The 56908-nt window shown below is 68.1% G+C and carries 53 protein-coding genes and 2 tRNA genes (2 of these 55 running past the window's edge); 23 read left to right on the top strand and 32 right to left on the bottom strand.

Features of this window, described 5'->3' with window-relative positions; genetic code table 11:
- From NVU01S_RS13045 to NVU01S_RS13035, 3 genes are all read left to right on the top strand, one after another.
- Positions 1–922: the 3' portion of an alpha/beta fold hydrolase gene (locus NVU01S_RS13045; RefSeq protein ID WP_043678167.1), read on the top strand. The gene continues 131 nt to the left of window position 1, outside the view; 922 of the gene's 1053 nt are visible here — the last part of the coding sequence; its start codon lies beyond the left edge, outside the window; its stop codon occupies positions 920–922.
- Between the two features lie 136 nt (positions 923–1058).
- Positions 1059–1346 carry a putative quinol monooxygenase gene (locus tag NVU01S_RS13040; protein WP_043678168.1) on the top strand — a complete coding sequence of 96 codons (288 nt, stop codon included), beginning with the start codon at positions 1059–1061 and terminating at the stop codon, positions 1344–1346.
- 281 nt (positions 1347–1627) lie between these two features.
- Complete coding sequence (locus NVU01S_RS13035) at positions 1628–3028, top strand: hypothetical protein (protein ID WP_043678170.1); 1401 nt, start codon at positions 1628–1630, stop codon at positions 3026–3028.
- A gap of 22 nt (positions 3029–3050) precedes the next feature.
- On the opposite strand, the gene NVU01S_RS13030 is transcribed toward NVU01S_RS13035, so the two are convergent.
- Both NVU01S_RS13030 and NVU01S_RS13025 read right to left on the bottom strand, forming a co-directional pair.
- Positions 3051–4331 carry an RNA polymerase sigma factor gene (locus NVU01S_RS13030; RefSeq protein ID WP_043678171.1) on the bottom strand — a complete coding sequence of 427 codons (1281 nt, stop codon included), beginning with the start codon at positions 4329–4331 and terminating at the stop codon, positions 3051–3053.
- A gap of 15 nt (positions 4332–4346) precedes the next feature.
- The gene (locus NVU01S_RS13025) at positions 4347–4766 is read right to left on the bottom strand and encodes a YciI family protein (RefSeq protein WP_043678172.1); all 420 of its coding nucleotides are present in this window, start codon (positions 4764–4766) and stop codon (positions 4347–4349) included.
- Between the two features lie 299 nt (positions 4767–5065).
- Here NVU01S_RS13025 and NVU01S_RS13020 point away from each other — a divergent pair, with 299 nt between their 5' ends.
- Entirely contained in the window at positions 5066–6007 is a 942-nt protein-coding gene (locus NVU01S_RS13020) for an ATP-binding protein (RefSeq protein WP_043678226.1), read from the top strand.
- A gap of 151 nt (positions 6008–6158) precedes the next feature.
- Here NVU01S_RS13020 and NVU01S_RS13015 read toward each other — a convergent pair whose 3' ends face one another.
- The 3 genes from NVU01S_RS13015 to NVU01S_RS13005 all read right to left on the bottom strand — a co-directional run bounded on the left by NVU01S_RS13015 (position 6159) and on the right by NVU01S_RS13005 (position 8196).
- Complete coding sequence (locus tag NVU01S_RS13015) at positions 6159–6812, bottom strand: Uma2 family endonuclease (RefSeq protein ID WP_043678174.1); 654 nt, start codon at positions 6810–6812, stop codon at positions 6159–6161.
- 45 nt (positions 6813–6857) lie between these two features.
- Positions 6858–6933 (bottom strand) — tRNA-Thr (locus NVU01S_RS13010).
- A 57-nt stretch (positions 6934–6990) separates the two neighbouring features.
- A complete protein-coding gene (locus NVU01S_RS13005; protein ID WP_043678176.1) occupies positions 6991–8196 on the bottom strand; it encodes a DNA polymerase III subunit delta' in 1206 nt (401 codons plus the stop codon).
- Positions 8197–8308: 112 nt separating this feature from the next.
- Here NVU01S_RS13005 and NVU01S_RS13000 point away from each other — a divergent pair, with 112 nt between their 5' ends.
- Entirely contained in the window at positions 8309–8854 is a 546-nt protein-coding gene (locus NVU01S_RS13000; RefSeq protein ID WP_209444862.1) for a DJ-1/PfpI family protein, read from the top strand.
- 4 nt (positions 8855–8858) lie between these two features.
- On the opposite strand, the gene NVU01S_RS12995 is transcribed toward NVU01S_RS13000, so the two are convergent.
- The 3 genes from NVU01S_RS12995 to NVU01S_RS12985 form a co-directional block, all read right to left on the bottom strand.
- Positions 8859–9323, bottom strand: a complete 465-nt coding sequence (locus NVU01S_RS12995; RefSeq protein WP_052281126.1) for a mycothiol transferase — start codon at positions 9321–9323, stop codon at positions 8859–8861.
- 99 nt (positions 9324–9422) lie between these two features.
- Positions 9423–12266: a type I DNA topoisomerase gene (topA, locus tag NVU01S_RS12990; RefSeq protein ID WP_244467444.1), complete on the bottom strand. Its 2844-nt coding sequence runs from the start codon at positions 12264–12266 to the stop codon at positions 9423–9425.
- A 376-nt stretch (positions 12267–12642) separates the two neighbouring features.
- Positions 12643–12849: a cold-shock protein gene (locus tag NVU01S_RS12985; protein ID WP_011206895.1), complete on the bottom strand. Its 207-nt coding sequence runs from the start codon at positions 12847–12849 to the stop codon at positions 12643–12645.
- A 436-nt stretch (positions 12850–13285) separates the two neighbouring features.
- On the opposite strand from NVU01S_RS12985, the gene sftH reads away from it, so the two are divergent.
- Positions 13286–15658, top strand: coding sequence for a DEAD/DEAH box helicase (sftH, locus tag NVU01S_RS12980; protein WP_052281122.1), 2373 nt, complete (start codon positions 13286–13288; stop codon positions 15656–15658).
- Between the two features lie 310 nt (positions 15659–15968).
- Here the strand turns inward: sftH and NVU01S_RS12975 are convergent, their stop codons facing one another.
- The 7 genes from NVU01S_RS12975 to ssd form a co-directional block, all read right to left on the bottom strand.
- On the bottom strand, positions 15969–16388 hold the full coding sequence (locus NVU01S_RS12975) for an Rv3654c family TadE-like protein (protein ID WP_082032324.1): 420 nt from the start codon (positions 16386–16388) through the stop codon (positions 15969–15971).
- A 314-nt stretch (positions 16389–16702) separates the two neighbouring features.
- Entirely contained in the window at positions 16703–17044 is a 342-nt protein-coding gene (locus NVU01S_RS12970) for a TadE family type IV pilus minor pilin (protein WP_043678233.1), read from the bottom strand.
- 35 nt (positions 17045–17079) lie between these two features.
- On the bottom strand, positions 17080–17265 hold the full coding sequence (locus NVU01S_RS12965) for a DUF4244 domain-containing protein (RefSeq protein ID WP_063048106.1): 186 nt from the start codon (positions 17263–17265) through the stop codon (positions 17080–17082).
- A gap of 460 nt (positions 17266–17725) precedes the next feature.
- Complete coding sequence (locus NVU01S_RS12960; RefSeq protein ID WP_043678237.1) at positions 17726–18322, bottom strand: type II secretion system F family protein; 597 nt, start codon at positions 18320–18322, stop codon at positions 17726–17728.
- 644 nt (positions 18323–18966) lie between these two features.
- Positions 18967–19758 (bottom strand): hypothetical protein, encoded by a 792-nt coding sequence (locus NVU01S_RS12955; protein WP_043678239.1) that lies wholly within the window; start codon positions 19756–19758, stop codon positions 18967–18969.
- A 280-nt stretch (positions 19759–20038) separates the two neighbouring features.
- Positions 20039–21220 (bottom strand): TadA family conjugal transfer-associated ATPase, encoded by a 1182-nt coding sequence (locus tag NVU01S_RS12950; RefSeq protein ID WP_043678182.1) that lies wholly within the window; start codon positions 21218–21220, stop codon positions 20039–20041.
- Positions 21221–21362: 142 nt separating this feature from the next.
- Positions 21363–22469 (bottom strand): septum site-determining protein Ssd, encoded by a 1107-nt coding sequence (ssd, locus tag NVU01S_RS12945; RefSeq protein ID WP_052281123.1) that lies wholly within the window; start codon positions 22467–22469, stop codon positions 21363–21365.
- A 379-nt stretch (positions 22470–22848) separates the two neighbouring features.
- On the opposite strand from ssd, the gene NVU01S_RS12940 reads away from it, so the two are divergent.
- Entirely contained in the window at positions 22849–23655 is an 807-nt protein-coding gene (locus NVU01S_RS12940; protein WP_043678184.1) for an HAD family hydrolase, read from the top strand.
- Between the two features lie 859 nt (positions 23656–24514).
- On the opposite strand, the gene NVU01S_RS12935 is transcribed toward NVU01S_RS12940, so the two are convergent.
- Both NVU01S_RS12935 and NVU01S_RS12930 read right to left on the bottom strand, forming a co-directional pair.
- Positions 24515–25258, bottom strand: a complete 744-nt coding sequence (locus tag NVU01S_RS12935; protein ID WP_043678186.1) for a Fic family protein — start codon at positions 25256–25258, stop codon at positions 24515–24517.
- 11 nt (positions 25259–25269) lie between these two features.
- A complete protein-coding gene (locus tag NVU01S_RS12930; RefSeq protein WP_082032321.1) occupies positions 25270–25767 on the bottom strand; it encodes a MarR family winged helix-turn-helix transcriptional regulator in 498 nt (165 codons plus the stop codon).
- Between the two features lie 86 nt (positions 25768–25853).
- Between NVU01S_RS12930 and NVU01S_RS12925 the strand changes: the two genes are divergently transcribed.
- Positions 25854–26723, top strand: coding sequence for an alpha/beta fold hydrolase (locus tag NVU01S_RS12925; protein ID WP_043678190.1), 870 nt, complete (start codon positions 25854–25856; stop codon positions 26721–26723).
- 175 nt (positions 26724–26898) lie between these two features.
- Here NVU01S_RS12925 and NVU01S_RS12920 read toward each other — a convergent pair whose 3' ends face one another.
- From NVU01S_RS12920 to NVU01S_RS12905, 4 genes are read right to left on the bottom strand one after another with little or no spacing between them, the layout of a single operon-like run.
- Positions 26899–28593 carry a dipeptide ABC transporter ATP-binding protein gene (locus NVU01S_RS12920; protein WP_043678193.1) on the bottom strand — a complete coding sequence of 565 codons (1695 nt, stop codon included), beginning with the start codon at positions 28591–28593 and terminating at the stop codon, positions 26899–26901.
- Positions 28590–29561 (bottom strand): ABC transporter permease, encoded by a 972-nt coding sequence (locus tag NVU01S_RS12915; protein ID WP_052281124.1) that lies wholly within the window; start codon positions 29559–29561, stop codon positions 28590–28592. The genes NVU01S_RS12920 and NVU01S_RS12915 overlap by 4 nt, the downstream gene beginning before the upstream one ends.
- Positions 29554–30480, bottom strand: coding sequence for an ABC transporter permease (locus tag NVU01S_RS12910; protein ID WP_014981194.1), 927 nt, complete (start codon positions 30478–30480; stop codon positions 29554–29556). The genes NVU01S_RS12915 and NVU01S_RS12910 overlap by 8 nt, the downstream gene beginning before the upstream one ends.
- A gap of 59 nt (positions 30481–30539) precedes the next feature.
- Complete coding sequence (locus NVU01S_RS12905) at positions 30540–32126, bottom strand: peptide ABC transporter substrate-binding protein (protein ID WP_043678195.1); 1587 nt, start codon at positions 32124–32126, stop codon at positions 30540–30542.
- A 417-nt stretch (positions 32127–32543) separates the two neighbouring features.
- On the opposite strand from NVU01S_RS12905, the gene acs reads away from it, so the two are divergent.
- The 4 genes from acs (at position 32544) to NVU01S_RS12885 (ending at position 37441) form a co-directional block, all read left to right on the top strand.
- On the top strand, positions 32544–34496 hold the full coding sequence (gene acs, locus NVU01S_RS12900) for an acetate--CoA ligase (protein WP_043678197.1): 1953 nt from the start codon (positions 32544–32546) through the stop codon (positions 34494–34496).
- A 180-nt stretch (positions 34497–34676) separates the two neighbouring features.
- Complete coding sequence (gene nhaA / locus NVU01S_RS12895) at positions 34677–35933, top strand: Na+/H+ antiporter NhaA (RefSeq protein WP_244467445.1); 1257 nt, start codon at positions 34677–34679, stop codon at positions 35931–35933.
- Positions 35930–36460 carry a phage holin family protein gene (locus tag NVU01S_RS12890; RefSeq protein ID WP_014981190.1) on the top strand — a complete coding sequence of 177 codons (531 nt, stop codon included), beginning with the start codon at positions 35930–35932 and terminating at the stop codon, positions 36458–36460. Before nhaA ends, NVU01S_RS12890 begins: the two co-directional genes overlap by 4 nt.
- Before the next feature lie 45 nt (positions 36461–36505).
- Complete coding sequence (locus tag NVU01S_RS12885) at positions 36506–37441, top strand: alpha/beta fold hydrolase (protein WP_043678202.1); 936 nt, start codon at positions 36506–36508, stop codon at positions 37439–37441.
- 283 nt (positions 37442–37724) lie between these two features.
- Here the strand turns inward: NVU01S_RS12885 and NVU01S_RS12880 are convergent, their stop codons facing one another.
- The 4 genes from NVU01S_RS12880 to nth are packed head-to-tail and all read right to left on the bottom strand — an operon-like array spanning position 37725 to position 40978.
- Entirely contained in the window at positions 37725–38918 is a 1194-nt protein-coding gene (locus NVU01S_RS12880; RefSeq protein ID WP_042254989.1) for a MarP family serine protease, read from the bottom strand.
- Positions 38919–38928: 10 nt separating this feature from the next.
- Complete coding sequence (locus NVU01S_RS12875) at positions 38929–39645, bottom strand: NUDIX hydrolase (RefSeq protein WP_043678205.1); 717 nt, start codon at positions 39643–39645, stop codon at positions 38929–38931.
- The gene (locus NVU01S_RS12870; RefSeq protein ID WP_043678208.1) at positions 39642–40280 is read right to left on the bottom strand and encodes a TlpA disulfide reductase family protein; all 639 of its coding nucleotides are present in this window, start codon (positions 40278–40280) and stop codon (positions 39642–39644) included. Before NVU01S_RS12870 ends, NVU01S_RS12875 begins: the two co-directional genes overlap by 4 nt.
- Positions 40277–40978, bottom strand: coding sequence for an endonuclease III (nth, locus tag NVU01S_RS12865; protein WP_042255229.1), 702 nt, complete (start codon positions 40976–40978; stop codon positions 40277–40279). The genes NVU01S_RS12870 and nth overlap by 4 nt, the downstream gene beginning before the upstream one ends.
- Positions 40979–41216: 238 nt before the next feature.
- On the opposite strand from nth, the gene NVU01S_RS12860 reads away from it, so the two are divergent.
- Positions 41217–41444, top strand: a complete 228-nt coding sequence (locus tag NVU01S_RS12860) for a hypothetical protein (protein ID WP_014981184.1) — start codon at positions 41217–41219, stop codon at positions 41442–41444.
- A gap of 218 nt (positions 41445–41662) precedes the next feature.
- Positions 41663–42337 carry a Crp/Fnr family transcriptional regulator gene (locus tag NVU01S_RS12855; protein ID WP_011206875.1) on the top strand — a complete coding sequence of 225 codons (675 nt, stop codon included), beginning with the start codon at positions 41663–41665 and terminating at the stop codon, positions 42335–42337.
- 66 nt (positions 42338–42403) lie between these two features.
- Here NVU01S_RS12855 and NVU01S_RS12850 read toward each other — a convergent pair whose 3' ends face one another.
- From NVU01S_RS12850 to sp36, 3 genes are all read right to left on the bottom strand, one after another.
- Positions 42404–43195 (bottom strand): MBL fold metallo-hydrolase, encoded by a 792-nt coding sequence (locus tag NVU01S_RS12850; RefSeq protein ID WP_043678213.1) that lies wholly within the window; start codon positions 43193–43195, stop codon positions 42404–42406.
- Positions 43196–43305: 110 nt separating this feature from the next.
- On the bottom strand, positions 43306–43773 hold the full coding sequence (locus NVU01S_RS12845) for a RidA family protein (protein WP_014981182.1): 468 nt from the start codon (positions 43771–43773) through the stop codon (positions 43306–43308).
- A gap of 14 nt (positions 43774–43787) precedes the next feature.
- Entirely contained in the window at positions 43788–43949 is a 162-nt protein-coding gene (gene sp36, locus NVU01S_RS43330) for a Sp36 family protein (protein ID WP_014981181.1), read from the bottom strand.
- A gap of 194 nt (positions 43950–44143) precedes the next feature.
- Here sp36 and bagA point away from each other — a divergent pair, with 194 nt between their 5' ends.
- Positions 44144–45163 (top strand): ATPase BagA, encoded by a 1020-nt coding sequence (gene bagA, locus NVU01S_RS12840; RefSeq protein ID WP_043678215.1) that lies wholly within the window; start codon positions 44144–44146, stop codon positions 45161–45163.
- Positions 45160–46275 (top strand): ATPase BagB, encoded by a 1116-nt coding sequence (gene bagB, locus NVU01S_RS12835; RefSeq protein WP_042254994.1) that lies wholly within the window; start codon positions 45160–45162, stop codon positions 46273–46275. The genes bagA and bagB overlap by 4 nt, the downstream gene beginning before the upstream one ends.
- Positions 46276–46372: 97 nt before the next feature.
- Here the strand turns inward: bagB and NVU01S_RS12830 are convergent, their stop codons facing one another.
- Positions 46373–46696: a WhiB family transcriptional regulator gene (locus NVU01S_RS12830; protein ID WP_014981178.1), complete on the bottom strand. Its 324-nt coding sequence runs from the start codon at positions 46694–46696 to the stop codon at positions 46373–46375.
- Between the two features lie 359 nt (positions 46697–47055).
- On the opposite strand from NVU01S_RS12830, the gene NVU01S_RS12825 reads away from it, so the two are divergent.
- The gene (locus NVU01S_RS12825) at positions 47056–49422 is read left to right on the top strand and encodes a penicillin-binding protein (RefSeq protein ID WP_043678219.1); all 2367 of its coding nucleotides are present in this window, start codon (positions 47056–47058) and stop codon (positions 49420–49422) included.
- A 69-nt stretch (positions 49423–49491) separates the two neighbouring features.
- Here NVU01S_RS12825 and NVU01S_RS12820 read toward each other — a convergent pair whose 3' ends face one another.
- Complete coding sequence (locus tag NVU01S_RS12820) at positions 49492–49956, bottom strand: GatB/YqeY domain-containing protein (protein ID WP_043678221.1); 465 nt, start codon at positions 49954–49956, stop codon at positions 49492–49494.
- Between the two features lie 159 nt (positions 49957–50115).
- Between NVU01S_RS12820 and NVU01S_RS12815 the strand changes: the two genes are divergently transcribed.
- The 3 genes from NVU01S_RS12815 (at position 50116) to NVU01S_RS12805 (ending at position 52788) form a co-directional block, all read left to right on the top strand.
- Positions 50116–51078 (top strand): metallophosphoesterase, encoded by a 963-nt coding sequence (locus NVU01S_RS12815; protein ID WP_042254997.1) that lies wholly within the window; start codon positions 50116–50118, stop codon positions 51076–51078.
- A 38-nt stretch (positions 51079–51116) separates the two neighbouring features.
- A complete protein-coding gene (locus NVU01S_RS12810; protein ID WP_043678222.1) occupies positions 51117–52634 on the top strand; it encodes a DUF8017 domain-containing protein in 1518 nt (505 codons plus the stop codon).
- Between the two features lie 80 nt (positions 52635–52714).
- Positions 52715–52788 (top strand) — tRNA-Pro (locus NVU01S_RS12805).
- Between the two features lie 67 nt (positions 52789–52855).
- Here the strand turns inward: NVU01S_RS12805 and NVU01S_RS12800 are convergent.
- Positions 52856–53623 (bottom strand): TetR/AcrR family transcriptional regulator, encoded by a 768-nt coding sequence (locus tag NVU01S_RS12800; protein WP_209444863.1) that lies wholly within the window; start codon positions 53621–53623, stop codon positions 52856–52858.
- Between the two features lie 124 nt (positions 53624–53747).
- Between NVU01S_RS12800 and NVU01S_RS12795 the strand changes: the two genes are divergently transcribed.
- From NVU01S_RS12795 to NVU01S_RS12785, 3 genes are all read left to right on the top strand, one after another.
- On the top strand, positions 53748–54929 hold the full coding sequence (locus NVU01S_RS12795) for a DUF418 domain-containing protein (protein ID WP_043678224.1): 1182 nt from the start codon (positions 53748–53750) through the stop codon (positions 54927–54929).
- Between the two features lie 94 nt (positions 54930–55023).
- Positions 55024–55755, top strand: coding sequence for an SDR family NAD(P)-dependent oxidoreductase (locus NVU01S_RS12790; RefSeq protein WP_063048105.1), 732 nt, complete (start codon positions 55024–55026; stop codon positions 55753–55755).
- A 247-nt stretch (positions 55756–56002) separates the two neighbouring features.
- Positions 56003–56428, top strand: a complete 426-nt coding sequence (locus NVU01S_RS12785) for a GNAT family N-acetyltransferase (protein WP_167829428.1) — start codon at positions 56003–56005, stop codon at positions 56426–56428.
- A gap of 37 nt (positions 56429–56465) precedes the next feature.
- Here NVU01S_RS12785 and NVU01S_RS12780 read toward each other — a convergent pair whose 3' ends face one another.
- Positions 56466–56908 carry the 3' end of an SCO2522 family protein gene (locus NVU01S_RS12780; RefSeq protein ID WP_043677509.1) on the bottom strand. It continues 571 nt past the right edge of the window, so the window shows 443 of its 1014 coding nt (coding positions 572–1014); the start codon falls outside the window, past its right edge; its stop codon occupies positions 56466–56468.

Genomic DNA, 56908 nt, shown 5'->3' with positions numbered 1-56908 from the left:
CATCCCGGTGACCACCGTCGACGGCGCGCGGCTGCGGGTGCACGCCTACGGCCCCGCCGACGGCGACGTCATCGTGCTGATCCACGGCTGGAGCTGCAGCATCGAGTACTGGAACCCGCAGATCAACGCGTTCGCGGACCGTTATCGGGTGGTCTGCTACGACCAGCGCGGACACGGCGAGAGCCAGCTCGGCAAGCGGATGCCGAGCCGGGAAACCCTCGCCGACGATCTGAGCGCGGTCCTCGACGCGGTCCTGCGGCCCGGTCAGCGCGCCGTGCTCGCCGGACACAGCATGGGCGGCATCACGATTCAGGCCTGGGCCGCGCACTACCCCGAACAGGTGCCGCGCCGCGCCGCCGCGGCCATCCTGCTCAACACCACCTCCGGCAACATCCGCTACGACACCGATCTGCTGCCGCTGCTGAACAAGCAGCTCATCGTGCAGAACAAGCCGATCACCCTGCTCGGCGCTCCGGTGCGGATGCCGACCATTCTGTCCGAGGCGGTGCTCACCTCGCCGGTGCCGCTGCCCGGCGGCCTGCTGGCCAGTGCCGTCCTGAAGGCGCGCGTGATGTGCAAGCACGCCACCGCCGACGAGGTGAACTTCTCGCTGGGCATCGTGCGCTCCTGTCGCCCGCTCACCCGCGGCAGGCACGCCGCGGCCCTGGCCGATATCGACGTCAGCGACGCCGCCGCGCAGCTCACCGTGCCCACCACCGTCATCGCGGGCACCTACGATCGCCTGCTGCCGGAACGGATGTCCCGGCGTATCGCCGACGACCTGGCCCGAACCGGCCACCTCGCCGCGTATCACAGCTGGCCCACCGGGCATCTCGGCAATATCGAAGCCGCCGACAAGTTCAACGAGGTCCTCGCCGCCGTCGCCCAGCAGGCCCACCTGCCGGCCGCCGCCGCGGGCTGACCCCGGCTGTTCTCCTGAGCCGGTCAACGGCGCCCGGCTCAGGAGCCCCGATTCCCGGCGCAGCGATGAGTCCCTCGTTCGCACGGCGTCCTTACTGCTGAACGCGTAAGCACCCCTGGGAGAAGAGGTTCAGCGAGTGTTGATCATCGCCGGTCACGCCAAAGTCGAAGCCGACCAGCGCGACGCCTATGTCGCCGCATTCCACGACATGATCCGCCGGTGCCGCGCCGCCCGCGGCTGCCTGGACATCGCCATCACCGCCGATTCGGTCGATCCGTCCCGCGTGAACATCTTGGAGCGCTGGGACAACCGGGAGAACCTCGAGGCCTGGCGCGCGATCTCCGATCCGCCGCAGACCGGCATCCCCTTCGACGCGGACGTCATGGAGTACACCGTCGGTTCGGCCCGGCCGCCGTTCGGCTGAGGTGCACTGATCCGGCCGATCCTGAATCGGTCGTGATCGTTCGACCCCGTGGTGGCCGTCCGCGAGGTCAACGGAAAAGAGGTGCTACGCGGCATCTCTCAGCAGGCCTTGGAGATGTACGACTCCTACCGGCAGATCGTGACCTCCATCGAGCCGATGCTCGATCCGAACGTCTGGCTGGTGACGGTCAAGAGCGATCTCGTGGATCGAGGAACTACCAGCCGCCGAGTGAATCGCCCCAGAACTAGGGGCATCACCTGCCGAGTGCTAGAACGACGAAGGTGCAGATCTTCCGTACCACCGGGTGTGCCGCCGTCGGGCATCCCGAGTTCACCGTGGTGTTCGCCGAGAAGCCACCGTCGCCCTCGATCATCGGCGGGCTGCTGGACATGCTCGAGCAGGCGGTGACGCAGGGCAGCAGTCTCTGCGCGGGAATGCTTTTCCCGCTCGGGTGGCGGGTGCTCCGCATCATCGACCGCCAGGACGGGACGCTCGGCCTCGAGGAGCGCGTCGTCGCGGATTTCTGGGAAGAGCATGTCGATCAGGCCATGGGCGATCTGTGGTGGCAGACCGCGGCAGCCGCGAAACTCGGCCTGCCCGTTGAACTCTCGTCCATCGGCGAGGAGCAGGCCGTCGCCGTGCAGTCGTGCGCCTACTCCGCTGGGCTACTCATCCTGCACCGGCTCGGGCCGGATACCACACAACCGGGCGAATGGGGCTTGCGCTGCGGCGTCGAGCACGAACACGCGGACTGGACCTACCTCGACCTGCACCAGCTCTCGGTGGCGTTTCCGTTCGTCACCCAATTCCTCGCGCTACCACCGGAAACCGGGCTGCTCATCGAACGCGACCGGGTCGAGCAGACGGGCGGCCTGATGGCCGAGGTGGCGTATCAGGACACGATGGTGACGCCGGACGGCGGCATGCACTTCGGGCCGGCGCCCGAGCCGTTGAACTTCGATCTCTGGGCGCGGTTCGCGATCGGACAATCCGCTCCGGGCCTGTACCGCACCACGATCGGTGCCGAATATCGGCACCCCGAAATCGTGGCGCGACTCAGCGAACCCGCGCTACCGGACGTCGACGATGTGCTGGTGGATTGGGTCCTGGACGACTTACAGCGCTCCATCAGTACAGGCACCCGCTTCACACCGGGCGAGCGGATCCAGGTCGGGTGGCGGACACTGCGGATCGTCGCGCGAGCGGACGGCCTACTCGGACTGCACGAACGAGTGAGCACCGACGCCTGGGCGGAACATGTCGAACTGACCCTGCGTGAGACCTGGTACCAGAAGGAAGTCGCGGCGAGCCTCGGTTTGACCGAGGACCTGGACTTTCCCACCGAACACCAGTCGGCAGCCGTCGCGTCCTGCGTGCACGATCGGCTGCCCGCGCTGGTGCTGGCCCGCGACGAGACCGACGACGCACGGTCCTCGGGCTGGCGGGTCCATTGCGCGCAGGATCACGAACACGGTGCGTGGTCGTCCCGAACACTCTGGGAGATAACGGATTTCGCACCATTCGCCACGCAGTTCCTCGCGCTTCCGAAAACCACGTCGCTGACCGTCGAAGCGCCGCACACCACGCCCTCGGGCCGCATCCGCACCCACATCACCCTCGGCGGTCGCCATCGCGTCCCCAATCCGGGCTCCTACCTGGCGGTGCTCAACGCGGCGTCATAGCGTTGCCGGGCGCACACCATCTTCAGCCGCCCAGCGCGGCGAGCTTGTCCGCGAGCACCTCGCGTTCGCGGTCGTTGCCGCACATGTCGAGCGCGCGGGCCAATTCGGCGCGCGCCTCTGCCGTACGCCCCAGGCGGATCAGTAGTTCGCCGCGCACACTGGGCAGCAGATGCGAATCCGAAAGCGCTGCTGCCGAACGCAATTCATCGACGATGAGCAGGGCAGCGGCCGGCCCCTGCGCCATGGACACCGCCACCGCCCGGTTGAGCTCGACCACTGGTGAGGCGGCCAACCTTCCCAATGCCTCGTACAGCAGCACGATGCGCTCCCACGCGGTCTCGGCCACCGACGGTGCGACAGCATGACATTCGGCGATCGCCGCCTGCAATCCGTAGGCGCCGAGCCCGCGTCCGGCTCGTGCCGCGCGCTCCAGGGCCGCACGGCCCCGCTCGATCGCGGCCCGATCCCAGCGCCGACGATCCTGCTGCTCCAACAGGATCGGCTTGCCGTCGGGTGCGGTGCGGGCCGGGAACCGGGCGGCGGTGAGTTCGAGTAGCGCCAGAAGTCCTTGCGCCTCAGGCTCGTTCGGCATCAGGCGGGTAAGTATCCGCGCCAAGCGCTGCGCTTCGCCCGCGAGATCGAAGCGGATCAGCTCGCTGCCGGAACTCGCCGACGAGCCCTCGGTGAAAATCAGATACACCACGTTCAGCACCGAACCGAGGCGCGCGGCCCGCTCCGGCCCCGCCGGCACCTCGAAGCGCACCTTGGCCGCGGCCAAGGTCTTCTTCGCGCGGGTGATCCGCGCCTGCACCGTCGCCGTCGGCACCAGACACGCGTTCGCGATCTCGTCACTGGTCAAACCGCCGATCACGCGCAGCGTCAACGCGATTCGCGCATCCCGGGACAAGGTCGGATGGCAGGAGATGAACATCAGCGCGAGGACGTCGTCGTCGATCTGGTCCGGATCCCACAGCACGTCGTCGGCGGTCTCGCCGACCTCGCCGCCCGAGACGGCACCACCCTCGCCCAGGTTGCGGGCGAGGGCCGCATACCGCTCATCGAGCGCGGAACGCCTGCGGAAGCCGTCGATGGCACGCCGCTTGCCGACGGTCAGCAACCAGCCCGCGGGATGGCCCGGCACCCCGTCGCGCGGCCAGGTCACCAGCGCTTCGGCCAGCGCCTCCTGCGCCAGATCTTCGGCGAGCGCGAAGTCCCCGGTGTAGCGCGCCAACGCGCCGACGATGCGCGCGGATTCGATCCGCCAGACCGCGGCGACGGCCGCCCGTCCACTACGGTCGGCCATCGCCCGCCGTCCCGCTCAGAGCTGGCCGGTGGCTTCGCGCCACGCCCGTTCCTTCTGAATCCACTCGTTGTCCTGCGGGAATTCGTCGATCGAGGAGACGCGCCGGATCTCGGTCTTGAAGCCCGGTCCGGCCATCGGCATCCGCTTGGCCCACTCGATCGCCTCCTCTTTGGACGCGACATTGAGAATGTAGAACCCGTCGAACAACTCCTTGGTCTCGCCGTACGGGCCGTCGGTGATGATCGGCGTCTCCGACGAATAGTCGACCACCACGCCCTCGGCCGGATCCTCGAGTCCTTCGGCCGCCAGCAGCACCCCGGCCCGCAGCATCTCCTCGTTGAACCGGCCCATGATCTCCAGCATCTTGTCGAAGTCGACGTCGCCCATCTTCGCGTAGGCCTCGTCCGTCGCCCGCATCACCAGCATGTATTTCATGATTCCGTCTCCTCGGTCGTCATCCCGGGCCCCTTCTGGACCCTCTCATCCCTAGGTCGAACGGGGCGCGGTCTCGATCGACACATCCGCAAAAGTTTTTCCGGACGTCTTCGGTCCGCGGCTCCGGCGCCGCCGGACGCGGCGGTTCGCACCCCGCGTGTCGTGCTCGAACCTGTTGCGGAAGAAGTGGTTTCAGCGCCTCAGGGATTGGGGGGTATGCGCACGCCGCCGCCCGTCGAGTACATTGTCGCCGCTAGTACGAATATGAATATCGTTACCGATACGAGAGGAGTGTGGCGGTGAAGATCGCCTTCGTCGGCAAGGGTGGCAGCGGGAAGACGACCCTGTCCTCGCTGTTCATCCGGCATCTGGTCGAGCGCGGGTTGCCCACCGTGGCGATCGATGCGGATATCAACCAGCATCTGGCGGCCGCGCTGGGTGCCGGGGAAGAAGAATCCCTGACCCTGCCGACCCTCGGCGCACACCTGCCCCTGATCAAGGACTATCTGCGCGGCGACAACCCCCGGATCGCCACCGCCGACGCGATGATCAAGACCACGCCGCCGGGATCCGGTTCGCGGCTGCTGCGCGTCGTCGAGGAGAACCCGATCTACGCCGCGTGCATGCGCGATGTCGGCGGGGCACGACTGATGGTCACCGGACCGTTCAGCGACGAAGACCTCGGCGTCGCCTGCTACCACTCCAAGGTCGGCGCGGCCGAGCTGCTGCTCAACCATATGGTCGACGGTGCAGGCGAGTACGTCGTGGTCGACATGACCGCGGGCGCCGACTCGTTCGCCTCCGGCCTGTTCACCCGTTTCGACCTGACCGCGCTGGTGTGCGAACCCACCCTGCGCAGCGTCGGCGTCTACCGCCAATACCTCAACTACGCCAAAGACTTCGGCATCCACATCGCCGTCGTCGGCAACAAGATCTGCGACGCCGACGACCTCGCCTTCCTCCGCGAACACGTCGGCGACAACCTGCTCTGCTGGACCGGCCGCTCCGCGCACGTGCGCGCCGCCGAACGCGGCGACGTCCGCCCCATCACCGACCTCGAACCCGAGAACCGCGCCACCCTCGCCACCCTGCACTCCGCCCTCGACGCCCGCACCCGCGACTGGACCGCCTACCAGCAGCAAGCCGTCGACTTCCACATCCGCAACGCCAACGCCTGGGCCGGCCCCGATCTCCTCACCCAAATAGACCCCACCTTCACCCTCCACCCCACCCCCTCCTGACCAGCTCCCGCACCCGTTCCATCTTCCCGCACCCCGCCCGGCGCGGTAGAGCGGGTGCGGGAACACAGAACTGGTGCGGGACAACAGAACCCACGCAGGCGAGGAGTTCGAGCACTAGACCGCTATCCGGCCCTGCTCGCCGTCCGTCGAGTTAGTACTCCAGATCGGACCATGGGATGTCGATGGGGAAGGGTGCGCCGATCCGGACGCCGTCGGGATCATCGTGTGTCCATTCGCCGACCAGGATGTAGTCGGCCGAGCGGAGGGGGCGCACACCGTCCGGCAGGGGTCCGTGTTCTGTTTCGAGCCCGTAGGCGCGGACCGTGGCGATGGCGCTGGCCTCGCGCGCCAAAGTCACCTCCCAGTACCAAGGGATCCGCGCGCTCGCGTAACGTCCCTTCTTCGCCTCCATGTCCGTCTGCGTATTGGAGGGCGACAGCACTTCGCCGACGAGCAGCGCATCGGCACCGCGGACATCCTGGTACGCCGATTCCAGACAGCGGTGCACCAGAAAATCCGGTGTCAGGAAGTCGGATTTCCCGCTCGTCCCCAAGAAGACATCGGTCTCGAAGTTGACCACCCAGCAACGATCCGGCCGGTCCGCCATCGCCTTTCGAGAGCAGCGCTCGATCGAGTTGGTCAAACGGCGGGTGAAGGTTTGGTGCTCGCCGGGCCCGCGACGGACCCACACCACGCGACCATCCCACAGCTCGATCTGATCAACGATGTCCTCAGGAAGTCGCTGCAGTTCATCCCAAGTCATGTACTCGGGCAGATCCGGCCGCTCGATGCTCGGAAGAGACATGCCGCAATCGTAGGCGACCTGCAATGCAGTCAACCAGGATGTCTATGGAGCCGCCTGGGGGAATCGAACCCCCGACCTTTTCATTACGAGTGAAGCGCTCTACCGACTGAGCTAAGGCGGCGTGCCTTTCGGCGTGGCGAGTCTATCGTCTTCGGGGGTGGATCGCGAAAACGGGTGGTCAGGGGGTTTGGGCGGCCATGAGGGCAGCGGCGAGGGCGGCCAGGGCGAAGCGGGGTTTGACGTTGAGGTCGAGGGCTTCGCGGCAGGCCAGGACGGCGTCGATGGATTGCAGGAGGCCCTCGGGGCGGATGCGGCGGGCCAGGTCGTGGATCTGGTCGGACAGGTCGGGGTGGGTGAGGGCCACGCCGGAACCGTTGCGGGCGGCGCCGAAGCGGACCGCCAGCGCGTCGCGGTAGACGCCGGCCACGTCGATGAGGGCACGGTCGAGGGCGTCGCGGCCGGTGCGGGTGGCGCGGGACTTCTGGCGACGTTCCAGATCTTTCAGCACGCCCGCGGAACCCCGGGTGGCGCCGGCCGCGCCTTTGCCGGTGCCGCCCGCGCCGAGGGCAGTCGCGAGTTCTTCGCGTTCCCGATCGTCGCGGGTGGCGCTCATCTGCTTGGCTTCGTCGTCGGCGGCTTTGACCAGTTCGTCGGCGGCGGCGTAGGCGGCGCCGGGTTTCGAGGCGGCGGCGACCAGCGCCAGTGCGCGCTGCCGGCGGGCACGTGCCTCCCCGTCGGTGGCGAGGCGGCGGGCCCGGCCGACGTGGCCGCCGCTGATCGAGGCCGCCCAGTTGGCGGTCTTCTCGTCGAGGTTGTCGCGTTCGCGCAGGACCTGCGCGATGGCGGGCACCGACGGGGTCACGAGGTGCACGTGCCGGCAGCGCGAACGCAGGGTGATCGAGATGTCCTCGGGATCGACGGTCGGCGCGCACAGCAGGAACACGGTGCGGTCCGGCGGCTCTTCGACCACCTTCAGCAGGACGTTGCCCGCGGCCTCGGTCAGGCGGTCGGCGTCTTCGATGACGACGACCTGCCAGCGCCCGGTGCTCGGCCGGCGCGACGCGACCTGCACGATCTCGCGCATCTCCTTGGTGCTGATGCTCAGCCCCTCGGGGATGACGCGGCGCACGTCGCCGTGCGTGCCCGCCATGGTCGTCGTGCAGGCGTGACAGCGGCCGCAGCCGGGCGAACCGGGGTCGGTGCACTGCAGCGCGGCCGCAAAGCACAGTGCCGCAACGGATCTCCCGGACCCGGGCGGGCCGGTGAACAGCCACGAATGCGTCATCGCGCCTTCGACCACGTCGGCACGGGCCGCGATCGCGGCAGCCGTCAGCTCGGACTCGACCGCATCCTGGCCGACCAACCGATCGAAGACACCTGCCACGCCGTACACCCTAGCGGCCCGCACCGACACCGATCGCCGGGCACAGGACACACCCATCCCTATTGACCCGCGTGCCACCCGGGCGGATCCTCGAGAAGGAGGTGCAATCACCGTGCGAATTCTCTTGATCACCGGCGATGCGGCGGAAGACCTCGAGGTCATGTACCCGTATCAGCGTCTACTCGAAGAGGGCCACGAGGTGGACATCGCGGCCCCGGCCGTGAAGAAGCTCCAGTTCGTGGTGCACGACTTCGTGGACGGCTTCGACACTTACACCGAAAAGCCCGGGCACAGTTGGCCGGCCGATATCGCGTTCGCCGACGTCGACCCCGCCGCCTACGACGCGCTGGTGGTGCCGGGCGGCCGCGCGCCGGAGTATCTGCGCAACAACCCGGAGTGCCAGCGCCTGGCCCGCCATTTCGCGGAGGCGGGCAAGCCCATCGCCGCACTCTGCCATGGACCGCTGATCCTCGCTGCGGCAGGCGTTTTGACCGGACGCTCGTGCAGCGCGTACCCGGCGCTGGCCCCGGACATCGAAGCCGCGGGCGCGAAATTCGTCGACAGCGAGGCCTACGTCGACGAGAACATCGTTACCGGCCGCGCCTGGCCGGATCATCCGGCGTGGATGCGCGAATTCCTCAGAGTGCTCGGCACATAGCGGTTCAGCGCGAGTAGGTGCTGTTCGCGCCGTCGAGTTCCTCGCGGATGATGTCGGCGTGCCCGCTGTGGTGCGCGATCTCACGCAGGATGTGCAGCAGCGTGAAGCGGACGGTCCACCAGATTCGTTCCGGCGTCCACGGCGCGGTCGGCGTGGGCACCGAGGTGTCCAGGCTGTCCACCGTGCGGATCAGGTCCGCCGTAGCCGCTGCGACCTCGTCCCACTCGGCGAGCAGCCCCGCGACGGTCTCGCCTTCGGCCATCACGTATTCGCCCTCGAACCGTGCCGGGTCGATCGCGGCGTTCTCGTCCCGTTCGACGAGCACCGTGACCCAGTGCCGCTCGCAGCTGATCAGGTGGTGCAGCAGGCCGCCGAGGGTCAGCTCGCTGACCGTGGTGCGCTTGCGGGCCTGGTCGTCGTCGATGCCGCGCAGGGTGATCCGGAACAGGTCTCGCTGGTCGGCGAGCATGCTGATCAGGTCTTCGCGCTCTTGGTCGGCCACAGGTACATCCTTTCGCGGGTCGTGCACTCGAGACCGTACTACGGCTCCAGCATCCGACCCGCGAACTCAGGAATTCCCGACGCCCGTCTTCTTGGTCGCCGCCTTCTTCGCGGCCGACTTCTTGGCGACCGTCTTGGTGGTCGTCGACTTGACGGCCGTCTTCTTGGCCGCGGTCTTCTTCGCCGGCGCCTTCTTCGCGGCCGACTTCTTGGCCGCCTTCTTCACCGGTCCCCGCGCGCGCCGGTCGGCGAGCAACTCCATCGCCCGCTCCGGAGTGATCGACTCGATCTCGTCACCCTTGCGCAGGGTGGCGTTGGTCTCGCCATCGGTGACGTACGGGCCGAAGCGGCCGTCCTTGATCACCATCGGCTTGCCGGAGGCCGAGTCGTTGCCGAGTTCGCGCAACGGCGCCGCCGCGGAGGCCTGCCGACCCCGGCGCTTCGGCTCGGAGTAGATCTTGAGCGCCTCTTCGAGCGTCACGTCGAAGATCTGGTCTTCGCTGGTGAGCGAGCGAGAGTCGGTGCCCTTCTTCAGGTATGGGCCGTAACGTCCGTTCTGCGCGGTGATCTCGTCACCGGTGGCCGGGTCGGCGCCGACCACGCGCGGCAGCGACAACAGCTTGAGCGCGTCGTCGAGCGTGACGGTGGCCAGGTCCATCGACTTGAACAGCGATCCGGTCCGCGGCTTGGGCGCGGCCGCCTTCTTCGCGGTTTTCTTTGCGGGCGTGGCGGTTTCGTCCGCGGCGGGTTCGGGCAGTACCTCGGTGACGTACGGACCGAAACGTCCTTCCTTGGCGACGATTTCGTGCCCGCTCACCGGATCGATGCCCAGCGAGCGACCTTCCTGCGGAGTGGAGAACAGCTTCTCGGCGACCTCGGGAGTGAGTTCGTCCGGCGGCAGATCGTCGGGCAGATTGGCCCGCTGCGACACCGAATCACCTTCGGGGTCATCGGGATTCGGGACCATCCGCTCCAGGTAAGGCCCGTACCGGCCCACCCGGACGACCACGTCGCGGCCCGCCTCGTCGGCAAACAGCTTGATGGAGTTGACTTCTCGCGCGTCGATATCGTCGAGCCGCTCGCCGACCATCTTCTTCAGACCGCCGGACCGCGCGACCGAGCCCTCCACTCCGGTGTCGCCACCGAAATAGAAGTTGGACAGCCAACTTCCGCGCTGTTCGCGACCGCCCGCGATGGCGTCGAGGTCGTCCTCCATGCCGGCGGTGAAGTCGAAGTCGACCAGTCGGCCGAAATGTTCTTCCAGCAAGCCGATTACGGCGAAGGCCACCCACGACGGCACCAGCGCGCTACCGCGCTTGTACACATAGCCGCGATCGAGGATCGTCTTGATGATCGACGAGTACGTCGACGGACGGCCGATGCCCAGTTCTTCGAGCGTCTTGATCAGCGACGCCTCGGTGTATCTGGCGGGCGGATTCGTGCTGTGCCCATCGGGATTCAGCTCGACCGCCGTGACACCCTGGCCTTCGCTGAGCGCGGGCAGCCGCGATTCGGCGTCGTCGGATTGACCGCCCGCCTCCTCGTCCACGCTCTCCACGTAGGCCTTCAGGAAGCCCGCGAAGGTGATGGTGCGGCCGGAGGCGGAGAACACGCATTCCTCGCCGGTACCCGCGACGCCGGTGATGCGCAGCGTCAGCGTGGTGCCCCGGGCGTCGGCCATCTGCGAGGCGACCGTGCGCTGCCAGATCATCTCGTAGAGCCGGAACTCGTCGTTGTCCAGCCGCGCGTGCAACTGACCCGGGGTGGCGAACGTGTCGCCGGCCGGGCGGATCGCCTCGTGTGCCTCCTGCGCGTTCTTCACCTTGCGGGTGTACTGCCGCGGCGTCGGATGCACGTATTCGGAGCCGTACAGCTGCGTCGCCTGCGAGCGAGCCGCGGCGATCGCCGACTCCGACAGCGTGGTCGAGTCGGTACGCATATAGGTGATGTAGCCGTTTTCGTAGAGCCGCTGCGCGACCCGCATCGTGCGCTCGGAGTTGAAGCGCAGCTTGCGCCCCGCCTCCTGCTGCAGCGTCGAGGTCATGAACGGCGGATACGGCTTACGCGTGTACGGCTTCGCCTCGGCGGAGGAAACCACCATGTCGACGCCGTCCAGCGCCTGCGCCAGGCGGCGCGCGTGCGCCTCGTCGAGCACGACGACACCGGAGGCGGACTTGAGCTGACCGTCGGAGTTGAAGTCACGGCCGGTCGCGACGCGCGCACCGGCGACGCTCACCAACCGCGCACCGAAGGTCCGCGGGTTGCTGGTGTCGCCGTCCTCGCCGGGACCCGCATCGAGTTTCGCGGCGATATCCCAGTATTCGGCGGACCGGAACGCCATCCGCTCGCGTTCGCGCTGCACGATCACCCTGGTGGCGACGGACTGCACGCGGCCCGCCGACAGCTTCGGCATGACCTTCTTCCACAGCACCGGGCTGACCTCGTAGCCGTACAACCGGTCCAGGATGCGGCGGGTCTCCTGCGCGTCGACCAGGTCGTTGTCGAGGTCGCGCGTATCGGCCGCGGCCGCCTGGATGGCCGGCTCGGTGATCTCGTGGAACACCATGCGCCGGACCGGGACCTTCGGCTTCAGCGTTTCCAGCAGATGCCAGGCGATGGCCTCGCCCTCGCGGTCGGGGTCGGTGGCGAGATAGAGCTCGTCAGCATCCTTGAGCAGGCTCTTGAGCTCGGCGACCTTGGCCTTCTTATCCGGGCTCACCACATAGATGGCCTCGAAGTCATGGTCGACGTCCACGCCCAGGCGCGCCCAGGACTCGCCCTTGTACTTGGCGGGCACGTCCGCGGCACCGCGCGGTAGGTCTCGGATGTGTCCCACCGAGGCCTCGACCGTGTAGTTACGGCCGAGATAAGGCGCGATCTTTCGGGCCTTGGTAGGGGACTCGACGATCACGAGACGACGCAGGGGACGGCCCTGGTCGGCTGCACCGCGGTCTCGTGTTGCCACCGGCGAATACACCTTTCCTGTCGACCCGCGCGGGGCGCTTACCGCGCCGACACGGGTTTGGGGCAAGCGACGACGACGGCTGGGCGTCGCCACCAGACACGGTTATACCTTGACGCTACGTGTGGCCGAGTACTTGCGACTTGAACCACAGAGCGTACGCGCGTCACTGGGAATCAGTATGCCCTGTCTTTTCACCGCGGCTACGCCACGGCGTGTTCACAAGGTACTTCGCCCCAGCACGCCGGGTTGTGCCCTACCCCGGATATAGCTCGTCCCCCACCTCCGTTACCGGCGGTGAGGGACGAGTGTTGGATTGCGTCGCTCAGCTGAGCGCGCGAACTCCGGTGGCCTGCGGGCCCTTGGTGCCCTGGCCGACCTCGAACTCGACCTTCTGGTTCTCTTCGAGGGTGCGGAAGCCCGACCCCTGAATTTCGGAGTAGTGGACGAAGACGTCAGCGGAGCCGTCCTCGGGCGCGATGAAGCCGAACCCCTTCTCCGCGTTGAACCACTTCACAGTTCCCTGTGCCATTCTGTTCCTTCTCTTTTCTTACCGGAACGGCGGACAACTGGGTTCGTCCACCGGGTCCGTTCCGACCGCTGTACTGTTGGTTCCCCCTGCAGGAAAGCACCAAGCACACCGTTCGCAACATCGATCCTGCTGACGGTTTGGACTTTGGATCCGTCCCTCGAACACAGAAGCTTGCGACCAGGAACCAGTGAACCATGTCTTCGAGCAATTCAACAGTCGAGTTACCGACAATTTGCAAAAAAGTTGATCTTGCGAATGCGCAGGTGAGGGACACAATGCCAGAATCCAGACTTCAGGTTCGTTTGCCTCCCGATAACCGAGTCTACGTATGGCAAACAGCCTGTGACCCAGGTCGCTATTTGGTATCGAAATGGCAGGTGAGGGTTCCTAACCGCACACGTTTCACACTTTCCCAGCGTGTCGTGGCGCGCGCCGCATGAATCCAACGGCCCCTATCGCCCGAACGGCCCAGTACGAGACCCTCAGCTACGGGCGATCGTTGCTGAATCGTGTCCTGTCGGATGGGACCGGTTCGGACGCCCGATTGACCCACGCGGTCGAACTCCCCGCGCGCGCCGCCGCCGTCACCACCTGGCCCGATTGGGCATCGCCGGAGGTGGTGGCCGCATTACAGGACACGGGCATCGACACGCCGTGGAGCCACCAGACCCGCACCGCCGATCTGGCCTTCGGCGGCGCGCACGTGGTGGTCAGCACCGGCACAGCATCCGGCAAATCGCTCGGCTACCAGCTGCCGGTCCTGACCGCGCTGCAACGAGATCCCCGGGCCACGGCCCTTTATCTGGCGCCGACCAAGGCGCTCGGCGCGGACCAGTTGCGAGCCGTCGGCGCGCTGACCCACGAGGGGCCGCTGCGCGATATCCATCCGGCCACCTACGACGGCGATACGCCGGCCGAGATCAGGCAGTGGGTTCGGGCCAACGCCCGCTGGGTGTTCACCAACCCCGACATGCTGCACGTCGGCATCCTGCGCTCGCATCAGCGCTGGGCCAGGGTGCTGCGCAGGCTGCGCTATGTCGTGATCGACGAATGCCATGCCTACCGGGGCGTTTTCGGTTCGCACGTGGCGCTGGTGCTGCGCAGGCTGCGGCGCATCGCGGCACACTACGGCGCCGATCCGGTGTTCGTGCTCTGCTCCGCAACCACGGCCGAGCCCGCCGCGGCCGCCGCGCGGTTGATCGGAGCGCCCTGCGCCGCGGTCACCGAGGACGGATCACCGCAGGGCCCGCGCACCGTCGCGCTGTGGGAGCCACCGCTGCTCACCGCCGTGACCGGGGAAAACGGTGCCCCGGTGCGACGCGCCGCCACCACGGAGGCGGCGCGGATCATGGCCGATCTGGTGGTCGAAGGCGCACGGACACTCACCTTCGTGCGCTCCCGCCGCGCCGCGGAACTCACCGCGATGGACGCCAGACGGCTGCTGCTGGAGGTCGATCCGAGCCTGGCCGAACGCGTCGCGGCCTATCGAGCGGGCTACCTGGCCGAGGATCGGCGGGATCTGGAACAGGCGCTGTCCGATGGTTCGCTGCTCGGCGCGGCGACCACCAACGCACTCGAACTCGGCGTGGACATCGCAGGCTTGGACGCGGCGGTGATCTGCGGATTTCCCGGCACCGTCGCCTCGTTCTGGCAGCAGGCCGGCCGGGCCGGACGCCGCACTCAAGGCTCGCTGGTGGTGCTCGTCGCCAGGGACGATCCGCTGGACACCTACCTCGTGCACCACCCGGAAGCACTGCTGGACAAGCCGGTCGAAGCGACGATCACCGATCCGCACAATCCCTATGTCCTCGGTCCCCAGTTGCTGTGCGCGGCACTCGAACTACCGCTCACCGACACCGAAGTGGACGAGTTCGGCGCCGGCGAGATACTGACCGACCTCGCCGCACAGGGACTGATCCGACGCCGTGCCGTCAAAGGTGCCGCGGACCGCGGACGCTGGTACGTCACCGCGGAGACACAGCCGCACGACGCCGTCGACGTGCGCGGCGGCATCGGCACCCCGGTGGCCATCGTCGACGGAGAAACCGGGCGACTGCTCGGCACCGCCGACGCGGGACGAGCGCCCGCGACCCTGCATCAGGGTGCCGTCCATCTGCATCAAGGCGAGTCCTACGTCGTCGACGAACTCGATCTCGAGGACGGCGTCGCGTTCGTGCACGCCGCCGAACCCGGGTGGACCACCAGCGCCCGCTCGGTCACCTCCATCGCCATCGACGCGATGACCGAGCAGCACCGGCACGGTCACGTGACGACCGCGTTGGCCAAGGTCAGGGTGACCAGTCAGGTGGTCGGCTATCTGCGCACCCTGGTCACCGGCGAGGTCCTGGACCTGGTCGAACTCGATATGCCGGAACACACGCTGCCCACCAGGGCCGTGCTCTACACGGTGAGCCCGGAGTTGTTGGCGCTGGCGGGGATCGAACCGGCGGCCGTGCCCGGCGCGCTGCATGCCGCCGAGCACGCGGCGATCGGACTGTTGCCGCTGGTGGCCACCTGTGATCGCTGGGATATCGGCGGCGTCTCCATCGCCGAACATCCGGATACCGGATTGCCGACCGTGTTCGTCTACGACGGCCAGCCGGGCGGCGCGGGCTTCGCCGAGCGGGGGTTCGCCCAGCTGCACCGTTGGCTCTCGGCAACCCTCGACGTCATCGACGCCTGCGCCTGTGCGGCGGGGTGCCCGTCCTGCGTCCAGTCACCGAAGTGCGGGAACGGAAACCACCCGCTGGACAAGGCCGGCGCGGCGCGGCTGCTGAGCGCGGTGCTGGCCGAGCTGACGGTTCGGTGACGCCGTCGCGCCTTCCTCGTGACGAGGTCGAACCCGAGGTGTGATCAGATATCCATCTGACCTGCATGGTCGGCCTCGGCACGAGGCGCGGGCGGCCCGCGCGCCGCGGCCCACCGCCGAATAAAGAGGAATGAATTCAGGTTAACTACGCTATTGCCGACATCGTCGTCTGCGTACATGCGCATTCATCCGATTCTTTATCCGGACCCCTGCGGACAATTGTCCCCGGTGAAATTAATCGGCCTGGGGAATTACCGATTTCCGCTACTCGCGACAACGTTCTCACAGCGAACACACACTCTGATCTGTCTCAGTTCACAACTGGGCCTGCTCGTGCGACTGCGCGCACCATCCGAACACCTAACAGACCTATTGGTACATTCCGTTCGACAATGACCGTCGCATCCCACTCGGCGACCTCACATCCGCGCACCCGGGCGCCCATCCGCCGCGCCACCTCCGTCGCTTCGGCACACCCCACCTCCACCCCCTCCACCAACCGCCCCGCCGCCGCAAGCGCCGCAAGATCCGCCGCCGCCTGCGCTCGATGCCGGGTGACCACCGCCACGCCCACCTGACCGATCAACAGTGTCACCGCGATCAACCCGGCCAGCGCCAGACATGAGAACACGGTCGCCGCACCTCGGTCCTCGTGTCGGAGACGTGTCCAGGACGGACAAGGGCGACGGCGTCGGTGCCGTTCGAAGACACGAGTCAGAACCGCGAACACAGTCGCCACCTGCCTGGCCCGAGACGTGCCCCGGAACCGCACAGTCCGACAGCGACGGTCCCGTTCGAAGAGGCGAGTCAAGCGGGCGAACAACGTCGCTGCACCCCGGTCTGCTTGTCCGATAGGTGTCGAGAACCGCCAAGGCGGACAGCGTCGGTCCCATTCGATGACGTCGACAAGGCTGCGTACGACATACCGCGTGCTCGCAGGCTTCGCTGCCTTCTCCTGCGGTCTCCTCGGCAGGCACGAGCCCGCCGGGACACCCCCGGCCAGTGGGTGGCATCGACGCCCGCGCACTAGATGCAAGTGCTCGCTCATCGCGCCGAGCCGGGTTCGCGGGTGGCTACGGCATCGGCGTGCAGGGTGAGCAGTGGGAGGAGGGGGGCGCGGGCGGTGACCCGGGCGATCACGTAGGTCCCTTCGGTGCGGAGTGAGATGTCGGCGGAGGGCGGGGCGACGCGGTGAGCGGCGGTCAAGGCGTTCGCCTCGTCGCCGCGGGCCGCGAGCCGGGCCGCTTCGCGGGCGGCGTCGACGCAGTGCACCTGCGCCGACGCCGCGAGTAATGCGCCGAGGCACAGCACCACCGCCACGATCACAGTGGCGAGGGCGATTGCCGCCTCGACCGTAACCGAACCACGGTCATCGCCGAGATCTATTCCACCGCAATGATTTAACTGGCTCTGCTGCCTGCTCAGACGGCGGTGTTCAATGCCCGATCGATGATCCGCGTCAACGCGTTCACGATGCTGTCGCCCGTCACGACGCCATACAAGACCGCGCCGAAAGCCGCGGCTGCGATAGTGCCGATCGCGTATTCGGCTGTGCTCATGCCGTCTTCGGCAACCGCCGCCCGCAGCATCCGCACCCGCACCTCCATACAGACAGCCCGCACGCCACCGACCGTGCTGTGCACTACATGCCCGATTCCCACCTGACTCCCCTCTCACTCCGCCCATGCGGCCGCTCCGCACAGGCACGTTCCCGTCGCCCGGTCAACCGACCCGTCGTCGCCAATCCCCGGGCAGATTTCTGAAACCAGAACCTTCAAATGCACGACTCCCCCTCGCTGCTGTAAACGTCAGTCCTGACCACACACGCCGCCGCGCGCCGATATCGCCCGCACGGCAAGCAGTTTGATCGACACGTCCTCGCTGGCTGCTGCGCGAAGCCGATGACCGTGCGCTGCACTTTGCCAATGCCCGTGCCTGCCTGGCGTTGACCACCCACGTATCCGCACACGGCAGCTCGCCGATACTTGTGTCTGCAGGTGCGGTGGTGGCAGCCTCGCGGTTTCGGCTGACAGGCTTGCCACTCACTCGGCCTCGTGTGCCGTGGGTTCATAGGAGGCCGCCGTCCAGTACGCGACCGGCCAGGCCGATTACGACGGGGACGATGCCGAGGCAGACGAATGCTGGTAGGAAACACAGGCCGAGGGGGCCACCGATCAGTACTCCGGCTCGCTCGGCGCGGGCGGCGGCCGCGTCTTCCACTGCGGCTCTGCGCTGTTCGGCCAGTTCGCCGACCGCGACGGCGAGGGAGGCGCCGGAGCGAGCGGAGCGCCGCGCCATCCGGGCCAGTGACTCGATCTCTTCCGCACCGGCGCGGCCGCTGCCCTCTGCGGCGGCGCGCTCCCAGGCCGTAGTGGCGTCCGCGCCGAGGGCGAGCAAGTCGGCGGCTCGTAGCAAAGCGGTACCGAGCGGCTCAGGCGCGCCGGACGCTACCGCCCGAGCCGCCCCCGCCATCGGCAAACCGGCTCGCAGGCAGGCCGCCAACAGGTCGAAAACAGACGCAGACGCGAGCGGGTCGAGTTGCTGCCGCGTCGTGGGTGCGGCCACCTGCACAGTTCCCGCCGCCCAGAGCGCCCGCCACCGCCGACTCACCGCCACCCGCCCGGGCAACAACACCAGCGCCACGGCCAGCAACAACACCGGCATCTCGGGATACCCCAGGTCGATCGCCACGCCCCCGGGACCAAGCGAGTGCACCACCACTTCAGAACCGCAAAGCAGTCGACTCATCCGAGCACCTCACAAGTCCACCCGTCCGCCCCAGCGTGACCGGCGCACCCCACCACTGCCGCCAGCTGTTCCACACCAACACATTTCGGGCCGACCACAGCCGCCCAGCGCGCACCGACGCCGACCAGTGGCGACTTCACAGAAGCAGCTTTCGCGCGAGAAGCATTTGCACACTGGCCAACGGCGCAGGCCAGCGCCGCTGCCGACCGGTTCATGCGAACACCTCACAGGCTCCGACAACTGTCCGCGGCTGAACGACGCACGCCAGAGTTGCCCACAACCGCTCCCCACCAACGCCTTTCGGGCCGACCACAGTCGCCCAGCGCGCACCGGCGGCGGAACCGGCACCGGCAGACACTTGACTCATACGAGCCGCCTTTGCAGCAGAACCGCCTACAGCTGTGGCGAACAGCGCCCATCGCGAACTGATCAGGCGAGCATCCCTCGGGGCGTGCGCGTCTATCCAGCACGTACCGGCATCGACCATTGGCCGCTTCATGCGGGCGGCCTTTGCGGGAGACGCATTTGCGGGTGGGTTGGGCGGGCCCATGAAGAGTGGTTCATGTGAGGGCCTTTCGGGTTATGGCGTCTGTCCAGAGGAGGCCCGTGCAGGCTAGGGCGGCGCCTAGGGGGAGGAGGACGGTGCCGGTTGGCGTTGCCAGTAGGACGTGGACGGGGGCGGCTCCCATCAGGTGGCCGAGGGCTAGGCCGAGTAGCGGGAGGGCTGCCAGGACGGTGGCGGTGGCGCGGGCGCCGGCGAGGGCAGCGGTGGTGCGGCTGTGGAAGCGGATCCGGCCGGACAGGTCGGTGCGGGCGGCGGAGAGGAGTTCGGCCAGCGCGAGACCGTGTTGCTCGGCCACCTGCCAGGCATCAGCGATACGCGACAGTTCCACCGCGACAACGGAATCGGGGTCGCGTAGCCCTGCGGCGGCCGATCCGCCCAGCTTGCTGCGGCCTGCGCTGACGGCGAACGCTTTCGCGGATTCGCCGCGCGCTTCGGCGGCGGCGAGCGCGGCGGCGGCGCTGGGGTGCGCGCCTACCCGGAGTTCGCCGACGACTGCCTCCAACGCGTCCAGCAGATGCGCGCGTTCGAGATGTCTGCGCCGATCCCGGCGTGCCCGCCGGACCCGGAAGCCGACGGTGCAAGCGACCATCGCCGCCGCAAGGAACGGACCCGGACCGACGAGCAGCACGGCCAGCACCAGCGCGACAGCTGCGCAGCGAAACATCCGGCCCCGCTGCCATCCTCGCGTATCCGCTCGCTGCACGAACACCAGCGCGAACCGCCTGCGCGACAACGACACCGGCGCCACCAGCAACGCCACCGCGAGACATAGCAACGCGCCGATCATCACCGCACCGCCCAACGACGACAACCTCGCAGCACAAGCACCGGGGAGGGTCGACGGTGGGACAACGACGCTGGTGCCGCGATCGATGCGGCAGCACGGCACTTCAGTGCGCCGATCATCGCCCCGCCGCCCGACGACGAGCACGGCACGCGGCGCGCCTGATTCGGCCTATAGCTGGGCAGAGATGGAGTGCTGCTGACGGATTCGGCACCGCACCTGTCGAACCGCTTTTCGCTGAGCGAGGGTCTGTGGTGGTGTGCTGGAGTCGAGCCCGTGGGCATCAGCGGAGCCTTTCGTCGAGGAGTCGGGAAAGGTCTTCGGCGGCAGGGGCGGGGGCGGTGGCGTGCCAGGCGGGGGTGATGTGAACTCGGCCGTCGGGGTAGCGGTTGAGCAGGCCTATTTCGCGGAGTCCGCGGGAGCCGTCGGGGCGACGGTGGACATGCAGGACGATCTGGATGGCGGCGGCGAGCTGACTGTGCAGGGCGGTGCGGTCCATTCCGCCAAGGGCGGCAAGGGCTTCCAGGCGGGCCGGCACCTCCTGGGGCGAGTTCGCGTGAACGGTGCCCGCGCCGCCGTCGTGGCCGGTGTTCAAGGCGGTCAGCAAGTCGACCACCTCGGCGCCGCGCACCTCGCCGACCACGATGCGGTCCGGCCGCATGCGCAGCGCCTGCCTTACCAGGTCGCGCACGGTGACCGCGCCGACACCCTCGACGTTCGCGGTACGCGCGACCAGGCGCACCACGTGTGGGTGCGGCGGTGCCAGTTCGGCCGCGTCCTCGACGCAGATGATCCGTTCGTGCGGACTCACGATGGCGAGCAGGCCGGACAGCAGCGTGGTCTTTCCCGCGCCGGTACCACCGACCACCAGAAAGGCCAGCCGGGCGCGCAGGATTCGTTCCAGGAGGCGTTTGGCCTCCGCGGGCACCGCTCCTGCCGCGGCCAAGGCATCCAGACCTTGGGTGGCCGGCCGCAGTACTCGCAGGGACAGGCAGGTGCCGCCGTGCGCGACGGGCGCGAGCACGGCGTGCAGGCGGACGCCGAACGAATCGCCCAGGGCCGCTCCGGTTCCGGACAATTTGCCGTCCACCCAGGGTTGCGCGTCGTCGAGCCGCCGACCGGCGGACAACGCCAGCCGCTGCGCGAGCCGACGCACGGCCGCCTCGTCCGGGAACGTGATCGAGGTCTTCTCCAGACCGTGCCCACGATCTATCCACACCGCATCCGGTCCGGTGACGAGGACATCGGCCACCTGCGGATCGTGCAGCAGCGGTTCGAGCAACCCCGCCCCCGTCATCTCGGTCTGCAACAACCGCAGCGCCCGCAGCAGGTCCGTATCGCCGAGCACACCGCCCGCCTCGGCTCGGATCGCGGCGGCCACCCGCGCCGGATCCGGTTCCCCGGCCGCACCGGACAGCCGCTCCCGCACCCGATCCAACAACTCCGAAGTCACCAGCGCACTCATCGCCGCCCCCGCCCCGAAGTCCTGCAACCGACCGTCCCGAATGCGAAGTCACCCCGCGCGCCTGACTGCCCAGCACCAAGACCCTGCCGCTCGCACCGGTCGCATACGGACAGCGAGGCAAGCCGCGCGCGAACCATGGCGTTCATCGGCGCTGTCCGGCCGGTGCACTCAAGACGCTGAGCACCGCGTCCGCGGCTTCCCGCAACGGTCCACGGCGCACGGTGAGACCGCGACGTTCCAGGTGTGCGGCGAGACCGGCCTGCGCGCGCACCGCGGCGAGCAGGGGCAGGTCGAGTACCTCCGCGACTTCAGGCCCGCGCAATCCGCCGGGCGCGGGCCCGCGGACTATCAAGCCCTGGTTCGGGTTTCGTCGTGCGATGTGCGCGGAAACGGCTTCCGCGGCGGCGACGGCGCGCAGTTTGGCGGGCACCACCAGGACGACGAGGTCGGCGGAGTCGAGCATCTGGTCGGCGTGCGGGCCCCGTTCGCCGGAAATGTCGCAAATCACCAAATCGCCTGCGGCACGGCCTGCTTCGAGTACCGCGCGGACGGCGGCGGGCCCGATCTCACGCGGCAACCGGCCCGCACCGCTGCGTCCACAGGACAGCACCGCGAGCCCCGGGGCGGCGGCGGGGAGCGCGGAGTGCAGCGCGGCTGCGGAGACCCGGCCGTCTTCTACGACCAGGTCCGGCCAGCGCAGCCCGGCGCTCGTCTCGATGCCGAGCAGCAGGTCGAGACCACCGCCGAGGGGTGCGCCGTCGACCAGGATCGTGTCGTGCCGGAACTCTTCGGCGGCGGCGCGCAGTGCCGTCGCGGCGGCGAGTGTCGACGCGCCCGCGCCGCCGCCGGCTCCTGCCACGGCGACGACGATGCCGTCTCCGTCACGGTGTTCACCGTACTCAGCAAACTTCTCGATAAGTCCTACGGCGGCGCCCGGCAGCGCGATGACGCGTTCGGCGCCGACGGCGGCCGCGGCTTGCCAGTCGGGCAGTGCCGGTTCACCGTCGGTGACCAGGATTACGCCGACGCGGCGCAGGCATGCCGCCGCGACGGACTCCCGCGCGGCGATTGTGTCCAGGATCACCAGCGGCGCACCGGCCCAGGCGGGCCGGCCGACGGGGAGTGCTTGTTCGTCGAGTGTGCGTTCGGCCGCGGCGGCGACGCGCCGCACCTCGTCGCGCAGCCGGGGGTCGTGCAGGAGCACGAGGGCCGGTGGCGTGCTGTTGTCCGGCGCCGCTTCACGATTCATGCCGCTGAGCGTCGCCGAATCGGCGGGCCGACAGAAGGGGCACTATGCCGAATGTGGATAACTCGCGGGTGTGGAGAACTTTTCGTTCCCGAGAAGGGATTCGACCGTCCCCTGAATAGAGGACGGCCCCAGCCGGGGGGGGAGGAGGCTGGGGCCGTCGGGTTCAGCCCCGGGGGGTCGGGCTGAACGCGCCTGGACCATGTCCAGGTGCCAGCAATACTACACCCAAGCCCCGGCCACAACGCAAGTCTGTTGTCGGAGAACTTTGTGAGCCTCGCATGCTCCACATTCGCTGAGCAAACTCCCCGCTCGCGGCCACCGATCGGGCCCGGACACCACCGTCGGCGACGGGTCGCGGCGGGCCGCCTATTCTGGTCGGGTGGACTCACCCCACGCGAACGGACGCGTCGCCGCCTTCTTCGATCTCGACAAGACCGTCATCGCGAAGTCGAGCACGTTCGTCTTCAGCAAGCCCTTCTATGCACAGGGGCTGCTGAATCGCCGTGACGTGCTCGAAAGCAGTTATGCCCACTTCCTGTTCATGCTCTCCGGCGCCGACCACGACCAAATGGAGCGCATGCGCGCCCATCTGACGAACATGTGCGCGGGCTGGGATGTCGAGCAGGTGAAAACCATTGTGGCCGAGACACTTCACGAGCTGGTCGATCCGCTGATCTACGCCGAGGCCGCCGATCTCATTGCCGACCACAAGATCCGGGGTCACGACGTGGTGATCGTGTCGGCCTCCGGCGAGGAGATCGTGGGACCGATCGCCGAGGTGCTCGGTGCGTCCCATACCGCGGCGACCCGGATGGTCGTCGCGGACGGCAAGTACACCGGCGAGGTGGAGTTCTACTGCTACGGCGAAGGCAAGGTCGCCGCCATCGAAAAGCTCGCCGCCAGTGAGGGTTACGACCTCGCACGCTGCTACGCGTATTCGGATTCGATCACCGATCTGCCGCTGCTGAACGCGGTCGGCCATCCCACCGCCGTCAACCCGGATCGCAATCTGCGCCGCGAAGCGGTGGCCAAGGGTTGGCCCATTCTGACGTTCTCCAACCCGGTGTCGCTGTGGGCGCGCTTCCAGGCGCCCTCGTCCACCACCCTTGCGGCCACCGCGGTGGTCGGGTTGAGCGCGCTGGTCGCCGGCGCGATCAGTTATCGCCTGCTGCGTAAGCGGAGCTGAGTTTTAGCCACCGCGTACATCGGCGCGAGTCACGCTGTTCGAGGGGAAGCGGAGCACTTGCCGAGCAATGTGCAGTCCGCACACGACACTCGGACGCGACCAGGCATTTAACCATGAAACGCCGATCGACACGCCGCTAATCAAATGTCCACCGAGGTCTTGATGTGAGGGTGGTCACAGGTGTAGAAAGGTAACTACGGAAGGGTCGGAAGGCCAAGGCAGGACCGGAAGAGAAGGTTCCAGTCTCCCAGCCATCCTTCCCAGCACGGGCACCAGGCACCCACGCGGAGCGCGCCGCGACAAGGGCAGAAGCGTTGTGGGCCTGCGAGATTCGGGTTTCGTCGGCGAGGGCCTCGCACAGGTTGCGGGGATGAACCGCCGGAGTTCGGATTATCGCCGAGGCCGATAGGAACACAACCCACTCAGCACGCTTGGTAACCAGGTAGTCCGTGCTACGCGGGCGGTGAGGTCGGAAACGACACGCCGCCCGCTTTGATGTGTGGGGGTTGGTCTGGGTCTCGGGATCGGTCCGTCTGGGGTGAGTGGCCGCCGCACCTGTTTCGCTTTTGCCTGAGGGGCGGGCTGGGCGGCGAACCGCGCCAGTTCCCGCACCACTTCTGGCTTCTCGCACCAGTTCTGCGGCCCCGCACCCGCTGTGCCAGGGCAGAGAGGGTGCGGGAACGCGGAAGTAGTGCGGGAAGCTTGCGGCGGACGCGCCCGCCCGGGGGCCGGCTGGGCGGCGGACCGCGTCATTTGCCGCACTGCTTCTGTTTTCTCGCACCAGTTCTGCGGTCCCGCACCCGGTCTGCCAGGGCAGAGAGGGTGCGGGAACGTGGAAGTGGTGCGGGAAACCCTGTGGCTAGGCGGCGGAGTCGGCGATCGAGGTGGCTTCGCGGGCACCGTCTTCGAGGGCGCCGCAGCAGAGGATGACCCAGTTGCCGACGGCTTCGGGTGTGCCGGTGCCGAAACCGGCGGCGGTGTCGAGGTAGGACTGGCGGCGGCGGAGCCAGAAAACTTCTGGCACGCCGAGACTGTGCGGGTCCAGTCCACTGGACACCGCGACCAGACGGGATGCGGCGCGCGCCACCACACCGTCGGCGGTGCCGAACGGTCGCAGGGTGAGCAGCTCGCCGTGCACGACGGCGGCGAGCACCGGGGCGGGCGCGCGGGAACCGACGACCGTCTGTGCGAGGAGGTCGAGACGTTCGGCGACGCCCGCGTCCGCGCGCGGTCGGCCGAGCAGCTCTTCGTCGGCAACCAGATCCGCGGCGGCAAGTAGGTGCAGACGAGCCAGCGCCTGCAATGGTGCCCGCTGCCAGGTGCCGACCAGATTTCGCAACGCGTCGCCATCCAATGCTTGGCCGACGCGCAAAGATCCGGCGAGTATCGGGTCGGCGACGTTGCCGTCGGCGGGGAGTTCGGTGCTGCCGCCGTCGATGGCGGCGGACGAGCGAGCCGCCCGCACCGCGGCCTCGGCGGCGGTGGTCGGCCAGCCGCGACGATTCGCTTTGTGCCGGTGCACCGCGGCGAGCGCGTCCCTGGCACGGTCGGCGGCGGCACGCACACTAGGCAGATCGACGAGGGGCTGTAGCGGATCGGTCACGGCATACGAGGCTACTTGCGGGCGTCCGAGTGCCGGGCGATGGACTCCTCGATCTCGGCCAGCATCCGCAGCTGCGCCGGCGTCAGCAGATCGGTGAAACGGTGGCGCACCGAGGCGTGATGCGCGGGGGCCGCGGTCTCGAGGGCGCGCCGACCGGCGGCGGTGAGCAGCACGTCGTCGCCACGGCCGTCCCGCTCGCACGGTTCGCGGGCGATCAATTCGCGCCGCTCCATTCGGCCGAGCTGCCGGGACAGTCGGCTGTGCGGCCAGTGCATGTGCGCGGCTAGGCCGCTCACCCGGACGCACTCCGCGGTCTCGGCGACCTCGGCCACCGCGGCGAGCACGTCGTAGTCAGGCATCGAAAGACCGGTGCTGCGCTCCAGATCCCGGGCGATCTCGGCGTCCACGAGCAGACGCATCCGCTGATACGCCGCCCAGCCTTCCTCGGCGGCGGCACGGCGCCGGGTAGATCCAACCGCGGCAGATCCAAGCGAGGCGGATTCGGTCATGCACCCAGTCTAACGGGACTTGTTTACATGTAACGAATCTTCGGCTACGGTTCTCGTTACATGTAACGCACTTGGAGGTTGTACACATGCAGGGCAACGAGCGGATCGTCGAAGTCAATGGAATCCGCCTGTGCACAGAGAGTTTCGGCGATTCGACGTTGCCGCCACTGCTGTTGATCCACGGCGCCGCGGAGTCCATGCTCGCGTGGGAACCCGGCTTCATCACCGGGCTGGTCGAGGGCGGACGACGAGTAATCCGTTACGACACAAGGGATTCCGGACAGTCGACCACCTTCCCGGTCGGTGCGCCCGGCTACGATCTGCGCACACTGGTCGCGGACGCGGTCGGCCTGCTCGACGCACTGGGCATCGAACGCGCACACATCCTCGGCATGTCCCAGGGCGCGGCCACCGCGCAGCTCATCGCGTTGGATCACCCCGATCGGGTCATCTCGCTGGTGCTCGCTTCCGCTTCGCCGGGCGGCCCCGGCCATCAGAACCCGGATCTGCCGGGGATGACTCCCGAACTGCTGGCGTACTTTTCGGCCGAGGCCCCGGTACCCGACTGGTCGGACCGCGCGGCGGTCGTCGAGTATCTGGTCGAATCCGAGCGCCCGTTCGCGGCGGCGAGCCGCGTCTTCGATACCGCGCACCGCACCGAGCTGGCGACGCAGGTGGTCGAGCGGGCGGCCGATATCGCGGCACAGCTGACCAATCCGTTCCTGCTGGACGCCGGTGCGCCGTGGCGGGATCGGCTCGGCGATATCACCGCGCCGACGCTGGTGCTGCACGGCACCGAGGATCCCCTGTTCCCGCTCGAGCACGGAAAGGCTTTGGCCGCAGCGATTCCCGGCGCGGAACTGCTGCCCATGCCGGAGACCGGACACCAGGTGCCCCCGCCGTGGCAGTGGGACGCGGTCGTGCCCGCCCTGCTAGCGCACACGACCCGGAACTGAGGGCTCAGCACCCGGCCGGGCCACACACGACCCGGCACCTTGCGGTCGAGCCTGCTCGATCGCGAGCACCTGCGGCCGAGGATCGGAGCGCAGCCCGAGAACGAGAAAGCGGCTCACCCGTAGCAGGGTGAGCCGCTGCCGTCCGACGAGCTGATCCCCAGCCCGCCAACGTTTCTCAGCCGGCCAGCAGATCCCGGCCGGGGATGGCGTCGAGCAGCCGCCGGGTGTACTCCTCCCGGGGCGAGTCGAAGACCTCCTGGGTGGAAGCCGCCTCGACCACCTTGCCGCTCTGCATGACCAGCACGTCATCGGCGATCTGGCGGACCACCGCGAGATCGTGGGTGATGAACACGTAGGACAGGCCGAGTTCGGCTTGCAGGTCGTTCAGCAGCCGCAGGATCTGCGCCTGCACCAGCACGTCGAGCGCGGAGACCGCCTCGTCGCAGACCACGACCTCGGGCGAGAGCGCGAGCGCGCGGGCCACCGCGACGCGTTGGCGCTGACCACCGGACAGCTCGTTGGGGTAGCGCCGCATCACCGAGGACGGCAGCGACACCTTCTCGAGCAGTTCACGGACCGTCGCCTCGCGCTCCTTCGGGGAGCCGATGTCGTGCGTGCGCAACGGCTCCTCGATGGTGCGGAAGATCGAGTACATCGGGTCGAGCGAGCCGTACGGATCCTGGAAGATCGGCTGCACCCGCCGCCGGAACGCGAAGGCGCCCTTGCGATCCAGCTTCGCGACCTCTTTGCCGTCGAACAGCACCTGGCCCGAGGTCGGCTCGAGCAGGCCGAGGATCATCTGCGCGACGGTGGATTTGCCGGAACCGGACTCGCCGACGATCGCGGTGGTGGTGCCGCGCCGCAGCCGGAACGAAACATCCTGCACCGCGGTGAAATCCGTCGATTTCCAGGGCGTGCTGCCACGGATCTGGAAGACCTTGGTGAGGTTCTCGACCACCACCACGTCGTCGGAGGCGGCCACGATTTCGGTGTCGGCCGCGGCGATCTGCTCGGCGACCTTCTCGGCCTGCTCGCGGATCTCGATGCGCTGCTTCACCGACGACAGTCGCTGCGAGGCGAGCGAGGGCGCCGAATTCACGAGGCGCTTGGTGTACAGGTGCTGCGGCTCGCGCAGAATCTGTAGTGCGGGACCGGATTCCACCACCCGCCCGCGGTACATCACCACTAGGTGTTCCGCGCGCTCGGCCGCCAGGCCCAGGTCGTGGGTGATCAGCAGAACGGCGGTGCCGAGCTCGGCGGTGAGGCCGTCGAGGTGGTCCAGGATCTGCCGTTGCACGGTGACGTCCAGCGCCGAGGTGGGTTCGTCGGCGATGAGCAGCTTGGGCCGGCAGGCCAGGCCGATGGCGATGAGCGCGCGCTGGCGCATACCGCCGGAGAACTCGTGCGGGTACTGGTTCACCCGGCGGCCGGCGTCGGACATGCCCGCTTCTTCGAGCAGTTCGATCGCCCGCTGCTTGGCCGCCTTGCCCTTGGCGATCCCGTTGGCCTCCAACGTCTCCCGAATCTGGAAGCCGATCTTCCACACCGGGTTGAGATTCGACATCGGGTCCTGCGGCACCAGGCCGATGCCGTTGCCGCGCACCGCGATGACGTCCTTCTTGGAGGCCGTCGCGAGGTCCTTGCCGTCGAACAGGATCGAGCCGGAGGTGACCTTGCCGGTGCCGGGCAGCAGATCGATGATCGCGTGCGCCGTGGTCGACTTACCCGAGCCGGACTCGCCGACGATCGCGACCGTCTGTCCCGGATACACCTGCAAGTTCACGTCCCGGACCGCGGGGATTCGCTTCCCCTCGGACGTAAAGCAGACGTTGAGATCCTTGATCTCCAGTAATGGCGTTTCCGCGCTCATCGCTTCCTCGCCTTCGGGTCGAGGGCATCGCGCACCGCGTCGCCCAGCATGATGAAGCTCAGCACGGTGAGCGCCAAAGCCGTTGCGGGATAGAACAGGATCGCCGAGGTGCGAATCTCCTTCTGCCCGGAGGAGATATCGGAGCCCCAGGACACGATGGTGCGCGGCAACCCGACGCCGAGGTAGGACAGCGTGGCCTCGGTGACGATGAAGACGCCGAGCCAGATCGTGGTGACCACGATCAGCGGGCCCGCCGCGTTCGGCAGCACGTGCCGGATCAGCGTGCGTATCCGCGAGACGCCCAAAGCCTTTGCCGCCGTGACGTAATCGCTGTTCTTCGCCTGGATCACCGCGCTGCGGGCGATCCGGGCCGCCTGCGGCCAGGTGAACGAGGCGAGGATGAGGATGACGGTCCAGATGGTGCGGTCATCGAGCAGCTGCATGATCACGATCGCGGCGAGCATCAGCGGGATCGCGTAGAAGATCTCCGAGACGCGCGAGACGATCGAGTCGAGCAGGCCGCCGTAGAAGCCGGACAGCGCGCCGAGGATGCCGCCGAGCAACACGAACATGATCGTCGAGCCGACGCCCGCCATCACCGAAGCCCGTGCGCCGTAGACGGTTCGGGCGTAGATGTCGCAGCCCTGCTTGTCGAAGCCGAACGGGTGACCCGCACCGCGCGGGTCCATGCTGAAGTCGCCGTTGCAGTAGCGCGGATCCTGGCTGGTGAACAGGCCCGGCCAGATCACGACGACGAGGATGAACAGGATCATCAGCGCCGCGACGATGAAGATCGGATTGCGCCGCAACTGCCGCCACGCGTCGTACCAGATGCTGGTCGGCGAGCCGCCTTCGGCGACCATGTCGGTGGCCAGCACCTCGACCTCGTCCGGCGGTGCGACGAAGTAGACCTGCCTGCCCCGCGCCGCGCTGTCGGCGAGGTCGATTCCTTTTTCGAGGTCAGGCATAGCGGATCCTCGGATCGAGTGCGGCGTACAAGAGGTCTACGACCAGGTTCGAGACCAGGAAGATGATGATCAGCACGGTCACGAACGAGACGACCGTGGGCGGCTCGCCGCGGGTGATCGCCTGGTACATCGTGCCGCCGACGCCGGGGATGTTGAAGATGCCCTCGGTGACGATGGCGCCGCCCATCAGCGCGCCGAGATCGGCGCCGAGGAAGGTGACCACCGGGATCATCGAGTTGCGCAGGATGTGCACGGTGACGACCCGGCGCCGGCTCAGGCCCTTGGCCGTGGCGGTGCGCACGAAGTCGGCGGTCATGTTCTCCGCCACCGAGTTCCGGGTCAGGCGCAGCACATAGGCGAACGACAGTGACCCGAGCACGAAGGCCGGGACGAGCAGTTCGGTGAAACTCGCTTTACCGGTGACGGTCACCGGCGCGATCCCCCACTTCACGCCGAGCAGGAACTGGGCGAGGAAGCCGACCACGAAGATCGGGACGGCGATCACGATCAGGCTGATGACGAGCATCGTCGAGTCGAAGAGCTTGCCCTTGCGCAGTCCGGCGACCAAGCCGAACACGACGCCGAAGACGGCCTCGATGAACACGGCCATGAAGGCGAGCTTGATCGTGATCGGGAAGGCCCGCGCGAGTTCGTCGCGGACCGGCCTGCCGGAGAAGGCAGTGCCGAAGTCGAACGTCAGAATGCCCTTCAGATACAGCAGGTACTGCATGATGAAGGGCTGGTCGAGGTGGTAGCGGGCGCGCAACTGCGCCTCCACCGCGGGGGTCATCGGTTTGTCGCCGGCGAGGGCGTGGATCGGGTCGCCGGGGACGAGGAATACCAGGGCATAGATGAGCAGCGTCGCCCCGAGGAACACGGGGATCATCTGGAGCAGACGCCGCACGACATACCAGGCCATTTCGTCTCCTGGGTCGGAGATGAGCCGCGCCGCCGGAGCAGGCGCGGCTCATCTGGCGGCTACTTCTCGATGTTCTCGAAGTCGAACAGACCGTTCCAGGCGAGGTTCGCCTTCACCTTCTCGGAGCGGCCCGCGGCGGCGATGTAGTCCAGCACCGGGATGTCGGCCATCTGGCTGAGCATCATGGTCTGCGCCTGCGCGACGATCTTGTAGGACTCCTCCTGCGTCGGCGCGGCCAGCGCGGCGTCGAGCAGCTTGTCGAACTCGGGGACCTTCCAGTCGACGTTGTTCGTCTCGGAGTAGCTGTAGTACTGCGAGGTGAGGAACTGCAGCATGGTCGGGTAGTCGCCCTGCCAGCCGTAGCGGAACGCCTTGTTGATGGTCTTGGCGTTGACCTCGTCGCGGATGTTCTTGAACGTCGGGTACGGGGTGCCGATGGCGTCGATGCCCAGGGTGTTCTTGATGCTGTTCGCGACCGCTTCGATCCAGGCCTGGTGGCCACCGTCGGAGTTGTAGGCGATCTCGTAGCGACCCGACCACGGCGACATGGCGTCGGCCTGGGCCCACAGCTTCTTGGCCTCGTCCGGGTTGAACTTCAGGAACTCCGAGCCCGGCAGGTCGCCGCGGAAGCCCGGCAGCGAGGCGGAGGTGAAGTCCCGCGCCGGCAGGCGGGTGCCGTGGAAGATGTTCTGGCAGATCTGCTCTCGGTTGATCGCCATGGACAGGGCCTTGCGGCGCAGCACGCCTTCTTCACCGCTGAAGTGCGGGACATTGGCCTGGATGCCGATGTGCTGGTTCTGCGCGGTCGGCTTGGTGATCGCGCGGTCGCCCAGGTCCTTCTCGTAGGAGGTGATCGCGCTGTCCGGGATCGTGTCGAGGGTGTCGAGGTTGCCCGCCTGCAGGTCCGCGTACGCCGTGTCGAACGACTGGTACATCACGAAGCGCAGGCCCTTGTTCTTCGGCGCGCGGCCACCCTTGTAGTCCGGGTTCGGCACCAGGTCGATCTGCACGTTGTGCTGCCAGGCGCCTTCGTGCGCGAACTTGTACGGGCCGTTGCCGATCGGGTTCTCGCCGAAGGCCTTGATGTCCTTGAAGGCCGCCTCGGGCAGCGGGTAGAACGGCGCGTAGCCGAGTTCGGTCTCGAAGTCGATCGAGGGCGACTTGAGCTCGACGGTGAAGGTGCGATCGTCGACGACCTTCAGGCCCTTCATCGTTTGTGCCGTCGGCTTCTCGGCCGACACCTCGTCGAAGCCCAGGATCGGGGTGAACACGTAGCTCTGCAGCTGGGCGTTGGTGCCGAGGGCACCGTAGTTCCACGCGTCGACGAACGACTTCGCCTTCACCGTGGTGCCGTCGGAGAACTTCCAGTCCGGCTTGATGGTGATCTTGTAGGTCTTGCGGTCGGTCGTCTCGATCTTCTCGGCCATCTCGTCGTGCGCCACGCCGTTGCCGTCGTAGTACTTGAGACCCGCGAACAGCCGGTCGACGACTCGCCCACCCATGTTCTCGTTGGTGTTGGTCGGTACCAACGGGTTCTGCGGTTCACCACCATTGGTCGTGACGATGCTCGCGTCGGCGCTGTCGTCCGACGAACAAGCTGCCAGTCCGAGGCTTGTGGCCAGTAGTGCTGCCGCAGTCAGCGCCATTGCTCTGTTGAATCTCAACGCGTTCTCCCGTTTTCGAGAAGGGCGGAGCCTGGTGGCACGCGTTGAGGTCAACCAGGCGCATGCCGGCACGATCCGCCTTGGGTGCCTCGGAGATTATCCACCTGGAAGGGACTCTGTCAGCAGATTGACCAGAGTTCGTTCCACTAATTACCAATTCGGCAACATCGCCGAAACACGAAAAACATCGCGCGAAAACGGCCGATCTGCCGAAACATTGCCTCCATACGGGGCCTTCCGGCGTCTCCCTGACACCCCCTCAGCGCTGCGGATCGTGCAACGGCGGGACGGCACGGAAACCCGGTGGACACACCGGACGCGGCGTAGGTCACAGTTGTCTACTGTCGAACTGGCTGCGTTTGAATCGTGGGCTCAGGCTACGTGGAAAGAAGAAGCGAGATGACCGAAACAGCCGACCACAGGGACTCGTACCCGCCCGCCGCGGACTTCGCGGCCGCGGCGAACGCCGATGCCGCGCTGTACCAGCGAGGTTCGGCCGATCGCGACGCGTTCTGGGCCGAGCAGGCCGATCGTTTGCACTGGCACGAGCGGTGGCAGCAGGTGCTGGACTGGACCGACGCGCCGGTCGCCAAGTGGTTCGTCGGCGGCAAGCTGAACGTCGCCTACAACTGCGTCGACCGGCACGTGCTCGACGGACACGGCGACCAGGTCGCCATCCACTGGGAGGGCGAGCCCGGCGACTCCCGCGACATCACCTACCGCGAGCTGCTCGCCGAGGTGAGCCGGGCCGCGAACTACCTGACCGAGCTCGGTCTCGAAGCGGGCGACCGGGTCGCCATCTATATGCCGATGGTGCCCGAGGCCATCGTCTCGATGCTGGCCTGTGCCCGGCTCGGCCTCACCCACTCGGTGGTCTTCGCCGGGTTCTCCCCCACCGCGCTGCGCCAACGGGTCGACGACGCCGAGGCTCGGTTGATCATCACCACGGACGGGCAGTGGCGGCGTGGGAAGGCCGCGCCGCTGAAGGAAGCTGTGGACGAGGCGCTCTACGCGAACGGCGATGTGCCGCACAGCGTTGAGCATGTGCTGGTGGTGCGGCGCACCGAGCTCGAGGTGCCCTGGACCGACGGACGCGACCTGTGGTGGCACGAGACGGTGGCGAACGCGTCGCCCGAGCACGAGGCGCAGGCCTTCGACGCCGAGCACCCGCTGTTCATCCTCTACACCTCCGGCACCACCGGAAAACCCAAGGGCATCCTGCACACCAGCGGCGGCTATCTCACCCAGACCGCCTACACCCACCACAACGTCTTCGATCACAAAGCCGGACAAGACGTCTACTGGTGCACCGCCGACATCGGCTGGGTCACCGGCCACAGCTACATCGTCTACGGACCACTGGCCAACCGCGCCACCCAGGTCGTCTACGAGGGCACGCCGAACTTCCCGGACGAGCACCGGCACTGGCAGATCGTCGAAAAGTACGGCGTCAGTATCTATTACACGGCACCCACGCTGGTTCGTACCTTCATGAAGTGGGGTCGCGAGATCCCGGCCGCGCACGATCTGTCCAGCATCCGGTTGCTCGGGTCGGTCGGTGAACCGATCAACCCGGAGGCCTGGCGCTGGTACCGCGACACCATCGGCGCGGGCCGCACCCCGATCGTGGACACCTGGTGGCAGACCGAGACCGGTTCGATCATGATCTCGCCGCTGCCCGGCGTCACCGTCGCCAAGCCCGGCGCGGCCATGGCACCGCTGCCCGGTATCTCGGCGCTGGTCGTCGACGAAGAGGGAAAGCCGGTGCAGCGCGGGGAAACCGAGGCCAACGGCTACCTGGTGCTCGACCAGCCGTGGCCGTCGATGCTGCGCGGCATCTGGGGCGACATGGCGCGCTACCGGGCCACGTACTGGGAGCGCTACGCCGAGCAGGGCTGGTACTTCGCCGGCGACGGCGCGAAGCTCGACGCCGACGGGGACCTGTGGGTACTCGGCCGGGTGGACGACGTGATGAACGTGTCCGGCCACCGGATCTCCACCGCGGAGGTGGAATCGGCGCTGGTCGGTCACTCCGGGGTCGCCGAGGCCGCGGTGGTCGGGGCCAGCGACGAGACCACCGGCCAGGGCATCGTCGCGTTCGTCATCCTGACCGCGGAGGCCAAGGACACCGGCAGCGCGCTGGTGGACGAGCTGAAGGCGGAGGTGTCGCGCGAGATCAGCCCGATCGCGCGGCCGCGGGAGATCCACGTGGTGCCCGAGCTGCCGAAGACGCGCAGCGGCAAGATCATGCGCCGGTTGCTGCGCGACGTCGCGGAGGGCCGCGAGCTCGGCGACACCTCGACACTGGTCGATCCGAACGTCTTCGAGGCGATCCGGGCCAGCAAGGCCTAGCCCCACGGAACCGCGGCACGCATGGTAAGGCCGGTGGCTGTTCTGGTCACCGGCTTCAACCGTTAGGATTGCGTAAGGTGTGCCGGGAAGTCTGGTCGGCATGCGGCCGTGCACCCGCAGCCGAGGCGGCGGGAGGGCGAGGTCGCAGCCCCGACCGACCCTGCCGAAAGGTTCCCCGTGATCACGCAAGTGCGCTCGGAACTGTCCCGCTATCTGCGCACCGAAACAGTCGGCGGCGCCATTCTGCTGATCGCCGCCGCGGTCGCGTTGCTGTGGGTGAACTCGCCGTGGGGCGCGAGTTACGTGACGATGACCGAGACGGTGCTCGCCATTCCGCCACTGCACCTGGATCTCACCCTGGCCGACTGGACCAAAGACGGTCTGCTCGCCATCTTCTTCTTCGTCGCGGGCCTGGAACTCAAACGCGAACTCGTGGTCGGCGAGCTGGCCGACCCGAAACGCGCGGCCCTGCCGATCATCGCCGCGGTCGGCGGCGTGGTCACGCCCGCGCTCATCGCCGTGGTGGTCGGGTTCGGTGTGCCCGGGATGGACCGGGGCTGGGCCATCCCGGTCGCCACCGATATCGCGTTCGCGCTGGCCGTGCTCGCCATGACGGGTTCCCGTATCCCGGCGAGCGCGCGGGTCTTCCTGCTGAGCCTGGCGGTGGTCGACGATCTGATGGCCATCATCGTGATCGCCGTGCTGTTCACCACGACGCTGGCGCTGCTGTGGCTGCTGACCGCCGCGGCCTGCTTCGCGCTGTGGGCGCTGGCCCAGCACAAGCGGATCCGTACCCCGTGGCTGTACGTGCCGCTGGCGCTGGTCGCCTGGTACGCGCTGCACGAGGCGGGCATCCACCCGACGCTGGCCGGGGTGGTCCTCGGCCTGCTCACCAGGGTGCGCCCCGACCCCGGGGAAGAAGAGGCGCCGGCCACTCGGCTCGAGCATCTGATCCAGCCGATCTCGGCCGGGGTGTGCGTCCCGTTGTTCGCGTTGTTCGCCTCCGGAGTTCCGTTGGACGCCAAGGTGTTCGGCGAACTGTTCAGCGACAGGCTGGCGCTGGCGGTAATTCTCGGGTTGCTGCTCGGCAAGACCCTGGGCATCTTCGGGATCAGTTGGCTCGCAATCCGGTTCGGCGTGGCCAAGCGGCCCGCCGGACTCGGGTATCGCGACATGTTCGCCCTGTCGGTGCTCGGCGCGATCGGCTTCACCGTTAGCCTTCTCGTGGCGGAACTCGCACTGGCCGATGTCGGCGACGGCTCGGCCGCGGAATTGGCGAAGGCCGCTGTGTTGGTCACATCAATGGCGGCGTCGCTTGCCGGTTCGGCGCTACTGTTGCGGCGAGGGCGTGTCCACCAGGCGCGTCGAGACGCGCGTGCGCTACAACGAGAAGACGAGGACGCAGTGCCGGGACAGGGAGAAGGGTCGACCAAGTGAGTTACACAAACGGCGGTAACGGGAACGACGCGCAGCGCGGTCGTACAGTGACCTCCATTCCCTTGTCCGACGCGAATCCCACCGGCAGCGCCAGCTTCGGCAGCCTCGTGCGCGACGCGACCGAGCAGATGTCGACGCTGGTCCGGGCCGAGGTCGCGCTCGCCAAAGCGGAGGTCACCGGCGAGATCAAGAAGGGGCTGCAGGGCAGCGTCTATTTCATCCTCGCGCTGACCGTCCTGCTGTTCAGCACGTTCTTCTTTTTCTTCTTCCTCGGCGAACTGCTCGACGTGTGGCTGGCCCGCTGGGCGGCCTTCCTGATCGTGTTCGCGCTGATGATCGTCGCGACCGCGCTGCTGGCGCTGCTCGGCTATCTGCGGGTGAAGAAGCTGCGCGCGCCGGAGAAGACGATCGACTCGCTCAAGCAGGCCCGCGCGGTGCTGCCGCACGGTCTCGGCGCGGCGGCGCACGAGGATCGTCCGGCGCTGACCCACGACGGCCGTCCCGCCCTGGACAAACCCGCTTCGTAACCGCTCGCTCGCGCGCGGATACCTCGACAACTAGGCTGCATCGGCGTGTCGTCGCACTCAATTCCGGATCCGTCCAGCGTCCGTTACGACGGCCCGTGGGCGCATCGGGACGTCCACGCCAACGGCATCCGCTTCCACGTGGTCGACGCGGCCCCGGACCGCACCGACGCTCCCCTGGTCGTCCTGCTGCACGGGTTCGCCGACTTCTGGTGGTCCTGGCGCCATCAGCTCACCGGGCTGGCCGCGCACGGCTACCGGGCGGTGGCCGTCGATCTGCGCGGCTACGGCGACAGCGATAAACCGCCCCGCGGCTACGACGGCTGGACCCTGGCCGGCGATATCGCGGGGCTCATCCGCGCCCTCGGCTACCCCGACGCGACCCTGGTCGGGCACGCCGACGGCGGACTGGTCTGCTGGGCCACCGCGGTCCTGCATCCCCGGGTGGTCCGCTCGATCGCGGTGGTGAGTTCACCGCACCCCGCCGCGCTGAAGAGCGCGGTGCTGCACAACCGCCACCAGCGCGCGACCTGGCTGCCCAACTTCCTGCGCTACCAACTGCCGCGCTACGGCGAACGGCTACTGACCACCGGTGACGGCTTCGAGGCCGAACGGCTGCTGCGGCAGCGGGTCAGCGGATCATGGTCGGGCACCACCGAATTCGTGGACACCGCGCGGCGGATGCGCTCGGCCATCCAGATTCCCGGCGCCGCGCACTGTGCGCTGGAGTATCAGCGCTGGGCCTTCCGCAGCCAGTGGCGACCGGACGGCCGCCGGTTCATGGCCACCATGCGCGAACCGATCCGGATCCCGGTGCTGGCCATGCGCGGCGATCTGGATCCGTACGTGCTCGCCAGCACCTTCCGGCGCGGTCAGCATCTGTCCCCCAATCGGCAACTGACGCCCATCCCGGCCGCCGGACACTATGCGCACCAGGAGAATCCGGAGCTGGTGACGGCAGAGCTGGCGAAACTGCTGGCGTAATTTCGGCGACGGCCACTGCGTGTCAGGGGCGGGCAGACGGTGTCCGCGGACGTCCTCGGTCCACGTGCGCCGACGATCCGCGCGCGTCCGGGATCCACGCGCGTCCGGGACCAACGCGAGTCCGGGGATCCGCGCACGTCCACAGTCCGCGCACGTCCGCGGTCGGTGGTGACCACGGGTCCACGCTGCGCCGCGTCACTGCACAGCTGAAAACCACGACTCGCGTCGACCGTTCAGCGAGACTCGAGGGCGGCCTCACGAAGACCGCCCTCGAACCCCGCCGTCAGCTCAGCACGCAGGCCCCGGTGCCGACCGGGGCGTTCACGCCCGGTGCGGCGTCCAGCTGCGCGCGGACCTCGGCCAGGGTCAGCACGTAGCCGGTGTCGTCGTCGGTGACAGCCGCACCGAACACGACGCCGAGCACGTGGCCTTCCGTATCGACCAGCGGCCCACCGGAATTGCCCGCGCGCACCAACCCGCGCACGGTGTAGACCTGCCGCTCCACCGTGCCGTCGCGGTAGATGTTCGGACCCGTCAGATCCAGCGTCTCGCGCACCCGGGCCGCGCTGGCGGTGTAGCGCCCGCCGCCGGGATAACCGAGCACGATCGCGCTGTCACCGGACCGCGCAGGCGCCGGCGCCTGCTGGATCGGCGGGGCGGTCAGCCCCGGCACCGCGAGCACCGCGACGTCGGTCGACGGATCGAACAGCACCACGGTGGCGTCCAGCGGCCCGGTGGCCGAATCGACCTGGATGCTGGTGGTGCCCGCGACCACGTGCGCGTTGGTCATGATCCGCTCCGGGGCGATCACGAAGCCCGAACCCTCCAGCGCCCGCTGGCAACTCGGCGCGACACCGCGGATGCGCAGCACGCTCTGCTGCAACGAGCCCGCGACCGGACTGCCGAGCACGCTCGCGTCCGGCGGCTCGACGGCCGCGATCGGCGCCCTGCCGAACGGGCCGATCACGTCCGGCAGGCCGGAGGTGTTGAGCAGCTTGGAGAACTCGTTGGGCAAGCGGCGCAACCAGTTCGGCGCCACCTGGTTGACGTCGGTGAGCACCCGGGAACCGTTGATCGCCGTGGCGATCGACGGCTGCGACGAGGTGGCCAGCGGCAACGCGAGCAGCCACGCGGTGACCAGCACGGCCACCGCCTGCAACGCCGCGCCCACCACGCTGTCCACACTGCGGGTGAACGGATGCCGCATACCGCTGCGCGCGGCCCGGCCGAGCACCATGCCCGCGACCTCGCCGATGATCACCAGCAGCACGATGAGCAGCACACCGGTCAGCACCCGGGTGCGGCCCTCGTCGACATGGACCAGGATGTGCGGCGCGATCAAGATGCCCGCGACCGCGCCGAGCACGACGCCGAGGAAGGCCAGGGCCGAGGCCACCGCGCCCTGCCGCCACCCGGACGAGGCGGCCAGCAGTGCGAGCAGCACGACAGCGATATCGAGCCATGCGGATGAGCTCACCGACGCTCCCTCATAAGGTCATTCCCACTGCAGCCAGTGCCGTCTCCAGATCACGTACGTCGGTGTGGTCCCATTCTTGTTCCCAGCCCGCGGTTTTACAGATTCCGGCGAGGATGCCTCCGGTCAGTCCCCAGACCAGCATGCCGTCCACCTGGAAGGCGGGGCTCTGGTAGCCGAGGCTGCCGCGGACGAGGAAGCGGTTGGCCGGCTCGAGCAGCTCGGCCAGGCGCACCCGGACCACGCGCTCGGTCTCGCTCGCGTCGACCACCCCGACCGCGCTCGGTGTGCGCCAGTAGGCCACGACCGGGGTCACGTCGAATCGGGAGGGCGGCACGAACAGCTTCGGCAGGATCGCCAGCGGCTCGACACCCGAGCGGTCCAGCCCCGTCTCCTCACAGGCTTCGCGCAGTGCGGTGTCGATCGGCCCGGTGTCACCGGGATCGACCGCGCCGCCCGGGAAGGCGATCTGGCCGCGATGCTGGCGCAGAGTGGCGGCGCGCTGGGTGAGCAACACCTCCGCGTCCGCGGGTAGCCCGCCGGGCGCGGCGGGGTCGGCTTCGGGCGACCCGCCGAACAGCACCAGCACCGCCGCCTGCCGCGGGGTCGTGGTGATCGTCATGGCGCGGCGCAGCGTGCGCGCGAGCGTGAGGGTGTCCGACGAGTCGGTGTCGGGCTCGGTGGCCCGGCTCAGCCACTTCGGAATGTCCTGGGGCACAGGGATGGTCATGCGGCTACTCCCAGCTCCCGGGCGACGGTGTTCGCGATGTCGTCGACCCCGGTGAACGCGCGCACCTCCACCCGTGCCACCGAACCGTCCGCCCGCACCAACACCGAAACAGGCAGTACCGCAGGGGCGCCGACGACGGTCCGCACCCGCGTATCGGCATCGAGTACACCAGGCAGTTTCACGTCGAGTCCAGTCAACCGGGCGATCGCCTTGGCCTCGTCGGGGTCGCTGTGCACGGTCAGCACGGTAATCGCGTTTCCGGCGCGTCGGGCGAACTGCTGCAAATACGGCAATTCTTGCGCACACGGCCCGCACCAGTACGCCCAGAGGTTCAGCAGCGCGGGCTTACCCGCGAGCGCGGCGGCCAGCTCCACCGGCGCACCGTCGGCCAGGCAGTTCAGCGTGAGGCCCGCGAGCGGACCGGCGCTCTGCGCACCCGCGGCGGGCCGTGGGCACGGCGCGAGATCCGCGGCGGCGCGTTGCTGTTCGGCAACTCCGGCGCCGCGCGGGGACCGCGCGGTATCCGGCGCAGGATCGGTGTCGCGGTTGCCGCGCGGCCACAGCGCGACCGTCAGCGCCAGCACAGCGATCAATCCGGCCAGCGCCCATCGCCAGGCAACCGGGACTCCCCTCACCGGCCGACCAGCTCGAGCAGATGCTCCTTCTCGGGACCTTTGACCAGATCCGCCGCGGTGTCGGGATCGGTGGGACCGGCGCCGAAGGACGGGCAGTCCTTGGCGAGCACGCACACACCGCAGGCCGGCTTCCTGGCATGACACACCCGGCGGCCGTGGAAGATCACCCGATGCGAGAGCATCGTCCACTCTTTGCGCTCGATCAGCTCGCCGACGATGTGCTCGACCTTCACCGGGTCTTCCTCGGCGGTCCACTGCCAGCGCCGCACCAGGCGACCGAAATGGGTGTCGACCGTGATGCCCGGCACGCCGAACGCGTTGCCCAGGATGACGTTCGCGGTTTTGCGCCCGATGCCGGGCAACTGCACCAATTCGTCCATGGTGTGAGGCAACTCACCGTGGTGCCGTTCGAGCAGGGCCTGCCCGAGGCCGATCAGCGAGTTCGCCTTGTTGCGGTAGAAACCTGTCGAGCGAACGTATTCCTCCAGCTCCGCGCGGTTCGCCTCGGCGTAGGCGCGGGCGTCGGGGTACTTCGCGAAGAGCGCGGGCGTGGTGAGATTCACCCGCACATCGGTGGACTGCGCGGAAAGTATTGTCGCGACCGCCAATTCGAGCGGCGTGGTGAAATCCAGCTCACAGTGCGCGTCCGGAAATGCCTCGGCCAGCACACGGTTCATCCGGCGCGCGCGACGGACCAGCCCGAGCTGGGTTTCCGCCTGTCGCGCGCGGGTTTTCCGCTTCGGCGCAGCGGCCGCGGTGGCTGGCGCATCGGTCGCCGCGGCGGCAGTCGCACGTCCGTTTCCGGCGGCGTTGGAAGGGGTGACACGCACCCGTCCACCATACGGAACTGTCGGCCGGCGTTGCCCGTCCAGTTCGGTTGCCGTGTTCCATCTGAGACCTAGACCGTGTTTACTCCTCCGTATGCAAGGACTCGCTGTGGTGCTCTTCCCAGTGCTGTTGATGCTGTTCGCACTGGGTATGGAGCGGGTCGAGAACCGGCTCCGCAAACTTCTCGAACCCGACGAAGAGGTTCAGCAGTACCTGGACAAGGCAAGCAACGCAGAAGTGAAAGAGCTGACGAGGCTCGGCCTGCCCGCTGCCGTGGCACGGATGCGCAAGCGCCGCGCCCGGGGCGAAGAGCTGGATGTGGCCCGAGCAAGCTGACCCCGAAGTGACCGACGGACCCGGCGGCTAGAGCTGCGGTAACCACGTGGGTGCCCGCGAAAGCCAAGATCAGAAACTGGTACGGTTCCTCGCTGCGCCATGCAATCCACACGTTACGTGGTGTCTGTCACTACGCTGTCATCATGCCGCGTAGACTGCGCTGTTGGCCGAGTCGCTTTCGGTCCAGTACAGAGCCATTTCCCATAAGGAGCACATAAGTGGACGAGGCCCTCGCCAGAGCAGGCATCTTCCAGGGCGTCGAGCCCACTGCGGTGGCCGCCCTCGCCAAGCAATTGCAGCCCGTGGATTTCCCACGTGGTCATGTCATTTTCAACGAAGGTGAACCGGGTGACCGGCTCTACATCATCACCTCGGGCAAGGTGAAGATCGGACGTCGCTCTCCCGACGGCCGGGAGAATTTGCTGACCATCATGGGCCCCTCGGACATGTTCGGTGAGCTGTCGATCTTCGATCCGGGCCCGCGTACCTCCACCGCCACCACGGTGACCGAGGTGCGTGCCGTGACGATGGACCGGGACGCCCTCAAGTCCTGGATCGACCAGCGACCCGAGATCGCCGAGCAGTTGCTCCGCGTCCTCGCCCGGCGCCTGCGTCGCACCAACAACAACCTGGCCGACCTCATCTTCACCGACGTGCCCGGCCGGGTCGCCAAGGCGCTGCTGCAGCTCGCACAGCGGTTCGGCACCCAGGAGGCCGGTGCGCTGCGGGTCACCCACGACCTCACCCAGGAGGAGATCGCCCAGCTGGTCGGCGCCTCCCGCGAAACCGTGAACAAGGCGCTGGCCGACTTCGCGCACCGCGGTTGGCTGCGGCTGGAGGGCAAGAGCGTGCTCATCTCCGACTCCGAGCGCCTGGCCCGCCGCGCGCGCTAGTCCACAGGTGTACCGCCTGCCGGATTCACAGCTCCATGAATCCGGCAGGCCGGTTGTCGATGCGCGTCAGCCCTCGGCGCGTAGGTATTCCAGCTGGGCCTGCACCGAACTGCGGGCGGCAAGCCACAGCCGCTTGTCCACGTCGGCGTACACCCGGCGCACCACGGCCATCGCACCCGCGTCAGGACCGAGCACCCGCAACGCCTCGCGGACCTGTTCGAGTCGTTCCTGCCGGTGCTTGATGTAGTAGCGAGCCACCGGCTCCAGGTCGGGGTGATCCGGCCCGTGCGCGGGCAGCAGCGCCTTACCCGCGCCCACCTCGACCAGGCGGTCGAGCGAGGACAGATAGTCGGCCAGGGTGCCGTCGCTCGAGTCGAGCACGGTGGTGCCGCTGCCGAGAATCGTGTCCCCGGTCAGTACCGCGTCGTCGAGGACGAAACTCACCGAGTCGCCGGTGTGGCCCGGAGTGTCGAGCACGGCGATGCGCAGGCCCGCGGCCTCGATCACCTCGCCGTCGACCAGCGGTGCGGTCGAGCCGCGCAGGAACTCGGAGTCCTTGGCGCGCACCGGGGTTCCGGTGAGTTTCACCAGCCGGTCGATGCCGCCGGTGTGGTCGTGGTGCCGGTGCGTGATCAGCGTCAGCGCGATCGCACCCCCGGTGACCTCGGCGATCTTCGCGCTGTGTGCCTTGTCCTTCGGACCGGGATCGACCACCACGCAATCCGATCGCCCCGGCGCGCGCAGGATCCAGGTGTTGGTGCCCTGCAACGTCATCTGGCCGGGATTGTCCGCGAGCAACACCGCTGCCGTCGGGGTGACCTGCCGTAATTGCCCGTACGCGGGATGTTCAAGTGCCATGCCATCGTCCTCGAATGCGATCTGCCGTTCCGGAGTGGTCTACCCAAAAGACAACCACGCGCGCGGCTTTCACATGCCGCGCACGTGACCGTCCTCCCACGCGGGAGAAATCACCCCACCTCGACGATGATCTCGACCTCGACGGGGGTGTTCTTGGGCAGTTCGGAGACGCCGACGGCGGAGCGCGCGTGCACGCCCGCGTCGCCGAAGACCTCGCCGAGGAATTCCGAGGCGCCGTTGATCACGACCGGCTGGTCGTTGTATCCCGGTGCGGAGGCGACGAATCCGACCACCTTCACCACGCGCACCACCCGGTCGAGCCCGACCAGTCCGTGCACGGCCGCGAGCGCGTTGAGCGCGCAGAGGCGGGCGGCTTCTTGCGCCTGCTCGGTGCTCACCTCGGCGCCGACCTTGCCGACCGCCGAGAGCTCACCGTTCACGAACGGCAGCTGGCCCGAGGTGTAGACCAGCGAACCGGTCTGGATCGCCGGGATGTAGGCGGCGACCGGCGGCGCGACCGGCGGCAGGGTCAGGCCGAGCCGGGCGAGATTGCTTTCCCACTGGGTTGCTGTGGTCATCTGCGGCGTCTCCTTTACTTCGGACGCTTGAGGTAGGCGACGTGCTGCTCACCGGTCGGCCCCGGCAACACGGTCACCAGCTCCCATCCGTCCGCGCCCCACTGGTCGAGAATCTGCTTCGTCGCGTGCGTCAACAGCGGCACGGTCGCGTACTCCCACAAGCTCGCTTCACTCATGGGAGGAGCGTAGTTGGCGGCGCCCGGAGCGCGCTTGCGGCATCGCGTTCCGCATGCCCGCCGAAGGTGGGCAAAACGTCCCGAAATCCTACTGTCTGGTACAGATACACCGCCTGGACCAGGCACTAGGCGGATCCCTCGGGCGCGATCTCAGAACGGGTTATAGGCTCGCGAACGTGGGAGTACCAACAGCAGTGCCGCTTTCGGCCGAGCCCGAGCTCGAAAAAGGCTGGCCGGAACGTGCCGAGAAGGCTCGCTTGCACTACGTCTCGGGCAAGGGTGGCACGGGCAAGTCGACCGTGGCCGCGGCGCTGGCATTGGCCCTCGCGGCCGGCGGGCGGCGGGTGCTGCTGGTGGAGGTGGAGAGCAGGCAGTCGATCGCCCAGCTGTTCGATCTGCCGCCGCTGCCGCCGACCGAGACCCGGATCGCCACCGCGGACGGCGGCGGCGAGGTGGTCGCGCTCGCGCTCGACATCGAGCACGCCTTCCTCGAATACCTGGACATGTTCTACAACCTCGGCTTCGCGGGCCGGGCGATGCGCCGGATGGGCGCCATCGAGTTCGTCACGACGATCGCGCCCGGCCTGCGCGACGTCATCCTGACGGGCAAGATCAAGGAGACCGCGGTCCGGGTCGGCAAGGACGGCAAGCGGGTCTACGACGAGATCGTGGTCGACGCGCCGCCGACCGGCCGGATCGCCAGTTTCCTCGACGTCACCCAGGCCATGCTCGAGGTGGCCAAGGGCGGGCCGATCGCGTCCCAGGCCGAGGGCGTCTCGAAGCTGCTGCACTCGGATCAGACGATGATCCACCTGGTCACCTTGCTCGAAGCGCTGCCGGTGCAGGAAACCGCCGATGCCATCGCGGAATTGAAGGCGGCGGATCTGCGGATCGGCACGGTCATCGTGAACCGGGCCACCGAGGGGCAGCTGCCGCCCGAGCTGCGCGCCGCGGCCGCGCGGGGCACGGTGGACACCGACGCGGTCCGCGCCGGACTCGCTGCCGCGGGAATTACCCTGCCGGACAACGACTTCCAGGGTCTGATCACCGAAACAATCGAGCACGCCGCCACTTTGCAGGCGCAGGACGACAGCGCGGCCGAGCTCGCCAAGGTCGACGCGTCCCGCCTGTACCTGCCCGCACTGCCGGAGGGCATGGACCTCGGCGGCTTGTACGAATTAGCCGAACACCTGAGTACCCAAGGGGTCAAATGACCGCGCCACTGGATATTTCGAGCATCATCGAAGACCGGACGGCGCGCGTCGTGGTCTGCTGCGGCTCGGGCGGGGTCGGCAAAACCACCACCGCCGCGGCGATCGCGTTACGCGCGGCCGAACAGGGCCGCAAGGTCGTGGTGCTCACCATCGACCCGGCCCGCCGGCTGGCGCAGTCGCTCGGGGTCGCCGATCTCGGCAATTCGCCGCAGCGGGTGCCGCTCGGTCCGGCGGCCAAGGGCGAGCTGCACGCGATGATGCTGAACATGCGCCGCACCTTCGACGACATGGTGCTCGAGCACACCAGCCCGGAGAAGGCCGAGCAGATCTTCGCCAACCCCTTCTACCAAACGGTCGCCTCGTCGTTCGGCGGGACGCAGGAGTACATGGCGATGGAGAAGCTCGGCCAGCTGGCCGGGCGCAAGGAGTGGGACCTGATCGTGGTCGACACTCCCCCGTCGCGCAACGCGCTCGACTTCCTGGACGCGCCGAAGCGGCTCGGAAATTTCCTGAACGGCAGGATGATCCGGGTCATCATGGCGCCGGGTCGCGGCGTCACCCGGCTGGTCACCGGCGCGATGAGCCTGGCGGTGCGCGGGGTGTCCACCATCGTCGGTGGCCAGATGCTCAAGGACGCATCGAATTTCCTGCAATCGCTGGACTCGCTGTTCGGCGGTTTCCAGGATCGCGCGGACCGGACCTACGCGATGCTCTCCAAGCCGGGCACCCACTTCCTGGTGGTGGCGGCCGCGGAACCGGACGCGCTGCGCGAGGCGTCGTTCTTCGTGGACCGGCTGTCCACCGAACGGATGCCGCTGGCGGGCCTGGTGCTCAACCGGACGCATCCGGCGCTGAGCACGTTGTCGGCCGGGCGAGCGGCGACCGTGGCGGAGCAACTGGCGGACTCGGATCCGCTGACCGCGGCGGTGCTGCGCATTCACGCCCGTCGCGTGGCCACGGACAAGCGCGAACAGCATCTGCTGCACCGGTTTACGGGGGCGCATCCGCGGGTACCGATCGTCGCGGTCACCGCGTTGCCGTTCGAGGTGTCCGATCTCGAGGCGCTGCGTGCCGTTGGTGATCAACTGACCACCAACCGAGCATCTGCTTGATACATAGACGCATCGGCTATAGGTCCAAACGGAAGCTTTTGCCCCCAAACGGAACTGAGCCCGCTTTCGCAGGCTCAGTTCCGAGGGTTCACGGGGGCTACATTGCCACCTGATGTTGGCGCTGGGCCTGGAAGAAATCGGCCCAGGAGGTCACTTCCGGGTGCTGCTTGAGCAGCGCGCGCCGCTGCCGCTCGGTCATACCGCCCCACACACCGAACTCCACTCGATTGTCGAGCGCGTCGGCACCACACTGCATCAGCACCGGGCAGTGCCTGCAGATCGTCGCGGCTTTGCGCTGGGCAGCGCCGCGGACGAACAACTGATCGGGATCCACTTCCTTGCATCGGGCCTGAGCTACCCAGGCAATCCTTGCTTCGGCCTGCTCCACGTCCAATCGAGCGATGGGGGTTGTCATGTGCATTTGGTGTGCCCCTTTGCAGTCCGAACACCGGGTCAACGGCGCTCCAGAATCGCGTGTCAGCGTCGCAGCAACCCAAACCCCGCTGCGAACTGCACCACATTCCACTTTGAGTGTTAGCTCTATCACACTGGGTTCTCAATCTAGGTAAAGGTATGGGGCTAGCGCAAGACCGCCCCCGGATTTTTTGGTACGTCCGTCCCTGCAAAATCCCCGGAGCGGCGGCGAGGCCGGGTTATTCGCGGCGCGCCGTCCCGCGACACGCCAGACTCGCTCGCGCGACACGCCCATTACCCGTCATCAATCTCGCTCCGGTAAACGCACGGAAGAGAGCTCGGAGCGCACCCCGTAGTCTGAGGATCGTGCCGATCACACAAACGCTCGCGAGGCTGGCCGGCAGCTGCTTGCTGGCTGCCGTGCTCGTCGCCGGGTTGCTGTTCCCGCTCGCAGGCGGTTTCGGGTTCGTCTCGAACCGGGCCGCCGACGCCGTCGACAACGTGTCCTCGGAATTGGTGGAGGGCACCGTGCCCGCGGTCTCCACCATGGTCGACGCGAGCGGCGCACCGATCGCCTGGCTGTACGAGCAACGCCGCTTCGAAGTGCCCAGCGACAAGATCTCCAACGACATGAAGCTGGCGATCGTCTCCATCGAGGACCGGCGCTTCGCCGAACACGAGGGCGTGGACTGGCAGGGCACGTTGCGCGCGTTCCTGACCAACACCTCCAGCGGTGAGGTGCAGCAGGGCGCCTCGACGCTGGACCAGCAGTACGTCAAGAACTTCCAGCTGCTGGTCGTGGCCAAGACCGACGCCGAACGCCGGGCCGCGATCGAGACGACCCCCGCCCGCAAGATCCGCGAGATCCGGATGGCGCTGACCCTGGACCGCGAGCTCACCAAAGACGAGATCCTGACCAGGTACCTGAACCTGGTCCCGTTCGGTAACTCCTCCTACGGCATCCAGGACGCCGCGCAGACCTACTTCGGCATCGACGCCTCGGAGCTGAACGTCTCGCAGGCGGCGATGCTGGCCGGCATGGTGCAGAGCTCCTCGAAGCTGAACCCCTACACCAACACCGAGGGCGTGCTGGCCCGGCGCAACACCGTGCTGGACACCATGATCCAGAACATCCCCAGCCGGGCCGACGAGTTCCGCGACGCCAAGACCAAGCCGCTCGGCGTGCTGCCCGAGCCCAAGGGTTTGCCGCGCGGCTGCATCGCGGCGCACGACCGCGGTTTCTTCTGCGACTACGCGCTGCAGTACCTCGCCAACGCGGGCATCAGCCGCGAGCAGATCGACAAGGGCGGCTACCTGATCCGGACGACGCTCGATCCTGCGGTGCAGGACTCGGTGAAGCGCTCCGTGACCGATTCGGCGAACCCGAATCTGGACAACATCGCCCAGGTGATGTCCGTCGTCGCGCCGGGCCAGGACTCCCATCCGCTGGTCGCGATGGCGAGCAGCCGCACCTACGGACTCAACCGCGACGCGAACGAAACCGTGCAGCCGCAGCCGTATTCGATGGTCGGCGACGGCGCGGGCTCGATCTTCAAGATCTTCACCACCGCGGCCGCCATGGAGAAGGGCCTGGGCATCAACGCCCAGCTCGACGTGCCCGGCCGCTTCGAGGCCAAGGGCATGGGTAACGGTGGCGCCCGCGGCTGCCCGGCCGCCACCTACTGCGTGGAGAACGCGGGCAAGTACAAGTCGCCGATGTCGGTCACCGAGGCGCTGGCGACCTCGCCGAACACCGCGTTCGTCAAGCTGATCCAGGCCGTCGGGGTGACCCCCACCGTCGATATGGCGGTCCGGCTCGGCATGCGCTCCTACACCGAGGCGGGCACCTCCGGCCACGGCAACCAGAGCCTCGCCGACATGATCAAGGAGCAGAACCTCGGCTCCTTCACCCTCGGCCCGGTCGCGATCAACCCGCTGGAACTGTCCAATGTCGCCGCGACGCTCGCCTCCGGCGGCAAGTGGTGCCCGCCGAACCCGATCAAGGAGGTCGTGGACCGGCAGGGCAAGCAGGTGCCGCTCACCCAGCAGGCCTGCGAGCAGGTCGTCGAACCCGGCCTGGCGAACACCCTGGCCAACGCGATGAGCAAGGACGACATCAGCGGCACCGCCGCGGGCGCCGCCCAGTCCGCGGGGTGGGCCGCGCCGCTGTCGGGCAAGACCGGCACCACCGAAAGCCACCGCTCCTCGGCCTTCCTCGGCTTCACCAACTCGCTGGCCGCCGCCACCTACGTGTACGGCGACAGCCCGACGCCGGGCGAGATCTGCTCGTTCCCGCTGCGCAACTGCGGCGACGGCAACCTGTTCGGTGGTAACGAACCGGCGCGCAGCTGGTTCAACTCGATCAAACCGGTGCTCGGCCAGTTCCCGCCGCCCGCGCTGCCGCCGCTGGACGACAAGTACGTGCGCGGCTCGAACAACGCCCAGGTGCCCGATGTGGTGGGCATGACCCAGGGGGCGGCGACCGCCGCGCTCGTCGGCGCCGGATTCCAGGTGACGCCGGTGACCGGGCCGGGCGCACAAGCCAAGGGCACCGTGATGGGCACCGCGCCGAACGGTTCGGCCATCCCCGGCTCGGTGATCACGCTCTACGTCAGTGACGGCACGCAACGAGCCGCACCGCCGCCCGGGCCGCCGCCACCGCCGGGGATCCCCGGGTTGCCGCCGCCACCGCTGCTGCCGCCCATCCCGATCCCGATCCCCATCCCCCGCTGACGTACGAAGGGCCGCGAACTCGGAAGTTCGCGGCCCTTCGCGTTGCGCGGCCGTCGCCGCGCGCGCCGCTCAGAGACGTGCTTTGACCGCGGCGGAGATGCGCGAGCCGTCGGCCTTGCCCTCGGCGAGCGCGGTGGCGATCTTCATGACCTGCCCCATCTGGCGCATGCCGGGACGCTCGCCGAGCTGCTCGGCCACCTGGGCGATCGCCGTATCGGCGAGATCGGCGACCTCGGCCTCCGACAGCTGGGTCGGCAGGTACTCGTCGATGATCCTGGCCTCGGCGTGTTCGTTGGCCGCCAACTCGCCACGCCCGTTCTGGGTGTAGATCTCGGCCGACTCGCTGCGCTTCTTCGCCTCTTTCTGCAACACGGCGATCACCTCGGCGTCGGAGAGCTCGCGGGCCTCGGCGCCGGCCACCTCGGCCGTCTGGATCGCGGCGAGCAGCATCCGCAAGGTGGAAAGACGCAGCGTATCCTTGGCTTTCATCGCGGCGGTCATATCCGTCCGCAGTTGCGCTTTGAGTTCCGACATGAGGCTCACGGTAGCCGCTCACGCGCGCAGCGCCCACCACATTTGCCCCGCCGCGGGCGAATACCGACGCTCGCGTGCACGCCGATCGACGGCGCTCGCGCAAGGCCTTGTGCGTAAACACACTCGGCGATCCGCAGCGGGGTCACCTATGCTGGGCAAATGCCCGTGATCTCGACCTCTGCTGTCCGCACGACCGCGTTGGGAGCCGCTGGGGCGGCGGTGGCCGGAATCGGCTACGCCTCGCTGGTCGAACGCAACGCCTTCGTTCTGCGGGAGGCAACCATGCCGGTGCTCGCGCCGGGGTCGTCCTCGCTGCGGGTGCTACACATCAGCGATCTGCACATGACGCCCGGCCAGAAGCACAAGCAGCAGTGGCTGCGCGAACTGGACCGGCTGGAGCCGGATCTGGTCGTCAACACCGGCGACAACCTCTCCCACCAGAAGTCGGTACCCGCGGTAGTCCAGGCCCTCGGCGGATTGCTTTCCCGCCCGGGGCTTTTCGTTTTCGGGAGCAACGACTACTTCGCGCCGGTGCCGAAGAACCCGCTGAAATACTTCAAGAAGGATCACCGCCGCGTCTACGGCGCACCGCTGCCGTGGAAAGACCTGCGCGCGGCCTTCACCGAGCGCGGCTGGCTGGACCTGACGCACGTGCGCCGCGACCTCGAGGTGGCCGGCATCCGCATCGCGACCGCGGGCGTGGACGATCCGCACCTGCAGCGCGACCGCTACGACACCATCGCCGGCACCCCGAACCCGTTGGCGGACTTACGCATCGGCCTGACCCACTCGCCCGAGCCGCGGGTGCTGGACCGCTTCGCCGACGACGGCTACGACCTGGTCATGGCCGGGCACACGCACGGCGGTCAGCTGTGCCTGCCCGGTTACGGCGCGCTGGTCACCAACTGCGGGATCGACCGGTCCCGGGTGAAGGGTCCGTCGAAGTGGGGTGAGCACACCCAGTTGCACGTCTCCGCGGGCGTCGGCACCTCGCCGTGGGCGCCGTACCGCTTCTGCTGCCGTCCCGAGGCAACGCTGTTGACGCTGGTCGCCGCGCCCCCGAAGCGTCCGGCGACGGACTCGGGCCAGGGCGTGTCCGCATCGGAGGCCATCGCCCGCTAAGGTCGCGTGCCGAGACTTGTGTCAGGCAGGGGACAACTGTGAGTGGATTCGACGACCGGCGCAACGACCCGACGGTTCTGGGCCAGCCCGGTGTGCCGTACCCGTACCCGTCCGGCGACGCCCAATTCGACCCGTCCGCACCCCAGGACGCGGGTGCCGAACAGCAGGGCCGACCGTGGAAGCGGGACTCCGGCTTCCATCAAACCTGGCAGCCGCCGGCCGGCTGGGCCGAACGCCAGGCCGAAGCGGGCCAGGGCGCCGATCCCACGCTGCAATGGCAGCCGAATGCCGCCGTGCCCGACCAGCATGCCGGAGCCGACCCGAATCAGGCTCGCCCCAACTATCAGTGGCAGCCGGGGCCGAGCGCGCCCGCGCCGACAGTGCAGTGGCAGCCGGGCGGCACCGCCCAGCCCGCGGCATGGCAGTCCCCGGCGCAGGCCGACCCGACGCTGCTGGCACAGCCGGTGCCCGGCGGCACCGCGCCGGGCGGCGGTTTCGGTGAATCGGCAGGGCTGTGGCAGCCGAGCCTGGGGGCCGACCCGAATCAGCATCGCGCGGCCGAAGCCGCGCCGACGCTGCTCGGTTATCCACAGGCCACTCGACTAGGTCAGCCCGACCCCGGGCTGCAATGGCAACCGGCACCCGGCCAGTACGGCGAGGTGCCGCCGATCGAGCAGTATCAGGCCCCCGCGTACGGCGCGCCGCAGTACGGCCAGCCGAGCGGCTACGGGCCGCAGAGCGGGTTCGGCGGGCCGCCGCAGGCACCCGGCCCCGGCATGGGTGGACAACAACCGGGTGGCCGCGGCAAAGCGGCGCTGCTGATCGGGCTCGTGGTGCTCTTGGTCGTGGCGGGTGCGGTGACGGCGGTCACGCTGGCCAAGCGCGGCTCGGACGACTCTGCGGCGCAAGAGAACTCGCCGTCCATGGTGAGCGCGCTCACGCCGAGCGCCAGCACCGAGCCGGCGCCGACCAAGACCACCTCCGCGGCGCCGACGACCAACCCCAACGGCCGCAACGAAACCCCGGTGATCCCCGGCTATCAGGTCGTCGTCGCGCCCGACCGGGGCGCCGCGTACGACGTGCCCACCGGCTGGACGATCGCACCGGAGACGGCCATCGGCGGGTTCGGCGAACCACCGAACGCGGTCGCGGGCAAGGGATATGCCAGCGACGGCAAGGGTTACTGCCCCGGCTCCACTCGCACCGTGTCCTTCCTCACCGGTTCGCAGAGCCCCGATTCCGCAACGGCGGCAACCGATCTCGGCACCCGGACGGCCAAACTGGCCTACACCGCCTCGTCCAACGGCACGCCGAGCGCGCCGGTGCCGCTCGAATCGCTGGACGGCACCCAGCACGGCATGTTCGTGGAGACCAAAGGCACCGTCACCCAGGCCAAGCCCGGCTGCGCGACGGCCTACTCCGTCTTCACCGTGGCCTACCCCACCGACAGCGGCAACTTCGTCATGGTGATCGCCGCCGACACCGGCGTGCCGAACGCCCTCGACGCCGACACCGCCAAGCGCATCTTCACCAGCATCCGCGCGCACGACGGCTAGACCACGTCGCGATACCCCCGCTGAACAGGCGGTTTAACGTCCAGGCCGTCCCTGTTGTAAGCTACTGCAGGTTCGATTCACGGGGTGTGGCGCAGCTTGGTAGCGCGCTTCGTTCGGGACGAAGAGGTCGCAGGTTCAAATCCTGTCACCCCGACTCGTGGTTGAGACGAACACTCTGCCCCGGCCTTCATCGGTCGGGGCAGAGTCGTATCCGGGGTAGGTCAGGCTCGCTCGGCGGCGGCTATTTCTTGGGCGATGCCGTTGAGGATGATCTCCAGGGTGGCGGTGAAGTCCGGGTCTTCGGTGGGGTCGGCGGGGGTGGCGGGTGGGGGGTCGAAGACGGTGGAGCTGAAGAGTTTCGCGGCTTCCGGGTAGCGGGACGGGTCGACCAGGGCGGCCAGGGAGCGGGTGTAGGCCTGGTTGACCTGAGCCTCGTCGAGGCCGGTGTCCGCGCGTCCTTCGGCCAGCTGCTGGGTGAGCAGGCTGGCTTGCCGGACGTGACCGCTGACCAGCATCATGACCGCGACTTTGGTGGCCCAGTCGAGTGGTGTGCCGGCCAGCACGCGCAGGTGCGCGTCCATCCAGCCGACGGTGTTCGGGCCGCGTGGCGGACCCGAGATCGGCAGCTGCGGCAGCCACGGATGCCGCAGATGGGTGGCGCGCATCGCGTGCGCCCAGCGACGCAGTTCCGCGCGCCAATCAGCGGGCGCGAGCGGGAATTCCGGCGGCGGGCCCGCCGCGTGATCGGCCATCAGCTCGAAGAGCTCGTCCTTGGACCCGACGTACCGGTACAGCGCCATCTTCGTGAAGCCCAGGGCGGCAGCGACTTTCATCAGCGTGACGCCCGCGAGCCCAGCACGGTCGGCCAGTTCGACAGCCTTGCGCACCACCAGGTCGACGTCGAGCTCGGCGGGCCGCCCCAACCGCTGCGGCGGCGAAGCGAGCCGCCACAACCTGCTCAGTTCTGCGGGCATTGCCTCGTCGGGCACTGCGGGCACCTTCCTCGGGATCGGTACATCAGGACCGGTTGCATACTAGCCGCACAGATAGTATCTATTGGATAGTATCCATCAGACATTTAAGATTCGCGGTCAATCGAGGAAGCTGGCAGCCATGACCGATCAACTGGTCACGCCGCGTACCCGCGTCTACGACGTAGACGCACTACGCGGCTTCGCCCTGCTGGGCATATTCATCGTCAACATCACGTTCATGTCGTCCGGCTACCCGGGGAACCTGGTGACCGATCCGGCATTCGCCGGCCCGGTCGACGAGGTGGTCCGCGGACTGTCCACGGTCTTCGTCGACATGAAGTTCTATCTGCTGTTCTCGTTCCTGTTCGGCTACAGCTTCACCTTGCAGCTGACCTCGGCGGCCGACGCGGGCGCGGCGTTCGAACCGCGCATGCTGCGGCGCATCGCCGGGTTGTTCCTCATCGGTGTCGCGCACATCGTGTTCCTGTACGGCGGCGACGTGCTCACCACGTACGCGCTCGCCTGCCTCGCGCTTTTCCTGTTGCGGCGGGTCACCGACCGGACCGCGCTACGCATCGCCGGCGTGCTCTACGGCTTGGTGCTGTCAAGCCTGCTGATCAGCGGCTTGTTCCTGGATACGGCGGCCTGGCTGCCCACGCCGGAACAGGCGCGAGCCAACGCCGAGCAAACAACCGCGGCCATGCTCGGCGGCTGGGGCGAGATCATCGGCACCCACCTGGACGGACTCCCGCTGCTGATCCTGCAGGCCGTCACCCTGCAGGGGCCGACCGCGCTGGCGATGTTCCTGCTCGGCCTGGTCGCGGGTCGCCGCAAGCTGCTGGCGCGGGTGCGGGGCGACGAGCCGGTGCTGCGCCGCATCCAGTGGATCGGCTTCTCGATCGGCCTCGCGGGCAGCGTGCTCTACACCCTCGGCGGTGGCACCGGCACGACGCTCGCGGTGGCGATCAGCGTTGCTACCGCGCCCCTGCTGTCGGCCGCGTACGTCGCGACGCTGCTGCGGCTGATGCACAGCCCCCGCACCGCGTGGCTCCGCACCGCGCTGGCCCCGGCCGGACGGATCGCGCTGACGAACTATCTCGGTCAATCCGCGATCGGCTTGCTCCTGTTCACCGGGATCGGTCTCGGCTGGGCGGGCCGTCTGTCGCCGGGCGCGACCATGGCGGTGGCGGTGCTCGTCTTCGGACTTCAGCTGGCGGTCAGCGCGGTGTGGTTGCGCCGCTACCGGTACGGCCCCGCCGAATGGATCCTGCGGTGGCTCACCAATGCCCGCCGCCCCGCCTGGCGCAGCACACCGGGGTGACACCCCTCACCATCGCACTGATCGGCGCGGTTCGACCGGGAGGGTGGCTCGCCTTGGGGCAGAATCGGTTTCGCCCCCTCCGAAAGGCTGAGTCATGCGCGCACCCGCCGAGGACGTCACCGGAACGCTGGCCGGGAAGACCGTGCTGATCACCGGTGGCGACACCGGCGTCGGCAAGGAGATCGCCGTTTCGCTCGCCGCGCAGGGCGCGCAGGTGGTGATCCAGCATCCGCACGCACCGGAATCGGCCGCCGATGTGGTCAAGGAGATCACCGGCTCCGGTGGTTCGGCGCTGGCACTCGCGGCCGATATCGGCGATCGCCTCGAATACGAGGAGCTGGTGCAGGCCCTGCTCGAAGAGTGCGGGCAGTGGGATGTGCTGGTGACCACCCCGGCTGCCGCGCTCACCACTCCCCTGGCCGAGCTCACCGCGGACGAATTCGACAGCGCCTTCGCGACACCGGCGCGGGGCGTGCTGCACGGCCTGCAACTCGCCTCGGCACACCTGGCCGACGGCGGGCGGGTCATCACCGTCGCGAACGCGGCACCCCCGAGCACCACCGTCGACGAGGCCGCCACCGGGGCAATCGCGGAGTTCACCCGCGTACTGGCCGCGGACTTCACGCCGCGGCGCATCGCCGTCAACGCGGTGAGCGCGGCGACCGGCAGCCCCGATCCGAACGCGGCGCGACTCCTCGGCCCCGTGAGCGAAACAACCGAAATCTCGGAAGTGGTCGCGTTTCTGGCGAGCGACGCCGCCGAAGCGGTCACTGCGCAGCATATTCGGGTCGCTCGAGGCGGCGAAGGAACCGGAAACACCGCCTGAGGCGCATATCCGCGAATATCGAGCAACGAAATATTCCGCCGAATTACCACCGGTGCCACCCCGGTCATCCCGGGGCCGCCCCGACGGAATAACGCAATGGCGCATAAACTACCTCGATCCGGACAGCGTGTGCCGTGCGCCCGCCGAACATGCGAGCAAACGCCTACGCTGTTGATTTATGACCCGCGTTACCGCGCAAGGGAACACAGTGGACATCGCGACAGCGTCATCGACGCCCGTGTACCGGTTGGCCGCACTCGCCGATCTCGCCCGTGTCGCGGCGGTCGAGCAGGAACGATTCGGCCCCGACGCCTACCCCTACTTCGTGTTGCGCCAGCTCTTCGACCTGCACGGCTGCGACTGGCTGGTCGCGGAGGTGGACGACGTCGTCTGCGGGCACCTGCTGGTCGCCCTCACCCCCGATCGGCGCGCCTGGCTGCTCAGCTTCGCCGTCACCGAGAGCAAGTGCGGCCGGGGCTACGGGTCAACCCTTTTGGCGCAGGCGATAGAGCTGTGCAGCCGACACTCGGTGCGCAGCATTCTGATAACCGTCCGGCCAACCAACCAGTCGGCCTATAACCTGTACAAGCGAATGGGTTTCACCTGGACCGCTTATGAGGAACACTACTTCGGCATCGGCGAGCCTCGCGACATACTCGAGTACAAACTCTGACCGGAGCACGATTCCCGTAACGTCGAGCGCAAGCCATTCACGTTCCGTCCCACAGCAAATGGGAAACCCGGTCGGAGACTTTGCGCGACACCGTCACCGGCACCTCCTCCGCGGCGCCGCGGGCGATGAGCTGATCTAGCACGGCACGATCCACATCCAGGTGATCCAGGATCAGCTGGGTCGAATGCACCAGAGCGGCACGATGTTTGGGCACGATAGACATCAACCGGTAGGCCGCGAACGGAGGCGCGCCGGGGTCCAGTTGTATTACCGCCGGTAGCTCCTGCCACCTGCTGGGCCACTGCGCTTCCGGCGCGACGACCTGCGGCCGCACGACCGCCGCGCCGCGGTACCGCAGCACGCCGAGCCGCAGCAGCTGCCAGACCGCGGTGAGCATCGGCGCCGACCACCGGCGGTGAATTTCATTGCGCCCGTTGGCGGACTCGGTGCGCTCACTCCACAGCTGCACATCCAGGAAGA

The sequence above is a fragment of the Nocardia vulneris genome (assembly GCF_001613425.1).
Taxonomy (GTDB): Bacteria; Actinomycetota; Actinomycetes; order Mycobacteriales; family Mycobacteriaceae; genus Nocardia; species Nocardia vulneris.
Note: the sequence above shows the minus strand (reverse complement) of the source record. Positions and strands in the feature narration are given on the sequence as shown.

Excerpts from the sequence above, each read along its gene's own strand:
- NVU01S_RS12960 (WP_043678237.1), bottom strand. The coding sequence starts at position 18,322 with ATGCCGGTGTTGTTGCTGGCCGTGGCGCTGGTGTTGTTGCCCGGGCGG.
- NVU01S_RS13030 (WP_043678171.1), bottom strand. The coding sequence starts at position 4,331 with ATGGCCGACCGTAGTGGACGGGCGGCCGTCGCCGCGGTCTGGCGGATC.
- NVU01S_RS12925 (WP_043678190.1), top strand. The coding sequence starts at position 25,854 with ATGCAGGGCAACGAGCGGATCGTCGAAGTCAATGGAATCCGCCTGTGC.
- bagB (WP_042254994.1), top strand. The coding sequence starts at position 45,160 with ATGACCGCGCCACTGGATATTTCGAGCATCATCGAAGACCGGACGGCG.
- NVU01S_RS12955 (WP_043678239.1), bottom strand. The coding sequence starts at position 19,758 with ATGATCGGCGCGTTGCTATGTCTCGCGGTGGCGTTGCTGGTGGCGCCG.
- NVU01S_RS12995 (WP_052281126.1), bottom strand. The coding sequence starts at position 9,323 with ATGCTCGCCGACCAGCGAGACCTGTTCCGGATCACCCTGCGCGGCATC.
- acs (WP_043678197.1), top strand. The coding sequence starts at position 32,544 with ATGACCGAAACAGCCGACCACAGGGACTCGTACCCGCCCGCCGCGGAC.
- NVU01S_RS12930 (WP_082032321.1), bottom strand. The coding sequence starts at position 25,767 with ATGACCGAATCCGCCTCGCTTGGATCTGCCGCGGTTGGATCTACCCGG.
- NVU01S_RS12905 (WP_043678195.1), bottom strand. The coding sequence starts at position 32,126 with ATGGCGCTGACTGCGGCAGCACTACTGGCCACAAGCCTCGGACTGGCA.
- NVU01S_RS12950 (WP_043678182.1), bottom strand. The coding sequence starts at position 21,220 with ATGAGTGCGCTGGTGACTTCGGAGTTGTTGGATCGGGTGCGGGAGCGG.
- NVU01S_RS12985 (WP_011206895.1), bottom strand. The coding sequence starts at position 12,849 with ATGGCACAGGGAACTGTGAAGTGGTTCAACGCGGAGAAGGGGTTCGGC.
- sp36 (WP_014981181.1), bottom strand. The coding sequence starts at position 43,949 with ATGAGTGAAGCGAGCTTGTGGGAGTACGCGACCGTGCCGCTGTTGACG.
- NVU01S_RS12820 (WP_043678221.1), bottom strand. The coding sequence starts at position 49,956 with ATGTCGGAACTCAAAGCGCAACTGCGGACGGATATGACCGCCGCGATG.
- NVU01S_RS12920 (WP_043678193.1), bottom strand. The coding sequence starts at position 28,593 with ATGAGCGCGGAAACGCCATTACTGGAGATCAAGGATCTCAACGTCTGC.
- NVU01S_RS12790 (WP_063048105.1), top strand. The coding sequence starts at position 55,024 with ATGCGCGCACCCGCCGAGGACGTCACCGGAACGCTGGCCGGGAAGACC.
- NVU01S_RS12910 (WP_014981194.1), bottom strand. The coding sequence starts at position 30,480 with ATGGCCTGGTATGTCGTGCGGCGTCTGCTCCAGATGATCCCCGTGTTC.
- ssd (WP_052281123.1), bottom strand. The coding sequence starts at position 22,469 with ATGAATCGTGAAGCGGCGCCGGACAACAGCACGCCACCGGCCCTCGTG.
- NVU01S_RS12850 (WP_043678213.1), bottom strand. The coding sequence starts at position 43,195 with ATGGCACTTGAACATCCCGCGTACGGGCAATTACGGCAGGTCACCCCG.
- NVU01S_RS12815 (WP_042254997.1), top strand. The coding sequence starts at position 50,116 with ATGCCCGTGATCTCGACCTCTGCTGTCCGCACGACCGCGTTGGGAGCC.
- NVU01S_RS12915 (WP_052281124.1), bottom strand. The coding sequence starts at position 29,561 with ATGCCTGACCTCGAAAAAGGAATCGACCTCGCCGACAGCGCGGCGCGG.
- NVU01S_RS12830 (WP_014981178.1), bottom strand. The coding sequence starts at position 46,696 with ATGCACATGACAACCCCCATCGCTCGATTGGACGTGGAGCAGGCCGAA.
- NVU01S_RS13015 (WP_043678174.1), bottom strand. The coding sequence starts at position 6,812 with ATGTCTCTTCCGAGCATCGAGCGGCCGGATCTGCCCGAGTACATGACT.
- NVU01S_RS13025 (WP_043678172.1), bottom strand. The coding sequence starts at position 4,766 with ATGAAATACATGCTGGTGATGCGGGCGACGGACGAGGCCTACGCGAAG.
- sftH (WP_052281122.1), top strand. The coding sequence starts at position 13,286 with ATGAATCCAACGGCCCCTATCGCCCGAACGGCCCAGTACGAGACCCTC.
- NVU01S_RS12965 (WP_063048106.1), bottom strand. The coding sequence starts at position 17,265 with ATGGAGGTGCGGGTGCGGATGCTGCGGGCGGCGGTTGCCGAAGACGGC.
- NVU01S_RS12795 (WP_043678224.1), top strand. The coding sequence starts at position 53,748 with ATGACCGATCAACTGGTCACGCCGCGTACCCGCGTCTACGACGTAGAC.
- NVU01S_RS12845 (WP_014981182.1), bottom strand. The coding sequence starts at position 43,773 with ATGACCACAGCAACCCAGTGGGAAAGCAATCTCGCCCGGCTCGGCCTG.
- NVU01S_RS12875 (WP_043678205.1), bottom strand. The coding sequence starts at position 39,645 with ATGACCATCCCTGTGCCCCAGGACATTCCGAAGTGGCTGAGCCGGGCC.